Here is a 57,671-nt window from a genome sequence, read left to right as displayed (position 1 = left end):
CCTGGAAGCGGGCGCCGACCTGATGACGAATGTGGGTCAGAATCAGGCAGTTGTCCCGTTCGGCAATACCCTGATCGTCGTCAGTCTTTCTGGTGCGCAAATCCGTACCTTGCTCGAACAGCAATGGCCGGGTGCCGAAGCGGAGGAGAACAATTTGCTGCAGGTATCGGAAGGCTTCAGCTACCGCTGGGACAGCACGCAGCCTCATGGCCAGCGTGTGCTGCCGGGCAGCATCATGCTGAATGGCATTCCTCTTGAAGACAATCAACAATACAGAGTCGCTGCCAATAGTTTCCTGGCCGGCGGCGGCGACCGCTTCACCGTGCTGGCGGCCGGCACGCGCAGGCTCGACACGGGCGTGCGCGACATCGACGCTTTCAGCGATTACCTGATCGCCCGTGCACGCGCCGGCAAGCCCGCTGGCAGCGCCACGGCGGCCGGGCGCATCGTGCGCGTCAAATAATTTACAAGGAATAACCATGCGTCGCTTATTTTTTTCCGTTTTACTCTCCAGCCTGTTCGCAGGCACCGCCCACGCCGATTTCACCATTCCCGGCTTTGAGCTCGTGCACACTTCGCCCGTGGAAACGAGCTTGACCAATCCCGACCTGCGCGAGCCCGTCGCCGTGTGGAGCGAGTTGTTTGATTCGGCCAAGAAAGAAATCGTCATCGCCCAGTTCTATGCCGTCAGCAAGCCGGGCACGGCTTTTGACAAGGTGCTGGCCAGTTTGACGGCGGCCGGCCAGCGTGGCGTGAAAATCCGCTTCCTGCTGGACCAGAAGGGCGTGGGCCTGTCGGAAGCGGCGACCATCGCCCAGATCAAGGCGATTCCGAACCTGGACTTGCGCCTCATCGATTTCAATAAAATCACGGGCAACGGCATCGTGCACGCGAAATACCTGGCCGTCGATGGCCAGGTGGCGTACATCGGCAGCCAGAATTTCGACTGGCGCTCGTTCGAGCACATCCATGAGACGGGCTTGAAGATCACGGAACCAGCCATGGTGGGCCAGGTACAAGCCATTTTCGAGCAGGATTGGCAAGCCCAGGCATTGACGTCGCAAGGCGGCCGCGCCACGGTGCTCAACAGCAAGGTGGTGCCGGCCAACTACGCGCAAAACGCCTTTTTGCTGGCCAGCCCGAATGCGTACAACCCGACCGGCGTGGGCGACTCGGAAACGGGCTTGCCCGCCTTGCTGGCGGAAGCGAAAAGCGAAGTGCGCATTCAGCTGCTCGATTACGCGCCCCTGTCGTATGGTCCGAACCGCACGCGTCCGTATTACGCCGTGATCGACAACGCCGTGCGGGCAGCCGCCCAGCGTGGCGTGAAGATCAAGCTGATGGTGTCAGCCTGGAACACGGAAGCGCCCGCCATTGCCTATCTGAAAAGCCTGGCCCTGGTGCCGAACGTGGAAATCCGCATCGTGACGATTCCTGCCGCCTCGACCGGTTTCATTCCGTTCGCGCGCGTGATTCACAGCAAGACCATGAGCATCGACGGCAAGCTGGCCTGGGTCGGCACGAGCAACTGGGCGGGCGGCTATTTCGACTTGTCGCGCAACTTGGAAGTGGTGCTGCGCAACGACGCCATGGCTCAGCGTATTGCCGTGCTGCATGAGCAGACGTGGAGCTCGGTCTATGCGCAGCCCATCGACATCAACAAGCAGTATCCAAAACCGGCGAAGGCTACGCCGCAAGGCAAGGAGTAATGGTGAACATGAAAAAATTACTGAGCGTGCTGGCGCTGGGGGCCGCTTTCGCTTCCGGCAATGTGCTGGCGTGGGGCAATGATGGCCACCGCGCCGTGGGCGCCATCGCCGATCAATTGCTCAAGGGTAGCGCGGCACAAGCGCATATTGCCAAGTTGCTGTTGCCGGGCGAAAGCCTGGAAAAGATCGCCAACTGGCCCGATTGCGTGAAGGGCACCTATTGCGGGCCGCAATCGCCGGAAATGTTGACGTATGTGGCGGCAAACCCCAAGCATGGCGAATACCATTACACGAACGTGCCATTCCAGAATGCGCACTACCATGATCATGGCGTGGGCACGGCCGATGACGATATCGTGCAAACCTTGAAACAGGCGATCCTGGTGTTGCAGGGCAAGGCTGATGCTGCCAGCAATCCGCATGGCTTCAGCCAGCGCGAAGCACTGATCTTGATCACCCACCTGGTGGGCGATATCCACCAGCCATTACATGTCGGCAATGCGTTTCTCGGTAAGGATGGCCAGTTTTTCGTGCCCGCCACGCAGGTGCAGATTGACGACATCGCCATTTTCAACGCGCGTGGCGGCAACGACTTGCTGCTCGACGATGCGAAGATGACGGCGCTGTCGGACGCCGTGATTCCCGCGTCGCTGCCGGCCGAAGAGGGCGCGGCCAAGCCCTCCAGCGCGTATCCGAAGTCGCCCACCAAGCCCCTGCATTCGTACTGGGACACGACCGTGGTCGATTACGCCATGCGCCGCCTGAGCACGCGTACGCCGCAGCAGTTCGCCAGGACGGTGATCGCCAGCGCACCTGTGGTGAGCGCCAATAGCGGCGACCCCGCCACTTGGCCGTATCAGTGGGCCGATGCCTCGCTGGCGGCGTCAAAGATTGCTTTTACGGACGTGCTGGCCGGCCCGGCCATGCAGCAGACCAGCCGCAAGGGCGATGTCTATAAGGTGTGGACCTTGACGGTGCCGGACAACTATCCCGTGCCCAGCTCGGCGCTGGCGAAACAGCAGCTGATCGAGTCGGGCTATCACTTGGCGGCCGTGCTGCAGGCGATTTGGCCACAATAAGTTGGCCGCAATAAGATGAGGAATGGAAAGCGGCCTGCGGGCCGCTTTTTTCATGCCAAGGTGACGTTAATTCCCATTTCGCGGTAGGGTGCCAGTAGCGCATCGTCGACGTCGCGGTGCACGATGATATCGTTGACCTGGCTCAAGGGCGCGATTTGGAACGGCGAAGACGTGTTGAACTTTTCCGGCGAGGCCAGCACGATGGTGCGGCTTGACGCCTCGCTCAGGGCGCGTTTCACACACGCTTCTTCATAGTCTCCGGTGGTGATGCCCGCTTGCGGATGCAGGCTGGCCACGCCCATGAAATACAGGTCGGCGCGGATGCGGGCTATCGCTTCCACGGTGGCCGCACCGACACCCACGATCGAGTGCTTGTACAGGCGTCCGCCCAGCATCAGCACTTCGATCGATGGGTGATTCACCAGTTCGACGGCAATCGACGGACTGTGCGTGACGATGGTGGCGTGCAATTCGCGCGGCAGCTGGCGCGCCAGTTGCACGGCGGTCGTGCCACCATCGAGGAACACCACTTGTCCCGTTTGTATCATGGCGCCCGCTGCGCGGCCGATGGCGGGCTTGGCTTGCGGCGAAATCTGTTCGCGGGCCGAAAACGGCGCCAGCGCGGGAGAGCGGGACAGCAAGGGCAGGGCGCCACCGTGCACGCGTTCCAGCAATCCCTCTTTGGCCAACTCGCGCAGGTCGCGCCGTATCGTGTCTTCCGACAAGCCCAAGGCATCACTGACGGCCCTGGCGACGAGCTGCCCTTCACGCTGGAGCAAGTCCAGCAGGTATTGCTTGCGTTGCTGTGTGAGCATGATTTATCTTGTTAATTCTTGATATTGCACGAGTTTGCATGATAAAGTCGGCCAACGCAAGCACAAGGAGACACTATGCGCGAAGAAAATGTTGAGCAACAACGGGTGCGCATACAGGGCGTGGTAACCCTGTCGCACGACTGGTATTTATTGCAGAAAACCACGTTTGACTATCTGCGCCACGATGGCGAATGGCAGACGCAGACGCGGGAAACCTATGACCGGGGTGATGGCGCCACCATCCTGCTCTACAACAAAGCCAAACGCACGGTGATCCTGATCCGCCAGTTCCGCTTTCCCACGTATCGTGAGGGCCACGATGGCTTCCTGATTGAGTCAGCGGCCGGCTTGCTGGAAGAGGCCAGTGCCGAGCAGCGCATCCGCGCGGAAGTGGAAGAGGAAACCGGCTACCGGGTGGGGCAGCTGCAAAAGATCTTCCAGGCTTTCATGAGTCCCGGCTCCGTGACGGAGCGCTTGCATTTCTTCGTCGCCGAGTACGACCCCGCCAGCCGTATCGGCGACGGCGGCGGCTTGGCGCACGAGGGAGAAGACATCGAAGTGCTGGAACTGCCATTGGCGCAAGCGCTGCAGATGGTGGCCGATGGTCGCATCTGCGACGGCAAGACCATCATGCTGCTGCAGCATGCGCAGTTGCACTTGATGCCGCCAGCGCAAGAGATGCGGCGGGGCATGCAGATTCTGATTGCCGGTCCCTACCGCTCGGGCACGGGCGACGATCCGGTCTTGATTGCGCGCAATGTGGCGGCCATGGAAGCCGTCTGCCTGCCCTTGTACGCCGCCGGTCACATGCCCGTGCTCGGTGAATGGCTGGCTTTGCCCATGCTGGCGCTGGCTGGCTCAACCCAGGTGGGCGATGTCGTGTATGAGGAACTGTTCCACGCGCATGCGACGCGCCTGCTCAGCCATTGCGATGCCGTGCTGCGCATCGGCGGCGCTTCCCAGGGCGCGGACCAGATGGTCAATGTGGCGCGCAGCTTGGGTTTACGCGTATTTTTCTCGCTGGACGAGATTTCGCAGGCGTAAAAAAAGCGAAGCCTGCGGGCTTCGCTTTTTGTCAGTGCAGGCTAAAACTAGCGCGACTTTACAAAGGGGATACCGATAGCCTTTGGCGCGATAGATTTCGCCATCAAGCCTGCCAGCACGATCACGGTGACCACATACGGCACCATCTGGATCAGCGAGCCGGGGATGCGGCCCACGACCGGCAAGTCCACGCCTTCAATTTGAATCTGGATGGCGGCGAAGAAGCCGAACATCAGACAGCCGAGGAAAGTGTAGACGGGACGCCAGTTGCCGAACACCATGGCCGTCAGGGCCAGGTAGCCGGCGCCGGCCGACATGTCACGCAGGAAGAAACCGCTTTGCACGATGGCCAGGTAGGCGCCCGAGAACGAGCACAGGATGCCGGCCACCAGCATGGCCAGGTAGCGCGTCGCTTCCACGCTCACGCCTGCCGAGTCGGCCGCATGCGGGTTTTCGCCGCAGGCGCGCAGGCGCAGGCCGAAGCGCGTGTGGTACAGCAGCCAGTGCACGAGCGGAATCAGGAGGAACGCCACATACACAAGGATGGAATGGCCGCCGATCAGATGGGCATACACCCAGCCGATGAAGGGAATATGTTCCACATACTGCGTGCCCGGCAAGACCACGTCGAACAGCCGCGCCGAACCGAGGTCGGGCGTGCGACCGCCTTGCTGGAAGAAAAATTGCGCCAGCACGAACGTCAGTCCGCTCATGGCGATATTGATGGCCATGCCGGCCACCAGTTGATTGCCCTTTTGCGTGATGCTGACATACGCCTGCAGCAGGGCCAGGGCGACGCAGACCAGCATGCCGGCAGCCATGCCGTAATACGGGTTTTGCGTCGTGTAGGCCACGGCGGCGGAAGCGAAGGCGCTGGCCAGGATCTTGCCTTCCAGGCCGATGTCGATCATGCCGCTGCGTTCGGCAAACAGGCCGGCCATGGCGGCAAAGATCAGGACGGGCGCATTGCGCACGGTCGATACCAGGATGCTGGCGAAATGAAAGTCGTCGAGTGTCATGGTGTTAGCCTTTGGTGCGCTTGAGCAGGGCGGAAATGGCCGGTGCGTAGAAGTTTTCCATGGCGCCGCAGAACAGGATGATCAAGCCCTGGATGAAAATGAACGTTTCCGTCGGGATATTCGGTTTTTCCAGTGACAAGTCAAAACCACCCTGTATCAGCGCGCCAAACAGTACGGCGGACAAAAAGATGCCGACCGGATGCTGGCGGCCCATCAAGGCGATGGCGATACCGATGAAGCCGGCGCCACCGACGAAGTTGAGCGACAGGTAATGGGTCGAACCCATGATGGAATTGACGGAACCCAAGCCCGCCAGCGCGCCGGAGATCAGCATGACGATGATGATCATCTTGCTGATCGATACGCCCGCATAGTGGGCCGCATGCTTGTTGAGGCCCGTGGCGCGCAGCTTGAAACCCCACGACGAGCGCCAGACCATCACGCCGTAGATCACCAGTGCGGCGATCGCCAGGATAAAGCTGATGTTCAGCGGTGTATCGCCCAAGGATGGGAACCAGGTGGAGAGGCGCGGCATTTCGCCGCTTTCCGCAAACACGCGGCTGGCCGTGTTTTGTTCGCCTGGCGGTATCAGGTATTTCACGATCACAAAGTTCATCAGGCTGGCGGCGATGAAGTTGAACATGATGGTGGTGACGACGATATGGCTGCCGCGCTTGGCTTGCAAGTAGCCGGGCAGCAAGCCCCACAGCGCGCCGAACAGGGCCGCGCCGAGCATGGCCGCAGGAATCAAGAGCCAGGCGGGCAGGGTCTGGTCGAAGGCCAGCATGGCCACCGTCAATCCCAGGCCGCCGATATACATCTGGCCTTCGGAACCGATATTGAACAGGCCGGCCTGCATCGCCACGGAAACCGACAGGCCCGTGAAAATGAAGGTGCTGGCGTAGAACAGGGTGTAGCTCAAGCCTTCCGGATTGAGGATGGCGCTGTTGACGAGGATGCCCAGCGATTCGGCCGGATCTTCGCCCAGCATATAAATGACCAGGGCGGCGACCAGCAAGGCCGACAGCAGGTTTAACATGGGCATGACAAAGGCTGTCGCCCAGCGTGGCAAGTCGTTATTCATGATTTATGCATTCCCCCCATCAACAGGCCGATGCGGGTGGTATCGAATTCTTCAATTTTCAGTTCGCCGGTGATGCGTCCGCCGCACATGACCAGAATGCGGTCGGCCAGCGCCCGCACTTCTTCCAGTTCGACGGACACCAGCAGGATCGCCACGCCCGCGTCGCGCAGGGCCAGCAATTGCGTATGGATGCTTTCGATGGTGCCGATGTCGACGCCGCGCGTGGGCTGGCCCACCAGCATCAGTTTCGGCTTGGCCAGTACTTCGCGCGCGATCACCACCTTTTGCTGGTTGCCGCCCGACAACAAGCCGATGCGCAGGTCCGGATTGGCCGGCCGCACGTCGAAGGTTTTCAGCAATTCCGCGCAGCGGGCGCCGATGGCCTTGAAGTTGAACAGGCCCCAGCGGTTTTTCAGGTGATCCTGGTAGCCGAGGATGGTGTTTTGCATGACGGAGAAATTCTTCACCACGCCATCGCGCAAACGGTCTTCCGGAATGTGGGCGATGCCCAGCTCGCGGAAGGCCAGCGGCAAGCCGTCGGCATCGTGGCGCTTGGCAAATGGCAAGTCCTTGTCCAGGAAGCGCAGCTTGCCCGAGGTGGGCAAGCGCATGCCGGACAGGATTTCCAGCAGCTCGCTCTGGCCATTGCCGGAAACCCCTGCGATGGCGACGATTTCGCCGGCGCGCAAGTTGAAGCCGATGTCGGCCAGCAGTTTGACCTGTTGCGCGTCGGCCAGTTGCAAGCCATCGACTTCCAGCACCGTGGCGCCCGGATTGTAGGGTGCACGGGGCAGATGGCTCTGGATGGGGCGGCCCACCATCATATTGGCGAGTTCCTCTTTCGATGTGGTCGCAGTGGCAACGGCGCCCACCACCGTGCCGCCGCGCATGACGGTGACGTTGTCGGTGATTTCCAGGATCTCTTGCAGCTTGTGCGTAATCAGGATGATGGTTTTGCCTTGCTCCTTGAACAGGCGCAAGATTTCAAACAGCGAGGCCGTTTCCTGCGCCGTCAGCACGGCCGTCGGCTCGTCGAGGATCAGGATATTGGCGCTGCGGTAAATCTGCTTGAGGATTTCCACGCGCTGCTGCGCCCCGACGGAGAGGTCTTCGATCTTCGCCAGCGGGTCAACGTCGAGGCGGTAGCGCGCGCAAATCTCGCGCAATTTGGCTTCCGCTTCCGTGCGGTGGCTGGCCAGGCGAAAACCGCCTTCCGTGCCCAGCATGATATTGTCGAGGACGGTGAAGTTCTCGACCAGCATGAAATGCTGGTGCACCATGCCGATGCCGAGATTGATCGCTTCCTGGCTGTTGCGGATAGGCTGTACTTTTCCGTCGAGCAAGATTTCTCCGCCGTCGGCACGGTAATACCCGTACAGGATGCTCATCAAGGTCGATTTGCCGGCGCCGTTTTCCCCCACCAGGCCGTGGATACTGCCCTTGGCGATGGAGAAGCTGATGTCGGCGTTCGCCTTCACATGTCCAAACTGCTTGGAAATGCTGCGAAATTCTACTGCTGGCTGCATAGGTTCATAACTGGATAGTTTCATGGAAACGCGCCGCGCGGAGACAGGCCCCGGCGGCGCGCTAGAAGATACGGAGAAAAATTAAACCGGGCAGCTGCTGCCGACGCGGTAATCGATCACTTTGATCTTGCCATCGATAATGTCCTTACGCGCACCCAACACGCGCTTTTCGATTTCTGGCGTAATCAGCTTGCGGTTGTTCGCATCGAGCGCCCAATCCACGCCGCCTTCTTTCAAGCCTTTATAGCTGACGCCGCCCTTCCAGGTGCCGTTCTTGACTTCCATGAAGCTGTCATACACGGTGTTGTCGACGCGCTTGACCATCGAAGTCAGGATACTGCCCGGGTACAAACCATTCTGGTTTGAATCGACGCCGATCGCCAGCTTGCCTTTTTCCTTGGCCATTTGCAGCGTGCCCATGCCGCTGCCGCCGGCCACGGCGAAGACGACGTCGACGCCGCGTTCGAATTGCGAGCGGGCCAGTTCGCCGCCCTTGGCCGGGTCATTCCAGGCGCCGGACGTGGTGCCGACCATGTTTTGCGTGATTTCCGCTTTCGGATTGACGGCTTTGACGCCTTGCGCGTAGCCGCAGGCGAAGTTGCGGATCAGGGGAATATCGATGCCGCCGATGAAGCCGACTTTCTTGCTCTTGCTGGCCATGGCCGCAGCCACGCCCACCAGGTAGGAGCCTTCTTCTTCCTTGAAGACGACGGAATTGACGTTGCTGCCAGCGGCCTGACCGTCGATCAGCACGAATTTCACATTCGGGAATTCCTTGGCGACCTTTTGCACGGCTTGCGTTTGCGCAAAGCCGATGGCGGCGATCATGTCGAGTTTCTTGCGGGCCAGGCCGCGCATGACTTGTTCGGCTTGCGTATCGCTCGATGCCTGGACTTCGATGAAGGAAATGCCTGTGTCTTTTTTGAAGCGCGATGCGCCTTCGAAAGCGGATTGGTTGAACGACTTGTCGAACTTGCCGCCCGCGTCATACACGACACCCAGTTTTGGGGTAGCCGCGGACGCTTGAGCAGTCAGAAATACGGCTGCGATCGTCAAACTAAATTGTGTAAGTTTCATGAGTGGCTCCTGGAAGATCGATATTGTATATTTTTTATAGGTGAAACATATAATTTGGGGCCGATTTAGCCTGTTTTTGATGCACGAGGCGATGATTCCTTATCAACATTGCACTGTATTACACAAGATCATTGCTGGCCTTGTCTGCTTTTATGTCGTCAGTGTGATGCTCATGCAACAGTCGCGCCCCGTCTCTTTTATCGTTACAACATCGAATGGGCTGCCGGAATGGGCTGGGATGCGCCGTCAATGGACGGGCAGGGCAGGCACGGAACCGGCGCCGCGATGGGCGTCCGAATCACTATGCATCATGCCAGATATGTATGACAAATACGTTTTTGTTTAACTATTTATATGAAAGTCATATAAATTGGCCGCAGTCAGACCGGGCCGCGTCAGGCTGACGGGGGATTGATGATATTCAGGAAGGCCCGCACGACGGGCGCGTCGTCGAGCGTGGTGTAGCTGATATACAGGTTGGCCGATGGCGGATTGGTCTTGATCGGCAGGAAGACGACGCCGGGCCAGCCGATGCGGCTCGTCGTTTCCGGCACCAGGGTCACGCCCAGGCCCGCACCCACCATGGCTAGCAGGGTTTGCGGTTCGCTCGCTTCCTGGAAAATCACGGGTTCGAAACCGGCATTGATGCAGCATTGCACCAGGTAACGGGGAAAGGCAGATTTGTCGAGGTTCAGCGTGAGCATGGGCTCGTGGGCGATGTCGATCAGTTCGATGGCCGTGTTTTTTGCCAGCGGATGGTGTTCGTTGACAGCCACGCAGACGTTTTCGCGGAAGCATAGTTCCTGGCGTAAATTATCGTGACGCAAGTCGTCGTCGTTGAGCTTGGGTTCGCGCCAGAAACCCACGTCGATCTGCTTGGCGCGCAAGGCTTCGTATTGCACCGTGGGACCGAATTCATGGATGGTCCAACTGACGCGGGGGAATTTGGTCTGGAATTCTTCCAGCAGGCTGGGGATGGGACCCCACATGGCCGAGCCGACGATGCCCACGCGCAAGCGGCCCACTTCGCCGCGGTCGATCTGGCGGATGGTGTCGATGGTCATGCGCATCTTGGCCAACAGGTCGGCTGCCTCGTTCATCAGCGCCTTGCCCGCCACGGTCAGCTCGAAGGTGCGCGTGGTGCGCGCAAACAGGCGCACGCCCAGTTCGCTTTCCAGTTTCATGATCTGCTGGCTCAGGGGCGGCTGCGAGATATGCAGGCGCTCGGCGGCGCGGCTGAAGCTTTTCTCCTCGGCAACGGCAAGAAAATACTTTAACTGTTTCAGATCGATGGACATGCTTTCCTTGGCGTTGCGTCTTGCTAGGCGATGGAACGGCGCGCGAACCCGTGAAGGCGCACGCGCTTTCTTTACAGCGGTCCTATTATCGTGCCACGACTGCCTGCATGGCAATGGCCAGCGCGGTGCCGACTTGGGCATTGTGCTTGACGAGGGCGATATTCGTTGCCAGGCTGCGCCCGTCCGTCAACTGCTTGATGCGCGACAACAGGAATGGCGTGACTTGCTTGCCCTTCACGCCGCCCGCGTCCGCTTCCTGCAGCGCCTGCGTGGTGATCGCGTCGATTTCTTCCTTGGGCATGGCTTGCGCGGCCGGCACGGGGTTGCTGACGATCACGCCGCCTTTCAAGCCAAGCTGCCACTTGGTGCCGATGAAGGCCGCCTGCTCGGCAGCGGTATCGAGGCGGAAATCCGCGTTGAAGCCGCTTTCGCGCGTGAAGAAGGCGGGGAAGCCTTCCTGGCCCACGCTGATGACGGGCACGCCATGCGTCTCCAGGTATTCCAGGGTCAGGCCGATGTCGAGGATGGATTTGACGCCCGCGCAGACGACGGCGACGGAGGTTTGTGCCAGTTCCTGCAAGTCGGCGGAAATGTCGAAGCTGGTTTCCGCGCCGCGGTGCACGCCGCCGATGCCGCCCGTAACGAACACGGAAATACCCGCCAGTTCCGCGCAAATCATGGTGGCGGCCACGGTGGTGGCGCCCAGTTTGCGTTGCGACAAGACGAACGGCAGGTCGCGGCGGCTGACTTTCATGGCGTCGGGCGAGGTGCCCAGCAATTCCAGTTGCTCGGGCGACAGGCCCACGCAGATCTTGCCGTCGATGATGGCGATGGTGGCCGGCACGGCGCCGCCGTCACGGATGATCTGTTCCACTTCGCGCGCCATTTCCACGTTTTGCGGATACGGCATGCCGTGCGAAATGATGGTCGATTCCAGCGCCACGATAGCCTTGCCGGCGGCGCGTGCGGCTAGCACTTCTTGCGAGAATGAGAGGAAATTATTCAATTGCGTCATGTGTCAATCCTGTTGAAAGAGGGTAGGGGGAGGTGGCGCCAGGTCGGCGTCGTCGATGTCGTCGAGCGCACCGGCCGAAATCAGGGGCGAGACGGTGGCGTCGGATTCCAGGGTCATGGCGGCCAGTTTCAGGCCGCGCCGGCACGCCAGTTTCAAGTCGCTGCTGTCGTGATACAGCGACCAGCAGACGGCGGCGGAAAACGCGTCACCGGCGCCCGTCACGTCGACGGCGTCCACTTCGCGCGCGGCCAGGTGCACGACCGGCGCGTCCGGGCTGTCGCCATGCGTGAAGTACACGCCTTCGCCGCCGCAGGTGACGATCACCTGGCGCGCACCCTGGCGCTGCACTTCGCGGCAGGCGGCGCGCACATCAAACGCCGTCGGCAAGGCCCGCGCCACGCGCGTTTCCAGTTCGCCCCGGTTGAGGATCAGCAAATGCAAGCCCGTCAGGTCTTGCGGCAAGTGCGCCATCTTTGGCTGCGAGACGGCGACGATGACCAGCGGCGTCGCGTGGGCAGCGTCCTGGCGCGCATCGGCCAGCAGCGCCTGCACGCTGTCGTGGCCCAGGTTCAGGTCGCAGACGGTGAGGGCGGCGGCGGCGCGCTGCGGCTGGCGGCTGTGCAAAAAGGCCGGGGTCAGCTGTTCGTAGAGTTGCATGTTGGCCATCGCCAGCAGCATTTCGCCATGTTCGTCGAGCACGGCCGTGTAGGTGCCGCTGCTGGTGTTGCTCAGATGCAAGCTGCCGCGCATGTCGATGCCCGCGTCTTCCGCATGCGTCTGCAGGGCGTGGCCGGCCGCATCGTCGCCCAGCGCCGTCAGCAGGGCCACGGGGATGGCCAGGCGGGCCAGGTTTTCCGCGATGTTGCGGCCTACGCCGCCAAACACCTCTTCCGAGCGCACGGGATTCGAGGTGCCCATCTGCAGGGTCGCCAGGGTGCGCATCTTGCGGTCGAGGTTGGCGGCACCGATGCACAGCACGGGGCGGCTGTCGGGCAGCACATAGGCGCGTCCCAGCAGCCGGCGCTCGCGGATCAATCCGGCGATATGGCCGGCGACGGCCGAGCGCGACAAGCCCAGCTCGCTCGCCAGGTCTTGCTGCGAGATGAAGGGGTTGTTGCGGATCAGCGTGTACAGCTGGTCTTTTTTATTGGTATCGGTCACAAGGTGTTCGCTGAAGGTTTAAACATTTGTCTTCGACTGTAAACATTTGTCTTAATAGTGTCAAGTTCGTGTCAAGCGGGCGCGAAAAGTGTTCGTATGGAGCTTGTATGCATGCATTTCCGGGGCATCGCAAGGGCGTGGCCGCCGCTGGCGGGCGAGCTCCTGCCTGGACTATAATACCGGCCATTTATATTTGAATTGTATAAATGGACAAGAAAAATGGTATTTGCCATACATATTCCGTTTGATGCATAGTGGCGGAAAATAGAAGCAATACGCATTTCGATATACCTGTAACAGCATACATACCCGATACCTGTGTCGCAGTCCCTCACCGGGCACGGCCACGCAGGCAGCAACCATCATCATTAGTCAATCAGAGGATAACCATGTCGAACAACGCCCCTTTCCACGCCGCCGAAATCATCCGTGCCCGCGCCCCAGAAAATTTCAAGCCGCGCGTGGCGATGATCCTCGGCTCCGGCCTGGGTGTGTTGGCCGAGCAGATGACGGACGCCGTCAGCATCAGCTTTGACGAATTGCCAGGTTTCCCGATCAGCACCGTGCACGGACATGCCGGCGAACTGGTGGTCGGCACCCTGTCGGGCGTCGCCGTCGTCTGCATGAAGGGGCGTGGCCACTTCTATGAAGGCTACGGCATGGGCGTGATGACGAGCGCCATCCGCACCCTGAAGCTGCTGGGCTGCGAAATGCTGTTCGTTACCAACGCCGCCGGTTCCCTGCGCCCTGAAGTGGACGCCGGCAGCCTGGTGGCCATCAGCGACCATATCAACCTGCTGCCAGGCACGCCGATGGTTGGCCCGAACGACGACCGCTTTGGCCCGCGCTTCTTCAGCATGGCCAACGCCTACGATGCCGAACTGCGCCAGCAAGTCAAGGACACTGCGGCCGCCAGCGGCATCACCCTGCACGAGGGCGTGTTCGTCGCCTACCCTGGCCCGAACTTCGAGACGGCCGCCGAAATCCGCATGATGGCCCGCCTGGGCGCCGACACGGTCGGCATGTCGGTGGTGCCGGAAGTGGTCTCGGCCCGCCATTGCGACCTGAAAGTGGTGGGCGTGTCCGTCATCACCAACCTGGCCGAAGGCATGTCGCCATTCGCCCTGTCGCACGAACAAACCCTGAAATACGCGGCCATCGGCGCGAAAGACCTGGTCAAGCTGATCCTGGCTTTCCTCTCCAAAGTTGCTGAAAAGCCGCAAGCCTAAGCACTTTTTTACGCAGTAGCGGCGCGCCGGCCACCGGCGCTGCCGCGCGGCAGGCCGGGAAAAACCGGCCTACACTGTCCGCATCATCCACAAAGCGAGCCTTATCATGTCACGCGCATTTATTCTCCTGCTTGATTCCTTCGGCCTTGGCGCGACGCCAGACGCTGCCAAGTATGGCGACGCAGGTGCCAATACCTTTGGCCACATTGCCAGCACTGTCGCCAAAAGCGGCAAGACCTTGAAACTCCCGAATATGGAACGCCTGGGACTGGGCGCTGCCGCGCACCTGGCCAGCGGTGAATGGGCCACTGGCTTCGACCAGCGCGACGGTTTCACCGGCGCCTACGGCGCGGCGCGCGAGCGCTCCACCGGCAAGGACACGCAGAGCGGCCACTGGGAAATCGCCGGCGTGCCCGTCGAATTCGACTGGGGCTACTTCCCTCGCACCACGCCATCGTTCCCCGCCGACCTGACCGACAAGCTGAAAGCCATGTCGGGAGTGCCCGGCTTCCTGGGCGACTGCCATGCCTCGGGCACGGACATCATCAACAAGCATGGCGATGAACACGTCGCCACCGGCAAGCTGATTATTTATACGTCGGGCGACTCGGTGATGCAGATCGCCGCGCACGAAGAATCGTTCGGCCTCGAGCGCCTGTACCAAGTGTGCGAAATGGCCTTCAAGCTGGTCGAGCCCTACAACATCGGCCGCGTCATTGCCCGCCCGTTCACCGGCAGCAATGGCAACTACACGCGCACCAGCAACCGCCACGACTACGCCGTCGCGCCGCCAAGCAAGACCTTGCTCGATCACGTCAAGGATGCGGGCGGCGAAGTCGTCGGCCTGGGCAAGATCAGCGATATTTTCGCGACCCAGGGCATCTCGCGCGTCGTCAAGGGCGTCGACAACATGGCGCTGTTTGAAGCGCTGCTGAAGACGGCCGATGAAGTGCAGGACAAGTCGCTCACCTTCGTCAACTTCGTCGATTTCGACCAGGCTTTCGGCCACCGCCGCAACGTCGAGGGCTATGCCGATGCGTTGCGCGAAATGGATGCGCGCTTGCCGGAATTCATGGCCAAGCTCAAAGATGGCGACCTGGTCGTGATCACCGCAGACCATGGCTGCGACCCCACCTGGCACGGCTCCGACCACACCCGCGAACATATACCGATGATCTTCTTCGGCCCCGGCGTCGCCCCGCGCGCATTGGGTATTTCCGAGACGTTCTCCGATATTGGCCAAACCCTCGCCAAGCACCTTGGCGTACCACCACTTGCTAATGGAACCAGCTTGTTATGACACTCATGCACCCCGAATTCAAGCGTAACGAGGCCGTTGGCCTCGACCTGGGCTGGATCAACCAGATCCGCGTCAACCGCGCCGCGACGGACCGCCGCGCAGCCAGCCTGGCGAACCGCCGTACGGTGAAAAAGGAGTACCAGGCCGCCTGGCTGGTCAAAGCCATCCAGATGATCGACCTGACCACCCTGGGCGGCGACGATACGCCGGGCCGCGTGGAGCGCCTGTGCATGAAGGCCATGCGCCCGCTGCGCGCCGACCTGATGGATGCCCTGGGCTTGACGCAATTGAGCACCGGCGCCGTGTGCGTGTACCACGAGATGATCCAGCCGGCCGTGAAAGTCATCCAGGGCCGCCTGCCCATCGCCGCCGTGTCGACGGGTTTCCCGGCCGGCCTGACGAGCATGGAAACGAAGCTGCGCGAGATCGAACTGTCGGTCGCCGCCGGCGCTTCCGAGATCGATATCGTCATCACGCGCCAGCATGTCCTGAACGGCAACTGGCAGGTGCTGTACGACGAAATGCTGGCCTACCGCAAGGCATGCGGCGAAGCGCACGTGAAGGCGATTCTCGCCACGGGCGACTTGCTGACCATGGAAAACGTGGCCAAGGCGTCGTGGGTCTGCATGATGGCAGGCGCCGATTTCATCAAGACCTCCACCGGCAAGGAAGGCGTGAACGCCACCATTCCCGTGGCCCTGACGATGGTGCGCACGATCCGCGAGTACCACGAGCAGACGGGCTTCCAGGTGGGCTTCAAGCCTGCCGGCGGCGTCAGCTCGGCCAAGAGCGCACTGCAATACCTGACCCTGATGAAGGAAGAACTGGGCAACGAATGGCTGCAGCCGCATTTGTTCCGCATCGGCGCTTCCAGCCTGCTGACGGACATCGAGCGCCAGCTCGAGCACTACGTCACCGGCAGCTACTCGGCCAATCATCGTCACGCACAACCTTAAAGAACATTCGTCATGCCTACAATTAACGAGATTCTCACTACTATGGACTACGGCCCTGCTCCCGAAAGTCAAAAAGAAGCACAGGCGTGGCTCGACGGCCACCAGCGCAAATTCGGCCTGTTCATCGACAATGCCTGGAGCGAGCCGGCCGAGCTGTTCGCCTCGACCAATCCGGCCGACGGCACGCCACTGGCGGAACTGACGCAAGCCACTGACGCTGACGTGGAACGGGCCGTGGAAGCGGCGCGCCGCGCGCTGCCCGTATGGCAGGGCATGGGTGGCCACGGCCGCGCGAAAGTCATGTACGCGCTGGCACGCTTGCTGCAAAAGCACTCGCGCCTGTTCGCCGTGCTGGAAACCCTGGACAATGGCAAAACCATCCGCGAAACGCGCGATATCGACCTGCCGCTGGCCGCGCGCCATTTCTATCATCACGCCGGCTGGGCGCAGCTGCAGTCGGAAGAATTTGCCGACTACCGCGCCGTGGGCGTGGTGGGCCAGATCGTGCCCTGGAATTTCCCCCTGCTGATGCTGTCGTGGAAAATCGCCCCGGCGCTGGCCGCCGGTAATACGGTGGTCTTCAAGCCGGCCGAATTCACCTCGCTCACCGCCATGCTGTTCGCTGAGTTGTGCCTGCAGGCGGGCGTGCCGGCCGGCGTGGTCAATATCGTCACCGGCGATGGCCGGGTGGGTTCGGCCATCGTCAACCATCCTGGCGTCGACAAGATCGCGTTTACAGGTTCCACGGAAGTGGGCCGTTTGATTCGTGTAGCGACGGCCGGCAGCGGCAAGAAGCTGTCGCTGGAACTGGGCGGCAAGTCGCCGTTCATCGTCTTTGAAGACGCGGACCTGGACGGCGCCGTGGAAGGCCTGGTCGACTCGATCTGGTTCAACCAGGGACAAGTCTGCTGCGCCGGTTCGCGCCTGCTGGTGCAGGAATCGATCCAGGAACGCTTCCTGAACAAGGTGCGCGCGCGCATGGAAAACCTGCGCCTTGGCTCTCCCCTGGACAAATCGATGGATGTGGGCGCGTTGGTCGACCCCGTGCAGCGCCAGCGCATCGCCGCGCTGGTCGATACCGCCCGCGCCGAAGGCTGCGACGTGTGGCAGCCCGCGTGCGAACTGCCGGCAGACGGCTCGTGGTTCCCGCCCACCCTGATCACGGGCGCATCGACCTCGGCCGCCGTGGCACAGGCTGAAATCTTCGGCCCCGTGCTGGTGGCGATGAGCTTCCGCACGCCGCCAGAAGCGGTGCAACTGGCGAACAACACGGTGTACGGCCTGGCCGCCAGCGTGTGGACCGAGTCGATCAGCCTGGCCCTCGATATCGCTCCTGCCATCAAGGCTGGCGTGGTGTGGATCAACAGCGCCAACCAGTTCGACGCCGCGTGCGGCTTCGGCGGCTACCGCGAATCGGGCTTCGGCCGCGAAGGTGGCCGCGAAGGCATGCTGGAATACATGACGGCCCTGGCCGAAGATGCGCGCCCGGCCTTGCCGGTGGTGGAAGCCAAGGCCAAGGCCAATGTGAAGCCGGCCGCTGCCGATCCGTTCGCCATCGACCGCACGGCCAAGATGTACATCGGCGGCAAGCAGGCACGCCCTGACAGCGCCTACAGCGCGCCCGTATTTGGCGCGAACGGCGCCTTGCTGGCCGAAGTGGGCGTGGGTAGCCGCAAGGATATCCGCAATGCCGTCGAAGCGGCGCATAAAGCGTCCGGCTGGAGCAGCGCCACGGCGCACAACCGCGCGCAAGTGCTGTACTACATCGCCGAAAACCTGGCGGCGCGCGCCGACGAATTCGCCGCCCGCATCGCCGCCATGACGGGCAGTAAAAATCCCGAGAAGGAAGTGCAGGCATCGATCGAACGCCTGTTCTACTACGCTGCCTGGGCCGACAAATACGACGGCCTGGCACACCAGCCGCCAACCAAGGGCATCACCGTGGCGCTGAACGAAGCGGTCGGCGTGATCGGCATCGTTTGCCCGAATGAAGCGCCTTTGCTGGGTTTCATCTCGCTGGTGGCGCCAGCCATCGCGCTCGGTAACCGCGTGGTAGTGGTACCGTCGGAAGCGCATCCCTTGTCCGCGCTGGACCTGTACCAGGTCTTCGATACGTCCGACTTGCCGGGCGGCGTCGTCAACATCATCAGCGGCAATGCCGATGAACTGGCGCGCACTCTGGCCACGCACGCCGATATCGACGCCGTCTGGCGCCATGACGGCTCCGCCGAAGGTTGCGCGGAAGTCGAGCGCCTGTCGGCCGGCACACTGAAGCGCACCTGGGTCGGTGGCGCCAAAGGCCGCGATTGGTATAGTGCCGCCCAAAGCGGTGGCCGTGCCGTGCTGGCGCATGCGTCGCAAGTGAAAAACGTGTGGATTCCTTACGGCGTCTAATCGATAAGTAGTGCTGGCAAAGCTGGGGTCAGAGCCGTCGGTTCTGACCCCAAATCTCATGATCGGAGTGAATCCATGTTTTTAACCCAAGAAATCATCCGCAAGAAGCGCGACAAGGGTGTCTTGAGCGCCGAGGAAATCCAGTTTTTTGTGCGCGGGATCACTGACGGCAGCGTCAGCGAAGGTCAGATCGCGGCGCTGGGCATGGCCGTCTTTTTCAACGACATGAACATGGACGAGCGCGTCGCGTTTACCCTGGCCATGCGCGATTCCGGCCACGTGCTGGACTGGCGTTCGCTGAAGCTGCCTGGTCCTGTCGTCGACAAGCATTCGACGGGCGGCGTGGGCGACGTGGTCTCCCTGCTGCTGGGCCCCATGGTCGCCGCGTGCGGCGGCTACGTGCCGATGATCTCGGGCCGCGGCCTGGGCCACACGGGTGGCACCCTGGACAAGTTCGACGCCATTCCCGGCTATTGCACGGTGCCGGACAATGAATTGTTCCGCAAGGTGGTGCAGGATATCGGCGTGGCCATCATCGGCCAGACGGCGCAGCTGGCACCGGCCGACAAGCGTTTTTACAGTATCCGCGACGTCACCGCCACGGTGGAATCGGTGGCCATGATCACCGGCTCCATCCTGTCGAAGAAACTGTCGGCCGGCCTGGACGCGCTGGTGATGGACGTCAAAGTGGGCACGGGCGCCTTCATGCCGACCTACGACAAGTCGGTGGAGCTGGCCGAAAGCATCGTCGCCGTCGGCAATGGCGCGGGCATGCAGACCTCGGCCATCCTGACGGACATGAACGAATCGCTGGCGCCCTACGCGGGCAATGCGCTGGAAGTGCGCGGCGCCATGGATTACCTGACGGGCCGTTCGCGTCCCGCGCGTCTGCATGAAGTCACGCTGGCGCTGTGCGCCGAGATGCTGGTGCTGGGCGGCCTTGCCGCCACGGAGGAGGAAGCGCGCGCCAAATTGATGGCGGCGCTCGATTCGGGCGAAGCGGCAGAGCGCTTCTCGCGCATGGTGTCCGCCCTGGGCGGCCCGGCCGATCTGGTCGAGAATCCGGACAAGCACCTGGAGCAGGCGCCGTTCGTCGTGCCGGCGCCAGCGCTGTCCGCCGGCTTTGCCAATGTACGCGATTGCCGGGCCATCGGCCTGGCCGTCGTCGCTCTCGGTGGCGGGCGCCGCCGTCCGACGGACAGCATCGATTTCGCTGTTGGCCTGACGGACCTGGTGGGCCTGGGCGAGCAAGTGTCCGTTGGCCAGCCGCTGGCCATGGTGCACGCGCGTACGGAAGCGGCGGCGCAGCAAGCCGTCAAGGAAATCCAGGAAGCGTATGCCATCAGCGCAGTGGCGCTGACGGTCAATCCTGTCATTTACCGTACCATTCGACCGTAGAGTAACACTGGGGTCAGACCCCCGCTTGCGATAGCGCTGAGCTATGTGTCAGCGGTATTGAGGGTCTGACCCCGGCCTTAATGATTTCAAAGGTATTGCAGAAAAAATGAACAACCAAGAACTGATCGCCGAAGCCAACGCCGGCCGTGAACTGGCCTACGCGCCGTATTCGCGTTTCAAGGTGGGCGCAGCCCTGCTGTGCAAGGATGGCCGCGTCTTCCGTGGCTGTAACGTGGAAAACGCCGCGTATGGCCTGTGCAACTGCGCTGAACGCACGGCGTTTTTCAGCGCCATCGCGCATGGCTGCAAGCCGGGCGATTTCGCCAAACTGGCCGTCACGGGCGACACGGCTGAACCGATCTCTCCGTGCGGCGCCTGCCGCCAGGTGATGTTCGAGATGGGTGGCGCCGATTTGCCGGTGATCCTGACGAACCTGAAAAACGATGTCATGGAAGTGACGGCGGGCTGGCTGCTGCCGCACGGCTTCGGCAATTCCGACCTGGACATGAAGTAACAGGCTACGCTTGAACAAGACGATCGACATCCAGGCCGCCGTGGCCATCGCCGTGGCCGAAGCCATGGCCGCCAAGACGCAGGGCACGTTCGGCGTGGGCGGCGTGCTGCTCGACGGCGCCGGCAATGTGCTGCAATCGATGCATAACAACGTCGTTCGCCAGGGCCTGGTGTTCGACCCCACCGCGCACGGCGAGCGACAGCTGGTGGACTGGTATTTCGCGGAGCGGGCCAAGGGCACACCCTTGCCGCCGCCCGGCGAACTGACCATCGTCACCTCGCTCGACCCGTGCTGCATGTGCACCGGCGCCATCCTGACGGCCGGTTTCAACGTGGTGGTGGCCGCGCCCGACGTCAAGGCGGGCATCAATTACGATGGCGCTGCCACGTTTACGGCCTTGCCGGCGCCGCTGCAGGCCCAGGCCGGCCGCAGCTTTTGCTATCCGGCCGTGCGCGGTGCTACCGAGTATGCGCGCCTGCCTTCCGGCGCCGCGCCCAAATCTTTTTTCATCGGCAAGAGCATCCACGAGGCGACGCAGGCACTGTGCTCGCTGGTGTTCGAAGCGACATCGGCCCAGGTGATGCAGTTGCTGAACGCTGGCGACGATGTGCACCGGCGCGATCCCGCCACCTTGCCGTCCGAGCATGCCGTGGTGCGCGCTCTGCGCCGCCGCTATCCCGATGCCCTGACCTACCGCTGCGACCCGCATGCCCCCGACGCGGGCCTGGCGCCATTCCTGCAGGCGGCCATGGAGCAGGACGCGCGCGAGGGCGGCCAGGGCGACGCAGCCGCCTTGCTTGATTCCTTTGGCAACCTGCTGCTATGCATGCCCGGCCAGCTGGCGCGCTCCGTCATTCGCACACCGTTCATGGAATGCACGCGCCAGTACGCGCAATTGCGCTATGAATTGATGGCCGGCGCCGAGCCGGCGCTGCAGGAAGAAATCAAAAGCTATCTGAGCCACCCCAAGCATGGCACCTTTGTGCTGGCCATCGGCCCGGACGACAGCGCCGCCAGTTTCATGACCCTGGGTGCCTACGGTTCCACCATGGAAGGGGCCCTGCCGGAGAATAATCCGGCGCAATTCCAGTACGTGCGCCCTGCCATGGCGCAGGACGCGCTGCTGGCGCTGTGCAACGCCATGCCACCGCTGTACCGCAAGCTGATACGCATCCGGCCACGCCAGGTGGCGGACCAGGCGCTGATCAAGGCCCTGGCCCTGGCCTAGGCGTCGTCGTCGGGCAGGTTCTTGAGTAAAAAGTCTCGCACGTTTTCGCCGGCCACGCGGCGGATCTGCGCTTCCGACAAGCCAGCGTCGAGCAGCGCCTGCGTCAGGCGCGGCAAGCCGGCCGCGTCGATGGCGGTGGTAACGGCGCCGTCGAAGTCCGAGCCATAGGCCACGTGTTCCGCGCCGATCAGTTTTACCGTGTACTTGATGGCGCGCGCGATGGACGCCACGTCCTTGCCGCAGACGGCCGTATTCCAGAAACCGATGCCCACCAGGCCACCCTGGGCGGCGATGCGTTTCAATTGTGCGTCGCTCAGGTTGCGCCCATTGGCGCAGGTGCCGCGCACGCCCGTGTGCGACACCATCACGGGGCGCTTCGCCAAAGTTAACACGTCGTCGATGGTGGCCGGCGAGGCGTGTGCCAGGTCGACGATCATCTTGCGCTGTTCCATGGCGCGCAGCCATTGCTTGCCCAGCGGCGTCAGGCCGCCTTTTTTCAGGCCGTGCTGGGAGCCGGACAGTTCCGTGTCGAAGAAATGCGTGGGCGCGGCCATGCGGAAGCCCGCCCGGTACAAGGTATCGAGGTTGTCCAGCTTGCCTTCGAGCGCATGTGCGCCTTCCAGTGTCAGCCAGCCGGCCAGCAGGTCTGGCTCCTGTTCGCGCGCGGCGATGAAGCTGCGCAGCTGGGCGCGGCTGCCGATCACCCGGACCTTGCCTTGGCTCCCGGCCACTTGCTGGCGCAGCTCGTCGGCCTGGTAGGTGGCGCGCGCCAGCAGGCTGTTCCAGGTGGCGGGGGGCAAGCCTTGTGCCACCACCAGTGCCGTGATGTTATCCGTATCGCTGCCATTGCGCTCGATATTCATCTTGCGCGGCGTCTTGGTGACGACGGAAAAGGCTTGCAGCGCCACGTTGGCCCGCTGCAGGCGAGGAAAGTCGACATGTCCGCGCTGCTTGTCGCGGTTCAGATTGCGTTGCCACAGCAGGCTGTCGGCGTGCAGGTCGGCGATCCACAGGCTCTGGTGCAGGGCCACAGTGGCCGTCGATGGCGCCTTGCCGGAGGGCGCGTGGACACGGTTGAGGTGCTCGTCCACGAGGACGGGAGCGGACAGGAAACCGCCGACCAGCGCAAGGCTGGCGGCGGCGAAGGTACTGATAATCATTGTTCTCCGTCTTACCATGGATCGTAGGTGCCCAGGCTCCAGATATGGCCTTCCGGGTCGCGGCAGGTAAAGCCCCGTCCGCCGTAATCTTCATCCTTGATGTCGAGCACGATCTCGGCACCGGCTTCGCGCGCGCTGCGGTAGACGGCGTCGGCATCGCTGACGACCAGGTAGCAGCTTTGCGTGTTGGCGCCGCCGATGTCGCCAGGCAGTTTCATCAGGCGGCCATAGTCGCTGTCGAGGGCCGGTGCCACCATGACCATGCCATTGCCAAAGCTTAGCTGCGCATGGGCAACGCCACCGTTGCCGTCAGGCACGATCAATTGTTTTTCAAAACCGAGTGCTGTGCACAGCCATTCGATGGCGGCGGGGGCATCGCGGTAGCGCAGGCAGGGAATGGTCGTAGCTGCTGTAGCTTTTGCTGTCGTGGTCATCAGAAAACTCCTATGGCTGAGGGGGAGTAGCTTTGATCGTCTATCCTGCATAGCGTTCCGTCTCAAACCCATCCATCGGGATGGGTTTGATGCCCGTCAATGCTGCGCGCACCCATAGTGCCATAGAACAATCATTGCACTCTTGCCACGACGCAAATTTTTATTGCGTTGACTGCGGAGAATTTTCTGCCTTCGTGTCCGTGCCTGTGTCGTCGCTGTTGCTTGCCCATCTCAGCAGCATGACGAGGCCAAACAGCATGATAGCCAGCGGCAAGATGGTGATCAGGAACGCCAGGCCCAGGCAGCACCCCAGCAGCATGGGCCAGGACATGGCGCGCAGGGCGGCCATGCCCTGGCGCGCGTAAGCGCACAGCTCGTTCCAGAAAGCGCTGAAGGAAGTGCTGCCCGGTGCCGAATTGATGTCTTTCATGCCGTTCTCCTGTGGTTGCCGCTGCCGTATGCATGCTGGCGATGAATCCACTATAGGCAAAACCTTGCTGCCGAACATCGCGTATGCGACGAATGGCAGGAATGGCGGACCGAACGGTGACAGGCCAGGACAAACGGTTATTCAAAGACCTTGAGTTTCAGCTGGAAACTGAGGGCGCCATACAGGCGGTCTTTGTAGGACGGCACGATGGCGATATTCACGCCCACGCGCTGGTATTCATAGCTGATGGTGGGGACCAGGGCCGGGAACCAGCCACCGTCGCGCATCTTCGGATAGCCGCTGAAGCCGCCAACGACGGCGCCGATGCGCAGCGGGCCCACCTTGATGGGCTGGTAGTACACGCCCACATAGTTCGAGTAGGCGCGGTCGCTATTGTAGAAGCGCCCGGCCGTGGCCGATGCGACCGTGGAAAAGCGGTATTCGGCGCCCAGGCCCGGATTGCTGTCGTTCAGATTCTTGTCGCGTTGAAAGTGATACGAATAAAAGCCCGCGTTGAGCCAGGTTTCGCTGAGCGGCTGGTTGTCTATCATGCCAACTGTCTGCGCCTGTGCCGTGGATGCCACTGCCAGCAGCGCCGCGCAGGCAGCTTTGCCCAGCAATGACGCGGTGCGCGCCGATGACCATTGTTTCATGCCTGTTCCTTATCCTGTCGATATGGCGTCGCTATTGCAAACGCTCCAGCGCGCCATGCTATCACTGCTCGTTTGTTCATTGGAAATTTCATCACGCGCCGGGCGCAGCCGCAGGCAGGGCGATGGCCGCCTGCACCATGTGCGTGAGCAGGATTTCAGCATCCTCGTAATCCTTGCGCGTGAGCTGCTTGCGTTCCAGCACCAGGGCCATCTGCGCTGAAAAATCCGCATACGATTGCGTCATGGCCCAGATGGCGAACATCAGGTGCGTGGCGTTGACGGGCGCGATCCTGCCTGCGGCGATCCAGGCTTCGAAGACGGCGATATCCTTGCGCAGCAGGGGCACGACCCTGTCGCGTATCTGCGCGCCGTACAGGGGAGCGCCATTGATCACTTCCAGCGCATACACGCGCGAGGCCCATGGCTGTTCGCGCGAAAAGCGCAGCTTGGCGCCAATATACGCGCGCAGCACGTCGCGCGGCTCGTCGTGTTCATTGGCCAGCGACTCCATGCGCGCCAGCCAGTCGTCGAGCACATCGTCGAGCACGCGCTGGTACAGCAGCTGTTTGGACGGGAAGTAATACATCAGGTTTTGCTTCGACAGGCCGGCCCGCTCGGCGATGGTGGCGATCGAGGCACCCTCGTAGCCGCTTTCCGCGAACGCGCGCACGGCCTGCTCCAGGATGTCCGCTTCCAGGCGGTCGCGGTTTTGCAGGCGCCGGCCGCCGGCATTTTTCACGGGAAGGGCAGGGGATTTTTCGCTGGCCATGGCGGATTCTTTAGCGTGGGCGTATCGATTGCAGGAAGGCTTGCAGCACGGGGGTATCGGTGTAGGCCACGTTGAAGCGGAACCACACCGTCTCGGGCGCGCGCAGCATGAAAAATTCGTTCGGCGACAGCAGGATGCCGGCCTTCAAGGCCATGTCGGCGATGATCTTGCCATTCCATTCCGGCGTCTGCAGGTCGGGCCAGCCGGCGCTGACGAACATGCCGCCACGGGGCCGCGCCACGGGCGCCATGCCCGCCTGCGCCAGGCAGTCGATGCTGCGTTCGCGGGCCGCACCGAGCTGCGCCACGAGGCGCTCGACCATGCGCTTGTAGGGCCGCGCGGAGATGGCGTGGTAGACGGCGCGCTCGTTGATTTCCGACGTCGTCAGTCCGGCCAGCATTTTCACGCGCACCAGTTCGGCCACCAGCGACGGCGAGGCGCAAATCGACCCCACGCGCAGCACGGGCGACAGGGTCTTGGAAAAACTGCCCACTCGGATCACGCGGCGCAAGCCATCCATGGCCGCCAGCGAGGCTTCGCCGCGCGCCGCCAGTTCGCGGTAGATATCGTCTTCCACCAGCCAGAAATCGAATTGTTCGGCCAGTGCCAGCAGGCGGTGCGTTTGCGCCTGGCTGAGCGAGGTACCCAGTGGATTTTGCAGCACCGTGTTGACGAACATCAGCTTGGGCTGGGTGCGCGCGGCCTCGCTGGCCAGCGCATCGAGGTCCAGGCCCGCCTCGCTGCGGTTGACGCCGACGGGGATGCAGCCGTGGTGGCGTATCAGCGACTGCAGATTGCTGTAGCCGGGGTCTTCCACCAGGACCGTGTCGCCCGGCTTGGTCAGGCTGCGCAGGATCAAATCGAAGGCATGCGTGGCGCCATGCGTCAGCAAAACCTGGTCCGGCTCCACCTGGAACAGCTCTTCCGACAGGCTTGTTGCCAGGTGCTGGCGCAGCGAGGGAAAGCCCAGCGGGTGGCCATAGCCGCGCAGGCGGCTGGCGGGTATGCGCATGGCCTGGCGCACGGCATCGAGCACGGTCGCTTCGCCATACATCTCGGGCGGTAGCCAGCCCGCCCCCACGGGCAGGGCATCGGACACGCCCGAATACAGGTCAGGCGTGAGGGCGTCGATGGCGGTGGGACTGGCAAGGGTGTTGGCAATGAGGGCGGCCTGCGGCGAGGCGGCGATATCGTGGCGCGCGACGAAATAGCCGGAGCCGCGCCGTGACGATAGCAGGCCCAGGTTGACCAGGCGGTCATACGATTCGACGACGGTAAAGGTCGACACGCCATTGCACCGGGCGAACTGGCGCACGGACGGCATTCGCGTGCCGATGCGCAGCACGCGGCTGCCTACCATGACGCTGATGGCGATGACGATCTGTTCGACCAGCCCGCCTTTCTTCTGGCGGTCGATGTCCAGCACGGGCCAGCCACTGCCTTGCTCGGGGGCCTCGTCTGTGCTGTCGCTGTGCTTCACGGTGGCTCCTTATGCTGCCTTGCACAAAACTGTAGTGGTTTTTCGACCTGTACGGTTGGGATACTTTGCCGTTTGTGTATCTGTGCCATTGGGGATGGCCTGTCTATTATTACATCAGCTTTTTGCCAACTGGTAAATTATTTTACGCTTCGTCAAAAACGATCTTGGCGCCGCGGCAGCCCATCCCAAGGAGAAGGTCATGAACGAAACTAGGCCAGAATCGATGTCGGCATTCTGGATGCCGTTTACCAACAACCGCGATTTCAAGGCCAACCCGCGCCTGCTGGTCTCGGCCGAAGGCATGTACTACAAGGATGTCGATGGCAACGCCATCCTCGATGGCACGGCCGGCCTGTGGTGCGTGCCATGCGGCCATGCGCAGCCGAAAATCGTCGGCGCCATCCGCGAAATGGTGGGCCAGCTCGACTTCGCACCCACCTTCCAGATGGGCCATCCGGCCGCCTTCGACTTGGCGGAAAAACTGATGGAGTACACGGGGCATAAATTTGGCCACGTGTTTTATACGAACTCCGGTTCCGAAGCCGTCGACACTGCTCTCAAGATCGCGCTGGCTTATCACCGGGCGCGCGGCGAGGGCGCTCGCACCCGCTTGATCGGCCGCGAACGCGGTTATCACGGCGTGGGCTTTGGCGGCATTTCCGTGGGCGGCATCGGCGGCAACCGCAAGACCTTCGGCCCTTTGCTGCCCGGTGTGGACCACCTGCCGCACACGCACAACCTGGACAAGAACGCCTACACGGTGGGCGAACCCGAATACGGCACCCACCTGGCCGATGAACTGGAACGCATCGTCGCCCTGCACGACGCCTCGACGATTGCCGCCGTCATCGTCGAACCGGTGGCCGGTTCCACGGGCGTGCTGATCCCGCCGAAAGGCTATTTGAAACGCTTGCGCGAGCTGTGCACCAAACACGGCATCCTGCTCATCTTCGATGAAGTGATCACGGGTTTTGGCCGTATGACGACGCCATTCGCAGCCGACTATTTCGACGTCGAGCCGGACTTGATGACGACGGCCAAGGGCCTGACCAACGGCATGGTGCCGATGGGCGCCGTGTTCAGCAAACAGTACATCCACGACGCCTTCATGGACGCGCCACCGGGTATCGAACTGCTCCACGGCTACACGTATTCCGGCCACCCGCTCGCCTGCGCAGCCTCGCTGGCCACCCTGCAAGTGTTCGAGGAACAAGACATCCTCGGTCATGCGAAAGGGATGCAGGGGTATTGGCAGGATGCCGTGCATTCGCTGAAAGGCTTGCCGCACGTGATCGACTTGCGCAGCATCGGCCTGATCGCCGGCATCGAACTCGATCCCATCGCCGGCAAGCCCGGCACGCGCGCCTTCAACGCCTTCAAGCAGGCATTCGCTGACGGCGTGCTGATACGCACGACAGGCGACATCATCGCCCTGTCGCCGCCGCTGGTGCTGGAAAAACAGCATATCGACGAGCTGTTCGGCAAGCTGGCGACCGTGCTGAAAAACCTCGATTAAGGAAGCCCCATGACTGATCTCGATACGATTACCCACTACATCAACGGCGCCAAGGTCGACACCAAAAGTGGCCGCTACGGCGACGTGTATAACCCGGCCCTGGGCAAACCTGTCGCCAGGGTTGCGCTGGGCACCGTGGAAGACGTCGACGCGGCCGTGCAGGCCGCCGCCGCCGCCTTTCCCGCATGGTCGGCCACGCCGCCGTTGACGCGCGCGCGTGTCCTGTTCCGCTACCTGCAGCTGTGCCAGCAGCACACGGACGAATTCGCCGCCATGCTCACGCGCGAGCATGGCAAGACCTTTGCCGATGCGCAGGGCGAAGTGGCGCGCGGCATCGAGATGGTGGAATTTGCCGTCGGTATTCCGCAATTGCTGAAAGGTGAATTCACGGACCAGATTTCGCGCGGCATCGACGCCTGGTCCATGCGCCAGGCGCTGGGCGTGGTGGCTGGCATCACACCATTCAATTTCCCCGTGATGGTGCCGATGTGGATGTTCCCCGTCGCCATCGCCTGCGGCAATACCTTCGTCTTGAAGCCATCCGAGCGCGATCCGTCGGCCTCCCTGCTGCACGCGAAATTGCTGAAAGAAGCCGGCTTGCCCGACGGCGTCTTCAACGTGGTGCAGGGTGACAAGGTGACGGTCGACGCCTTGCTCGACCACCCCGTGGTGCAGGCGATCAGCTTTGTCGGCTCCACGCCGATTGCCGAATACATCTATGCGCGCGGCAGCGCCAGCGGCAAGCGCGTGCAAGCGCTGGGCGGCGCGAAAAACCATATGGTGGTGATGCCCGATGCGGACATGGACATGACAGTCGATGCGCTGATCGGTGCTGCCTACGGTTCGGCGGGTGAGCGCTGCATGGCTATCTCGGTGGTGGTGGCCGTGGGCGACGCGGGCGACAAGTTGATCGATGCACTGGCAACGCGCACGGCTGCACTGAAAGTGCGCGACGGCATGGCTGATGGTGCGGAAATGGGACCCGTCGTCTCGCTGGCAGCCAAGTACCGGATCGAAAAACTCATCGCCTCGGGCGTGGAGCAGGGCGCGACTTTAGTGGTCGATGGCCGCAACCATGTGGTGGCGGGCCGCGAGAACGGCTTCTTTGTCGGCGGTACTTTGTTCGACCATGTGACGCGCGACATGAGCATCTACAAGGAAGAAATTTTTGGCCCCGTGCTGTGCGTGCTGCGGTGTCCTGACGTGGTGCATGCGGTGGCGCTGATCAACGCCAACGAGTATGGCAACGGCGTGGCCATCTACACGCGCGACGGCGGCGTGGCGCGCGAATTCGTGCGCCAGATCCAGGTCGGCATGGTGGGCGTCAACATTCCCTTGCCAGTGCCGATGGCCTTCAACAGCTTTGGCGGCTGGAAGCGCAGCATGTTCGGCGACCACCACGCGTACGGACCCGAAGGCGTGCGTTTCTACACGCGCCATAAGGCCGTGATGCAGCGCTGGCCGAACACGGCAAGCGCTGGTGTGGAATTTGCTTTTCCCCAAATGAAGTGACGGTTTTACACTAAATCCACCGCAGGCTCAAAGAAGGAAAACGCGATGATCGAGTCCCTGAACTATTTGCCGCATCCCGCCCTGCCCAACGAGGAATTGGCGGGCCATTTCACGGATCTGGCGCCGCCCCTGACGGCGCGCCAGGCGGCTATCGAAAGCGCCCGCTGCCTGTATTGCTACGACGCGCCGTGCAGCCGCATCTGTCCGTCGGAAATCGACGTGGCCAGCTTCGTCCGCAATATCCACGACAAGAACATCAACGGCGCCGCCGCCGGCATCCTGAAACAGAATATCCTGGGCGGCAGCTGTGCCCGCGTCTGCCCCACGGAAATCCTGTGCGAACACGTCTGCGTGCGCAACCACGACGCGGAAGGCCAGCCCGTCAAGATTGGCCTCTTGCAGCGCTACGCCGTCGACCACATGCATTTCGCACAGCATCCGTTCAAACGGGCGGCAAGCACGGGCAAGACGATTGCCATCGTCGGCGCGGGACCGGCGGGCCTGTCGTGTGCGCACCGCCTGGCCATGCTGGGCCACGACGTGGTGATCTTTGAAAAGGAAGACAAGGCCGGCGGCTTGAATGAGTACGGCATCGCCAAGTACAAGCTGACGGACGATTTTGCGCAAAAGGAAATCGACTTCCTGCTGCAGATAGGCGGCATCGAGATCCGATGTCGCCAGGCGCTGGGTGAAAACGTGCAGCTGCGCGACTTGCACGCGCAGTACGATGCCGTCTTCCTGGGCCTGGGCCTGGGCGCCAGCCGCAAGCTGGGCCTGACGGGCGAGGAGGCGCCTGGCTTGCTGGCCGCCGTCGACTATATCAGCGCGCTGCGCCAGGCGGACGACCTGGCCGCGCTGCCCGTGCCGAAGCGGGCGATTGTGATTGGCGCCGGCAATACGGCCATCGACATGGCCGTGCAGATTGGCCGTTTGGGCGCCGAGGAAGTCACCCTCGTATACCGGCGCGGTTTCGACGCCATGACGGCCACCCACCACGAACAGGATATCGCCAAGGCTAACCAGGTGCGCATGCTGACGTGGGCCCAGCCGCAGCAGGTACTGCTCGACGCGACTGGCCATGTGGCCGGCATGCGTTTCGAGAAAACGCGGATGCAGGGCACGCGCCTGGCGGGCACCGGCGAAACGTTCGACGTGGCGGCCGACGCCATCTTCAAGGCCATCGGCCAGAGCCTGGACACCGAAGTGCTGCATGACCCGATGGCGTCGCTGTTGAAACGGGAGGGTGACAAGATCGCCGTCGATGCGGGCTTTCGCACGGTGCTGCCGGGTATCTACGCGGGCGGCGACTGCGTGGCGCCGGGGCAGGACTTGACGGTGCAAGCCGTTCAGCATGGCAAGCTGGCCGCACTGGCCATCCATTCCGATTTCTTGAATAAAGTGGAGGCTGCATAATGGCTGATCTCAGCATCGAATTTTGCGGCATCAAGGCGCCGAATCCTTTCTGGCTGGCCTCCGCGCCACCCACCGACAAGGCCTATAACGTGGTGCGCGCCTTCGAAGCGGGGTGGGGCGGCGTGGTGTGGAAAACCCTGGGTGAAGACCCGGCCGCCGTCAACGTCTCGTCGCGCTATTCCGCCCTGTATGGCAAGAACCGAGAAGTGGTGGGCTTCAATAACATCGAACTCATTACCGACCGTTCGCTGGAGATCAACCTGCGCGAAATCACGCAGGTGAAAAAGGACTGGCCGGACCGCGCCATGATCGTCTCCCTGATGCTGCCCTGCGAAGAGCACTATTGGGCCGACATCCTGCCCAAGGTCGAGGCGACGGGTGCCGATGGTATCGAACTCAATTTCGGCTGCCCCCATGGCATGCCGGAGCGGGGTATGGGCGCGGCCGTGGGCCAGGTTCCCGAGTATGTGCAGATGGTCACTGCCTGGTGCAAAAAGCACAGCCGCCTGCCCGTCATCGTCAAGCTCACGCCCAACATCACGGACGTGCGCATGCCGGCGCGCGCGGCCAAGGCGGGCGGCGCCGATGCCGTCTCGCTGATCAACACCATCAACTCGATCACCTCGTTGGACCTGGACCGCATGGTGGCCTTGCCCATCGTGGGCGGCGCCAGCACGCATGGCGGCTATTGCGGTGCGGCCGTCAAGCCGATTGCCCTGAACATGGTGGCGGAAATCGCCCGCGATCCGCAGACGCGGGGCCTGCCCATTTCCGGCATCGGCGGCATCGGTAACTGGCGCGACGCGGCCGAATTCATCGCCCTGGGCGCCGGCTGCGTGCAGGTGTGCACGGCCGCCATGCTGCATGGTTTCCGCATCGTCGAAGAGATGAAGGATGGCCTGTCGCGCTGGATGGATGAGAAGGGCTACGAACGCATCAGCGACTTTTCCGGCAAGGCCGTGGCCAACACGACGGACTGGAAATACCTGGACATGAATTACCAGGTCATCGCGCACATCAACCAGGATGACTGCATCAAGTGCGGCAAGTGCTATGTGGCCTGTGAAGACACCTCGCACCAGTCGATTGCGCAACTGATCGACGCTGCCGGCACGCGCACGTATGAGGTGATCAAGGAGGAATGCGTGGGTTGCAATCTGTGTGAAATCACCTGTCCGGTGCAGGGCTGCATCACGATGGTGCCGCAGGTCACGGACAAGCCGTACATGAACTGGACGCAGGACCCACGCAACCCGCATGCGTTGGTGGAGACGGCATAGGGCACGCATCAAGGCATGTATCTTGCGTGTGTTTATTTTATAAACAACGGCTGGCCTTTGCGGTAAGCTAGATTGACTTAAACGTCGAGCCGTTTCTATAAAACCGATCCCCTCCCAACCGATGGAGCATACCTGTGAACCACGACTATTCAGGCAACACGCAACTCTGGAATGAAGACCTTGCGCCCACCACGGCGGCACAGCGCACCTGGCGCTGGTATCACTTCGCCGCGCTATGGGTCGGCATGGTGATGTGCATTCCCGCCTACACCCTGTCGGCCAGCCTGATCGACAGTGGCATGTCCGGTTACCAGGCCGTGCTCACGGTATTTCTCGCCAACGCCATCGTGCTCTTGCCCATGCTGCTGATCGGCCATGCCGGCACCAAGTACGGCATTCCGTATGCCGTGCTGGCGCGCGCCTCGTTCGGCACGATGGGTGCGCGCTTGCCGGCGCTGATGCGCGCCATCGTCGCCTGCGGCTGGTACGGCATCCAGACCTGGTTCGGCGGGCAGATGATCTATACCCTGATGGGCGTGTTGATGGGGCATGAACTGGGCGGCGAGAAGATCGCGGGCCTGGGCATCAATGGCAGCCAGCTGCTGTGTTTCCTGGCTTTCTGGGCCATTCAGTTCTATTACATCCTGCACGGCATGGAATCGATCCGCAAGCTCGAGACCTATACGGCGCCGCTGAAAATCCTTATCTGCTTCGTGCTGCTGTACTGGGTGCACAGCAAGGCCGGCGGCGTGGCCAGCCTGCTGGACCAGCCATCGCAATTCATCCCCGGAGGTAAAAAAGCGGGCCAGTTCTGGAGCGTCTTCTGGCCGTCGTTGACGGCCATGGTGGGTTTCTGGGCCACCCTGGCATTGAACATCCCCGACTTCACGCGCTTCGCCAAGACACAGCGCGACCAGGTGATCGGCCAGTCCATCGGCTTGCCCGTGCCCATGGGATTGCTGGCCATGCTGGCCGTGATCGTCACTGCCGGTTCGGTCGTCATGTACGGCAAGGCCATCTGGGACCCGGTCGACCTGGCCAGCCGCATGACGGGCGCCGCCGTGCTGATCGCCCTGATCATCCTGCTGATCGATACGGTCAGTGTCAACCTGGCGGCCAACTTGGTGGGTCCGGCATACGATTTTTCCTCGCTGGCGCCGAAGCAGATTTCATACAAGATGGGTGGCTATATCACGGCCTTCATTGCTATCGTCATGATGCCGTGGAAGGTGCTCGAGTCGACGCAGGGCTACATCTTCACGTGGCTGATCGGCTACTCGGCCTTGCTGGGCCCCATCGCCGGCATCCTCATCGTCGACTACTACTTTGTGCGCAAGACGCAGCTCGACGTCAAACAGCTGTACCGCGACGATGGCATCTACTCGTATGGCAATGGCTGGAACATGGCGGCGCTGATCGCCTTTGTCATCGCCGTGCTGCCGAATATCCCGGGTTTCTTGAACGCGGCCTTTCCCACGGCGTTTCCCGGCGTGGCCGAAGGTTTTAAAACCATCTACACCTACGCCTGGTTCGTGGGCGTGGCCATCGCCGCAGTCGTCTACGGCGTCATGATGAAGGGTAAAACCGTGGCGCACGTGCAGCAGGCGCCGCAGTCCTGATCTTTTCGAGAAGGAGACAAGATGACTACACTGATACGTGGCGGTACCGTCGTCAACGCCGACCGCGCGTTTCGCGCCGATGTGCTGATCGAGGGCGACACGATAGCCGCCGTCGGCGAGAACCTGCCGGTGCCGGTCGGCGCCACCGTGATCGACGCGGGTGGTCTGTACGTGATGCCTGGCGGGATAGATACCCACACGCACATGAATTTACCCTTCATGGGCACCGTGACGGCGGACGATTTTTTCACGGGCACGGCGGCGGGATTGGCGGGCGGTACCACCACCATCATGGACTTCGTCATTCCCGCCCCGAAGCAGTCGCTGATCGAGGCGTATCACCAGTGGCGTGTATGGTCGGCCAAGGCGGCCGGCGACTACACATTCCACGTGGCGATCACCTGGTGGAGCGAGCAGGTACATGAAGAGATGGGCACCCTCGTGCGCGAGCATGGCGTGAACAGCTTCAAGCACTTCATGGCCTATAAAAACGCCATCATGGCCGACGATGAAACCCTGGTGAAAAGCTTTACCCGCTCGCTGGAACTGGGCGCGCTGCCCACGGTGCATGCGGAAAACGGCGAGCTGGTTTTTCAATTGCAGCAAGCCTTGCTCAAGAAGGGGATTACCGGGCCGCAGGCGCATCCCCTGTCCCGCCCCCCTGCCGTGGAGGCAGAGGCGGCCAACCGCGCCATCGCCATCGCCAACGTTCTCAATACCCCCGTGTACATCGTGCACGTCTCGTGCGCGGAGTCGCTGGACGCCATCACGCGCGCGCGCGCCAACGGCCAGCGCGTGTACGGCGAAGCGCTGGCGGGTCACCTGGTGATCGACGACAGCGTCTACCAGAGCGATGATTTCGACTACGTGGCGGGTCACGTCATGAGTCCCCCGTTTCGCGGCAAGCACCATCAGGCGGCGCTGTGGCATGGTCTGCAAAGCGGCAACCTGCACACGACGGCTACCGACCACTGTACTTTTTGTGCCGAGCAGAAGGCAGCCGGCAAGCAGGACTTCACGCGCATCCCGAACGGCTGCGGCGGCGTCGAGGAACGCATGGCCGTGGTGTGGGATGCTGGCGTCAATTCCGGCATGCTCACGCCCTCCGAATTCGTCAAGGTATCGTCGACCAATGCGGCGCAGATCTTCAATATGTATCCGCGCAAGGGCCTCATCGCCGCGGGCAGCGATGCCGACATCGTGCTGTGGGACCCGCAGGCCACGCGCACCATTTCCGCTGCCACGCAGTTCGCCAAAGGGGGCTTCAACGTCTTCGAAGGGCGTACCGTGCGCGGCATCCCCCGCACCACGATTGCCGCCGGCAAGGTGGTGTTCCACCAGGGCGAGCTGATGGCCGTCGAAGGGGCCGGGCGCTATATCGGACGGCCCGCCTTTTCCCCCACCAGCGCATGAAGTCAGGAGACAATAATGGATGATCTACGCATCAATGGCGAACGATTGTGGGCGGCCCTGATGGAACTGGCGCAGATCGGCGCGACAGTGAAGGGCGGCGTCAAGCGCCTGGCCCTGACGGACCTGGATAAACAGGGCCGCGACCTGGTGGTGCGCTGGGGCCGTGAGGCGGGCATGAGCATCACCATCGACCAGATCGGCAATGTCTTCATGCGCCGCGACGGCGCAGACAATAGCTTGCCGCCCGTGATGACAGGCAGCCATATCGACACGCAGCCCACGGGCGGCAAGTTCGATGGCAATTACGGCGTGCTGGCGGGCCTGGAAGTGGTGCGCACCCTGAACGACCTCAATATCAAGACGCGATCGCCCATCGAAGTGGCCTTCTGGACCAACGAGGAAGGCTCGCGCTTCGTGCCCGTGATGATGGGTTCCGGCGTATTTTGCGGCGCCTTCTCGCTCGAAACCGCGTATGCGGCAAAGGATACGGAAGGAAAAACGGTGGGCGAGGAGCTGGCGCGCATCGGATACAAGGGCGAGCAGGTGCCAGGCGAGCATCCCATCGGTGCCTACTTTGAAACGCATATCGAACAAGGCCCCGTGCTGGAGGATGCCGACAAGGTCATCGGCGTGGTGCCGGCTGTCATGGGGCTGTCGTGGTACGACTGCGTCGTGACGGGCATGGAAGCGCATGCGGGTCCCACGCCCATGGGGCTGCGCAAGGATGCACTGCAGGTGGCTACCAGCATCATGCAGGAAGTCGTCGCCATCGCCAACCGCTATCCGCCGTATGGGCGTGGCACGGTGGGCATGGTGCAGGTCTTCCCGAACAGCCGCAACGTAATCCCTGGTGAAGTCAAGTTCAGCATCGACCTGCGCAATGTGAACGATGAACTGCTCAACACCATGCATGGCGAGATCACGGCCTTCATCGACGCCACGCGCACCGGCACGGGAATGGATATATCTCTTGAACGGGTTTCCTATTACCCGCCATGCCCGTTCCACCCTGACTGCGTGGGCGCCGTACGCAATGCCACGGCCAAACTCGGCTACTCCGTGATGGATGTGGTCTCCGGCGCCGGTCACGACGCCATCTACGCGGCCCGGTTGGCGCCGGCCGGCATGATCTTCGTGCCGTGCAAGGACGGCATCAGCCACAATGAAATCGAGGATGCCAAGCCCGAGCACCTGGAAGCGGGCTGCAATGTGCTGTTGCACGCGATGCTGGAGCGGGCCGTGGCCGTATAGGTCACCGGCCCACTTCCCCCACTCAGGGCTTGGGCTGGAAGTTGCGTAAAAACGCCAGCAGCGCGCGCGCCGCGATGTCGGCGTCGTCAGCCGTCATGGTTTCCAGCGGGTTGTGGCTGATGCCTCCATTGCCGCAGCGGGTAAACAGCATGGCCACGTCGGTGATGGCGGCCATGGCCATGGCATCGTGGCCGGCGCCCGACAGCAGCGCGTATGGTTCGACGCCGACCGATGCCACGGCTTTGGCCAACTGCGCCATCAGCCATGGCGCGCACGGCGCAGCACGCGCCGACAGCAGCAGTTCCAGCTGATAGTCGATCTGGCGCCGCGCGCAGATGGCGGCGATGCCATCGAGGATGTCGTCGACGGCCGCCTGGCGCACGGCGTCGCTGGCCGCGCGGATGTCGAGCGACAGGGTGCAGGCGCCGGCGATCACGTTGACGGAACCGTTAGGCACCTGCAACTGGCCCACGGTACCCACGAGCGCCTCGCCATGGTTGCAGCGCTGCTCCACCAGCAGGATGATTTCGGCGGCCGCACTGGCGGCATCCTTGCGCATGTTCATGGGTGTGGTGCCTGCGTGGCTGGCCACGCCGCCAAGATTCACCAGGTAGCGCGAGCTGCCGGCAATCGCCGTGACGATCCCCAGCGGCAAGTCGCGCTCAAGCAGCACGGGGCCCTGCTCGATATGCACTTCCACATAGCCGAGCAAGGTGGCGGGATCGCGCGCGATGGCGCCGATGGCGCTCGCCTCGTGACCTGCGGCGGCCAGAGCGTCGCGCATGCTCATGCCGTCCGCATCAACCTGTTCCAGCAGCGACAAATCGAACCTGCCCGTCACGGCCGTGCTGCCCAAAAACGTACTCTTGAAGCGCACGCCTTCCTCCTCGGCGAAGCCGACGACCTCGACGTGGAAGGGCAGCTTTTCGCCCCGTTCGTGCAGGTGGCGCACGACGGCGATCGGCAGCACGATGCCCAGCCGGCCGTCGTACTTGCCGCCGTTGCGCACCGTGTCGTAATGCGATCCCGTCATCAGGGTCTTGGCGCCTGGCGCGTCGGACAGATAACGGCCGACCACATTGCCGACGGCGTCGATGTGCACCTGCATGCCCGCCTCCCGCATCCAGTCGGCTAGCTGCGCGGCCGTTTTCCGGTGCGCTGGCGTTAGGTAGGCGCAGGTGAGGTTGTAATCGCTGTCGCTCCAGCCGGCCAGCGTTTCCGCATGCTGCATGATGGCCGGGCCGAAGTCCAGGCGCACGTCGAACAGGTCGTTCAGGCGCAGCTCGGCGATGCGCTTGATCTGCCGCAGCGATTCGCCCAGTTCATCGGTGTGGCGGTTTTTCAGGCGTCGCGCAAACGTGGCGATGATGTCCTGGCGCGTCAAGCCTTCGCCCGTCGGGCCCTTGACGGCCAGGATGAAGGGAAAGCCGAACTTGACGTTGTACTCGCTGTTGAGGCGCTGCAGGGTAGCGAATTCGTCAGGACTGCACAGGTTCAGGCCGGACTTGGCCTGCTCGCGCGTCGATTCCGCCGTCAGCTGTCCCGCGATGGCGGCCTTGCCGGCCAGCTCCGGGTGGGCGCGTATCAGCCCCAGCTGCTCTTCGGGCGAGGCTTGCGCCAGCACGCGCTGCAGTTCCGTCTTGAGTGCCGTCAGGCTGGCAAACGGCCGGGCGGGGGCCGCGCGCTGGGCGATCCAGGGCGAATGTTCGTAAATTCCATGCAGTTGCGCGATAAAATCGGCGTGGCTGCCGGCGTTCAGGTCTGAAAGGGTGGTCATGGTTTTCCGATCATGCAAGCGGTGATGATAGCGCCCCGTGCCTGCCTCCATTATATGCGCGTGCTGATAGCGGCTATCGCTGCACCAGCGCCTTGGCAGCCGCGCTGACTTGGTCGCGCAGCCATTTGTGCTCGGGCGCCTGGTGCACGCGCTGGTGCCACAACTGGTAAAAGCGCATCGGCGGGAATTTCAATGGCACGGTATACGTTTTCAGCGGCAGGGTTTTTTCATAGAAGCGCATGAACTGCCGGCCCGTGGTGAGCACCAGGTCCGTCTGCGTCAGCATGTAGGGGATTAGGCCGAAATACGCCGATTCGACCACCACGTTGCGCTGCAGGTTTTGCCGTTCGAGGAAGGAGTCGATCACGCCATGGTAGCCAGGCATCATCTGCGACGGCGCCACGTGGGGCAGGCTCAGATAATCGTCGAGCGTCATGGCGTCGCTGGCCGTGCGCCGCGCATAGGCGTTTTCCGCATGCATGGCGCAGATAATGGGGTCTTCGAACAGCTTCGAGATATGCAGGTGGGCGGGCGGCTCGTCCCAGTTGGCGATGACCAGGTCCAGCCCTCCATCGGAGAGTTGGCGGATATGGTCGATGCCCGGTCCCAGGCTATGCAGCACCACGCGGCTTTTCGGCGAACCGCGGCGCAACAGGGCCACGACATTGGGCAGGAACTGGCTGTCCAGGTAGTCGGGTGCGGCGATATGGAAGGTGCGCGCCTCTTCCTGCGCCACGAACGGCGTTTTCTTGACGAACAGGCTCTCCGTCTGGTCGAGGATGCGCTTGGCCGGATTGAGCAGGCTTTCGCCATGCTGGGTGGGCACCATGCCGCGCGCGCCGCGCACCAGCAGCGGGTCGCCCGTCAATTCGCGCAGCTTGCGCAAGGAGGCGGAAATCGAGGGTTGCGGCTGATTGAGTTTGAGCGCCACGCGTGAGACATTCTTTTCCACCAGCAGCAGGTAGAGGATGCGGATCAGGTGCAGGTCGAGGTGTTGCGGCAGGCTGGACATGTGGCGGCGGCTTTGTTGTATATCGATTTGAATATGTCAAATATACGATATTTTTCATGTGATGGGCGGTAAATCCGTTTATCTTGTGTAGATTGGCACGAATATGGGTTCGGTCTGACTAGAGGAAATTTATGGAAGTATTTGCCTACCTGATTCCGTACGGCCTGGAGTGGCTGAACCTGATCGTCCGCTGGCTGCACGTCATCACGGGCATCGCCTGGATCGGTGCTTCCTTTTATTTCGTCTGGCTCGACAACTCGATCCGCCCGCCCGCGCCTGGCTCCGAGCTGGCGAAGAAGGGCGTCTCGGGAGAGCTGTGGGCCGTGCATGGCGGCGGCTTCTATAATCCGCAAAAATACCTGGTGGCCCCCGCCGAACTGCCGAAGGAACTGCACTGGTTCAAGTGGGAAGCATATTCGACCTGGCTGTCCGGCTTCGCGCTGCTGACGATTGCCTACTACTTCAATGCCCAGGCCATGATGATCGACAAATCCGTGGCGGATATTTCCAGCGGCCAGGCCATCGGCATCGGCATCGCCACCCTCGTCATCGGCTGGACCGTGTACGACCTGCTGTGCCGGTCCAAGCTGGCGCAATATGAACTGTGGTTCGGCGTGACGGTGTTCGCGCTGATTGTCGGCGCCGCGTATGTGCTCACGCATTTGCTCAGCGGGCGCGCCGCCTACATCCATGTGGGTGCCATGATCGGCACCATCATGGTGGCCAATGTGCTGATGCTGATCATCCCCGGCCAGCGCAAGATGGTCGAAGCCATGGCGGCCGGCAAGCTGCCCGACCCCAAGCATGGCCTGAAGGCCAAGCAGCGCAGCGTGCATAACAATTACTTTACCTTGCCCGTGCTGTTCATCATGATCAGCAACCACTACGCGATGACCTACCGGAACGATCATGCGTGGCTGGTGCTGGCGCTGATCATGGCGGCCGGCGTCTTCATTCGCCACTTCTTCAACCTGCGCCACAAGGGCCGGGTCGAGTGGCGCTATCCGGCCATCGGCGTGGCCCTGCTGTTGGGCGTGGCCGTGACCATCGCGCCGAAAGCGCCCGTGGCCGTGGCGGCCGCGCCGGCGGTGGACCTGGCTGCGCAGTTCAAGAGTGTGCATGCCATCATCGCCCAGCGCTGCGCCACCTGCCATTCGATCCGGCCCACGCAACCCGGCTTCGCCACGGCGCCGGCCGGCATGATGCTGGATAATGAAACGGAGATTCGCCAGCACGCGGCGCAAATCTACAAGCAGGCCATCGAGCTCAAAGCCATGCCGATCGGGAACCTGACCAACATGACCGACGCCGAGCGCAGTGAACTGGGCGCCTGGCTACAACAGACCATGCAAGGAGCAAAATGACAACGCACGCAGAACGGATCACGGCCTGGATCGACGATCACTTCGACGAAGAAGTCGCATTTTTACAGAGGTTGGTGCAGCAGCCGACGGATACGCCGCCCGGCAATAACGCGCCCCATGCGGAACTGGTGGCGCAGCTGCTGCAGGCATATGGCTGGAACGCCGAAAAGCATGCGGTGCCTGCGGACCAGGTGGTGGCGTACGGCATGCAGAGCATCACCAACCTGATCGTGCGCCGGCCGTATGCGGCGGGCGGGCCGACGGTGGCGCTGAATGCGCATGGCGACGTGGTGCCGCCCGGCGACAACTGGACGTATCCGCCGTATGGCGGCCAGATCGACGGCGGCTATATGTATGGCCGCGCGACGGCCGTCTCAAAAGGCGATTTCGCCACCTATGTGTTTGCCGCGCGTGCGCTCGAAGCGCTGGGTGTTCCCTTGAAAGGCCAGCTGGAACTGCACTTTACGTATGACGAGGAATTCGGCGGCTTGCTGGGGCCGGGCTGGCTGCTGGGGCAAAATCTGACGAAGCCCGATTTCGTCATCGCAGCAGGCTTCAGCTACGGCATCGTCACCGCGCACAACGCCTGCCTGCAGCTGGAAATCACCGTGCACGGAAAGTCGGGCCACGGTTCCATGCCGGAGACGGGGCATGACGCCTTGCAGGCGGCCAACAAGATCCTCAACGCCATCTACGGGCAGTTGCCGGAGCTGAAAAAGATCAAGTCCAAGGTGGCGGGTATCGACTCGCCCACCATGCTGGTGGGCCGCATCGACGGCGGCACGAATACCAATGTGGTGCCGGGCAAGGTGGTCATGAAGATGGACCGCCGCATGATTCCGGAAGAAGACCCGGTGGTGGTGGAGGCACAGGTGTGCGCGCTGATCGAAGACGCCGTGCGCGGCGAGCCTGGCATCCGCATCGAGATCCGCCGCCTGCTGCTGTCGCACGCGCTGCGGCCCTTGCCCGGCTCCGAGCAGCTGGTCGGCAGCCTGCAAAAGAATGCGCAGGCGATTCTGGGCGAGACGATTCCCGCCGTCGGCACGCCCCTGTATGCGGATGCGCGCCTGTATGGCGAACGGGGCATTCCCGCCGTGCTGTATGGCGCCGGTCCGCGCACGGTGCCCGAGTCGAACGCGAAGAAGGCCGATGAGCGCCTGGCGCTGGACGATTTGCGCAAGGCCAGCAAGATCGTCGCACTGACCCTGCTCGACTTCCTGGGCGAAAAATAGGGCAGGGCGCTTTGGCTTACAATGGGGCGAACACTCAAACTGTGAAGAAGAGTCCCCATTGATTGAAGAGCCAAATTGAATACCCGTTTTCTCGAAGCGTTTGTCTGGGCTGCGCGGCTGGGCAGCTTCCGCACGGCGGCCGACAAGCTGCACATCACGCAGGCGGCCATTTCCAACCGCATCGCCTCGCTGGAGCAGGACTTCGGCACGCGCTTGTTCGACCGCGACGCGCGTGAAATCCGCCTGACTTTCGCCGGGCGCAATCTGCTCGTGTACGCCGAGCGCATGTTGGAACTGTGCCGTGACATGTATGCGGCCAATTCTTCGCCCGCGCAGATCACGGGCGAAGTGCGCATCGGCGTCATTGAAACCATCGTGCATACCTGGCTGATCCCGTTCCTGCAGCGCGTGCAGGAGCGCTATCCGGGCATCGAGATTCAATTGACGTCGGAATCGACGCGCCGCCTGCACGAACAGCTGCAGCAGGGCGAGCTCGATATCGCCCTGCAGACAGACATGCTGACGGGCGACCATATTCGCAGCACCGGCAGCGGCGCCATCGCAATGGGCTGGGCGGGCAGAAAGGCTGACTGGCCCGACACGGGCAAGCCGTTCACGGTGGCGCAACTGGCGCAGCACCCCATCATTACCATGAACCGTGGCTCGCAGCCGCATTCCGCATTGAAGGCGCTGTGCCAGGACGAGGGCGTGCAATTGGGCCGCGTGCACTGCGTCAGCTCGATCTCCGCCATCGTGCGCCTGGTAAAAGCGGGCTTCGGCATCGCCGTGCTGCCGCTGGCGCCCCTGCGCGAGGAAATCGAGCAAGGCAACATCGCCCTGATTCCCTGCGCCAGCGCCCTTGCGCCGCAGCGCATCGTCATCAGCTACAGCGAAGACATCACCACGGAGGCGATCCAGCTGGTGGCCATGCTGGCGTGCGAGGAAGCGGCCAGGTTCACGCTGGGCCTGGGCGAGGAGTATGGCGCCGGCGCGCGAACATGACAATTAAGTTGCCATTGTCAGCGCGACCCACAAGAAAAACTTATCAGTCGCGTTCAGAATAACCCGTTTGCCAAGTGATGGCGTGCCACCTATTCTGGGTTTGCACCCACTTACAATGCAAACGGAACCATCATGACGACGTCCATCACCACCTTGCCCGGCATCCTGTTTGTCTGGACCAGCGCCGAACCGGAACACGAACTCGATTTCAACCGCTGGTACGACCGCGAGCACGTGGAAGAGCGCGTGCGCATTCCCGGTTTTGTCAGCGGCACGCGCTATCAGAGCGTGCGCGGTCCCCGTAAATACCTGGGCCTGTACCGCACCGACTCGCTCGGCGCCTTTCAGACACCAGATTACTTCAAGGCCTTCGGCCAGCAGACGCCATGGTCGGTGACGAATCTGCAGCGCATGCTCGATCCGATGCGCCGCGTCTGTGCCATCGAGGCGGAAACGGGCATGGGCACGGGCGCCTGGCTGGCAGTGCTGCGCCTGGGGGAGCAAGCCATCGGCCAGGATGCACAGGCGGTGGCCGGCCTGGCGGTGCTGGGGACGAAGCTGCGGCAGATCGATGGCGTGATTTCCACGCGCTTGCTGACGCCCGACGCGAAACTGTCCGGCCCCCTGCCAGCGGAGCAGAAGGAAGGCCGCGTGCTCGATCCGATTTTCCTGATCGATGCGTCGTCCGAAAGCGCCGCCGTGGCGGCGGCCAATGCCGCCAGCGCGGCGCTGGGGTTCGACGGCGAACAGGCGGCCATCTTGCAGCTGTCCTGGCAGCTGCGCGAGGCGGACCTGCACGCCGCCTGAGGCGCACGCGCGCATCTTGCCGGCACTGATAACACGAGACACGGGCCACGGCGCAGGGCATAGCATCCTGCGCCGGGCCTGCAAAAAAAACTGACTAGAGAGGTAGGCAATGACGACACACACCACCGCGCAAGGTCGTACGCACATCAGCGCGCACGCGGACGCACCGGGCGAGAAACCCAAGACGGGCCGCCTGGCCACGGCCAGCATGGTCGGCACGACCCTGGAATGGTATGACTTCACCGTCTACAACACCATGGCCGCGCTGATCTTCAACCATCTGTTCTTTCCCTCATTCGATCCGCTGACGGGTACCATCCTGGCCTTTTCCACGTATGCCGTCGGCTATATCTCGCGCCCCATCGGGGGCGTGATCTTCGGCCACCTGGGCGACAAGCTGGGACGCCGCTGGGTGCTGGTGGTCACCCTGATGCTGATGGGCGTGACGACGGGCCTGATGGGCCTTTTGCCCACGTATGCCACGGCCGGCATCTGGAGCCCGGTCCTGCTGGTGGCGCTGCGCTTCGTGCAGGGCATCGCACTGGGTGGCGAATGGGCCGGCGCCGTGCTGATCTCCGTCGAACACGGCGCGCCGGACAAGCGTGGCCGTAACGCTTCGTGGACGCAGGTGGGACCATCGTTCGGCACCTTGCTGGCGACGGGCTGCATCGGCCTGATCACCTATCTGCTGCCGCATGAAGCGTTCATGGACTGGGGCTGGCGCATGCCATTCATCGCCAGCCTGCTGCTGGTGGCCTTCGGCATGTGGATACGCAGCGGCATCGAGGAAACCCCGTTGTTCAAGGAACTCGACCAGCAGGACGCCAAGGCCGAAGCGCCGATCGGCGACGTGCTGCGCATCTACTGGCGCCGTCTGTTGATCGCCGGCGGCGTGCGCATCGGCTCGGACGTGCTGTATGCGCTGGTGGTGGTGTTCACGCTCACGTATGTGACGACGGTGCTGCACCTGTCCTCGACCCTGGCTTTGAGCGCCATCATGATCGGCACGGCCTGCAATGCGCTGTCGGTGCCCCTGTTTGGCGCCCTGTCGGACAAGATTGGCCGTCGCCCCGTGTATGCGCTGGGCGCCATCCTGGGCCTGGTGTGGGCGTTTGCCTTCTTCACCTTGTTGGATACGGCCAGCCCAGCCGCCATCGTCACGGCCGTCGTCGGGGGCCTGGTCATCCACGCCATCATGTACGGCCCGCAGGCGGCTTTCGTCATCGAGCAATTTCCCACCAAGGTGCGCTATGCGGGTTCCTCGCTGGCCTACACCCTGGCCGGTGTGATCGGCGGCGGCTTCGCGCCCCTCGTCATCGCCAGCCTGTACCGCTCGTACAACAGCACCATGGCCGTCTCGCTGTATGTGGCGGCGGCTTTGCTGATCACCGGCGCGGCAGTCTTTGCTGCCCGCGAAACGGGTCGCAGCCCACTTGAGGAATAACATCATGACGACATTGAATTTTCAACTTGCAGGCCACGGCCCCGTCACCTTCGACATCGACAATCTCATCATCGCCGGTTGGACGGGCCGCGACATGGCGATGGTCGAACACCATATCGCCGAACTGGAAGCCATCGGCGTGGCGCGCCCGAAAAGCGTGCCCACGTTTTATAGGGTCTCGGCGGCGCTGCTGTCCAGCGATGCCGGCATCGAAGTGCCGGGCCGCGATTCCTCGGGCGAGGCCGAGTTCGTGCTGTTTTCCACCGAATATGGCTTGCTGGTGGGGATAGGTTCGGATCATACAGACCGCAAGGTGGAAAGCTATGGCGTGACGGTGTCGAAGCAGATGTGCGGCAAGCCCGTGGGCGATACCCTGTGGCGCCATGCCGACGTGGCCGGCCACTGGGACCAGCTGCAGATGCGTTCCTGGCGCGAGCGCGATGGCGTGCCTGCCCTGTACCAGGACGGCCCCGTGACCCGCATGCTGTCACCGGAAGAGCTGATCCTGCGCTACACGGGGCAGGCGACCCTGCCCGTGGGCAGCGCCATGTTCTGCGGCACGCAGCCGATCATCGGCGAGATGGGCCATGGCGACGCGTTCGAGTTGGAGCTGTATGATCCTGCCTTGCAGCGCCGCCTGCAGCACCGCTATGCCGTGCAAACCCTGCCCGTGGAAGGATAAGACAATGAGCAAGCTAAGCAAGACTATCCGCGAACTGGCGGCCGACCTGGCAGCCGGCCGCATCACCAGCGTGGAACTGACGCAGCGCATGCTGGAACGCGCCGAGGCGCACCAGGCGCAGGGCGGCCATGCCTATGTCAGTCTCGATGGCGAACAGGCGCTGATGGAAGCGCGCGCCAGCGATGCTGCGCGCGCGGCCGGCTGGGTGCCTTCGCCACTGGCCGGCGTACCCATCTCGATCAAGGACTTGTTCGACGTCAGGGGGCAGGTCAGCAGCGCCGCCTCGCTGGCGCTGGCCGACGCGCCGCCCGCCGATGCCGATGCGGGTGCCGTGGCGCGCCTGCGCGCGGCCGGCGCCATCCTGCTGGGCCGCACCAACATGAGCGAATTTGCATTCTCCGGCCTGGGCTTGAATCCCCATTACGGTACGCCGCGCAACCCGCACGACCGCGCACGCGTGGCGGGTGGCTCTACTTCTGGCGGCGCCGTGACGGTGGCTTTGGCGATGGCGGCCGGCGCGCTGGGCACGGACACGGGCGGCTCGATCCGCATCCCGTCCGCCTTTTGCGGCCTGACCGGTTTCAAGCCGACGGCGGCCTCCGTGTCGCTGGCCGGCACGGTGCCCTTGTCGCGCTCCCTCGACTCGGCTGGCCCCATCGCACACAGTGTCGATTGCTGCGCCATCCTGTATGCGGCCTTGTCCGGCCACGCTATCCCCGATGGCGCGCCAGCCCTGAAAGGCTTGCGCTTCGGTTTTACCCTTGACTATGTCGGTACGCACGTGGCGCCGCAGGTGCAGCAGGCTTTCGACGCCGCGCTGGACAAGTTGCGGCAAGCCGGCGCCCTGGTAGAACAGTTCGATTTCCCCGAATTGCTGGAGCTGCCGATGATCAATGGCGGCGGTGGTCTGGTGGCGGCCGAAGCGTGGCACTGGCACAGGGTGTTGCTTGAAGAGAAGGGCGCGCAGTACGACCAGCGCGTGGCGGCGCGCATCCGCCGCGGCCAGCAGCAGGGCGCGTTTGACTACCTCGATTTGCTCGACGCGCGCGCACGCCTGATCGCCGTGGCAGAGCAGCGTCTGGCGCCATTCGACGCCTGGTTGATGCCCAGCGTGGCTATTCTCGCACCGGAAGTCGCCCCGCTGGAAGCGGACGACGCCACCTTCTTCGCCACGAATGGCCTGGCGCTGCGCAACGCCAGTGCGATCAACTTCCTCGATGGCTGCGCCTTGTCCCTGCCTTGCCATGCCGAGGGCGAACTGCCCGTGGGGCTGGGCATTTGTGGCCTGGCCGGCGCGGATGAAAGAGTGCTGCAAATTGGCCGTGCGGTCGAGATAGTATTAGGTGCACAACAATAAATAGTGCTGAGGTGCAGGAAAATGCCAACTCTGTCATGATGGCTGGCATTAACATGAGATAGTCGCGCTCGCGCGCCGGCAAACTTCACACTGTGCACCGATACGACCTGATTAGCTGTCATGACTGCGGCGTGCTGTACCGCAAACGTCCGCTGCGTCCCCGCGAGAAGGCGCGCTGCATCCGTTGCCGCTCGGTGCTGTACCGGGCCGCCTCGGGCCGGGGCGCGTCCGCTGCCTTGGACAAGGTGGTGGCACTGACCCTGGGCGCCGCCCTGGTCTTCCTGATCGCGCAGTTTTTTCCCATCGTCGAACTCGACGTCAATGGACTGACCTCCAGCGCCACCTTGCTCGGCTCCATTCGCGTGCTGTGGTCCGAGCAGATGCAGGTGGTGGCGACCATGGTCTTCCTGTTTACCATTCTCTTCCCTGCCATCGAACTGGGCTCCCTGCTGTATGTGGCGCTGGGCCTGCGTGGCGGCGTCAAGGTCCCCGGCTTTAACCGCGTGCTGCGCGCCGTGCAGACGGCACGCGAGTGGGGCATGACGGAGGTGCTGATGATCGGCATCCTGATCACCGTCGTCAAGATGACCAGCCTGGCCACGGTGCTGCCGCAACCGGGGCTGTTCGCGTTTGGTGCGCTGACCTTGATGCTGGCCATCGTCGTTTCGTTCGATCCCAAGGCCCTGTGGAACCTGGGTGACGACCTGACACGGCAAGCGCTGCCCGGCATCCGCTACAAGGCCTTCGCGCCCGGCGAGAAGGTGCTGCCTTGCCATGCCTGCGGCCTGGTGGCGCCGCCTCTGGGCAAGGGCAAGCACCTGGCGTGCGTGCGCTGCGGCACGGCCCTGCACATACGCAAACCGGACAGCATCAACCGCACCTGGGCCTTGCTGATCGCCGCCATGATCCTCTACATTCCCGCCAACCTGCTGCCCGTGATGGTCACGTACACGCTGTTTGGTGTGCAAAATGACACCATCATGAGCGGCGTGGTGCTGTTCTGGACCAGCGGCTCGAAGGGCCTGGCCATCATCATTTTCATCGCCAGCGTGGTCGTGCCCATGCTCAAGCTGGGCGTGCTGGCGCTGCTGGCATTCACGGCGCAGCGGCGTTCGCGCTGGCGGCCGCGCCAGCGCACCATTTTGTACCGCATGGTCGAATTCATCGGCCGCTGGTCCATGCTCGACATTTTTGTCGTGACCCTGACGGTGGCGCTGGTGCGTTTCAAGTCGCTGGCCGTGATCACGGCAGGTCCCGGCGCGCTGGCCTTTGGCGCCGTGGTGGTGCTGACCATGCTGGCGGCGATGCAGTTTGATCCGCGCCTGATCTGGGACCCTGTCGACGGGCAGGTGCCTGGAGAGGAAGAACCCGTGGTGGTGACAAATACCGGAAACAATACAGTGATTGGAGAACAGCATGTCTGACAAAGAAGCAGGCGACCTTGCCGAAACGGTTGGCCGTCCATTGCCGGAACCCGATGTGGAGCAGGGCAGCCGCTGGCTGCCATCGCTGGTATGGCTCATTCCGCTGCTGGCCGCGCTGATCGGCGCCGGCCTGGCCGCCAAGTCCATCCTCGACCAGGGCCCCACGGTAACGGTCAGCTTCAAGAGCGCCGAAGGCCTGGAGCCGGGCAAGACCAAGGTCAAGTACAAGGATGTCGACATCGGCCAGGTGCGTGCCATCACCCTCGGCGACGACTTGACCAAGGTGCTGGTGACGATCGACATGAGCAAGGAAGCGCGGCGCTTCGCCACCGCCGATTCGCGCTTCTGGGTAGTGCGCCCGCAAATCGGCGCCAGCGGCGTGACGGGCCTGGGCACCTTGCTGTCGGGCGCCTACATCGGCGTAGATACGGGCAAGTCGGAGCAGAAGAAGGACAACTTCGTCGGCATGGAAAATCCGCCCGCTGTGGCGGGCGACCAGAAAGGCAAGCTGTACACCCTGCATGCGGACAGCCTCGGCTCCGTCGATGTGGGTTCGCCCCTGTTCTTCCACCGCCTGCGGGTGGGCAAGGTGGTCAGCTTCGCGCTGGACAAGGATGGCAACGGCATCACCATGTCGGTGTTCGTGAACGCGCCGTATGACCAGTTTGTCGGCAAGAATGCGCGCTGGTGGCATGCCAGCGGCGTCGATGTGCGCCTCGATTCCAACGGCTTCAAACTGAACACGCAGTCGCTGGCCGCCATGCTGGTGGGCGGTATCGCTTTCGAGGCGGAAAATGGCCGCAAGCCGGAAGACCCGGCGCCGGCTGGCACCACTTACCGGCTGGCGGCCGACGAGGCCAGCGCCATGCGCGAGCCCGATGGTGAGGCCATTACCACCGTATTCTATTTCGACCAGTCCCTGCGTGGCTTGCAGCCCGGCGCCACGGTGGACTTCCGCGGCATCGTGCTGGGCGAAGTGCGCTCGGTGGGTATCGAATTCGACCCCGTGAAAAAGAACTTCCGCATGCCCGTCACCGTTAATCTGTATCCTGCCCGCCTGGGTATGCGCTTCAAGGCGGCCGTCGACGATGCGGAAGGATCGGCCGGCCACCAGGTGCTCGAACGCATGGTCAGCCGCGGTTTGCGCGCCCAGTTGCGCACGGGCAACCTGCTCACCAGCCAGCTGTATATCGCGCTGGACTTCTTCCCGAAAGCGCCGAAGGTGGCGCTGGACTTGAACAGGTATCCGCTGGAAGTGCCCACCGTGCCCAATACCCTGGATGAATTGCAGACGCAGATCGCCAGCATTGCCCGCAAGCTCGATCAGGTGCCATACGCGGAGATCGGCAACAACCTGAACGCCACCATCAAGCAGGCCAATACCCTGTTCAAGCAGCTCGATGGCCAGGTGGTGCCGGAAATGCGCGATACCCTGACGGCGGCAAAACAGACCTTCGGCACGGCCGAACAGGTGCTGCAAAAGGATTCGCCGCTGCAGTCTGACGTGCGCCAGGCCTTGCAGCAGCTGACGCAAACCCTGCAATCGCTCAATGCCCTGTCGGATTACCTGGAACGCCACCCAGAGTCCCTGATCCGCGGTAAAAAAGGAGATGAAAAAAAATGAGGAAGCCAATTTTTGCGCTACTGATGGCAGCCAGCCTGCTGGGCGCCTGCTCCACGCCACAGCCCGAGCATTTCTATACGCTCAGTGGCGGCGCCGACGCGCAGCCGGCCAAACCCGTCAAATACTATGTCGAGGTGCTGGCCGTCAGTGTGCCGCAGCAGGTGAGCCGCAACCAGTTCGTCGTGACGGCGCCATCGGGACGCATCGAATTGCTGGAGCAGCAGCGCTGGGCGGGACCGCTGGCCGGCGAGATCGGCCAGGCCCTGTCGACGGCCGTGACGAGCGACCTGGGCGCCATCGATGTGTTCCGCACGCCGCACCCCGACAACCTGCCCGTGTACCGCATCAGCACCAATGTGCAGCGCTTCGAGTCCGTGATGGGCCAGTATGCGCTGATCGATGCCGTGTGGAGCGTGCGCCAGCTGGCCAGCAACAAGGTGGTCACTTGCCGCACGATAGCCAATGAAAAGGTGGGCGCAGGCTACGATGAACTGGTGCTGGGCCACCGCCGCGCCGTCGGCCGCATCGCTGCAGATGCGGCGGGCGTGGTGCGTGCTTTTGACAACGGCAACGCTGCCTGCCCGGCCGCCTGAGCCGCTTTCCGCTACCCAGTCCCGGCGGCCGCTGGTAAAATGCGGCCATGGGAATGACCTCTTTCACGCGCCGCTTTGCCGCCTGTATCGCCTGTTTCGCGATCCTGCTGGCGGCGCTCGCGCCGTCGATTTCCCAGGCCGTCGCCAACGCCAAGCAGGAGTCCGGTTCCGGCTGGGCCGAAATCTGCTCGGTGGCCGGCATCCGTTTCGTCCAGGTCGATGATGATGGTGCCGCCGATGGCAAGTCCGGCGGCAAGGCCATGCAGATGGAGCATTGCGCCTTCTGTTCCACGCATGCGGGTTCCGTGGGCTTGCCGCCCAGTCCCATGCTGCCGCTGCCCGTCGCCAGCGGCACGGCCATTTTCCCGGCCCTGTACTACCAGTCGCCATCACCGCTCTTCATCTGGTCCACCGCGCAATCGCGCGCGCCGCCCACCCTCATTTAAGTCTTTGCATTTTTAGTGCTTGCCCTGCGCGCCTTCCAGTGCGACGGGCAGCATCCGCACACTTAAACGAGAATCACATGAACAAGAAATTATTGGTATTGGCCGTGGCCATCACCCTGGCCTACCCCTGCGCGCAGGCGCAATCCGATCACGCCATCGACACCGTCGTCGTTTCCGGCTCACGCGCGCAATCGTGGCTGTCCGAGACGCCGCAGGCCATCGGCGTCGTCAATGCCAACATGCTGGAACGCGACAAGCCCAAGACCATGGGCGATATCCTCAACCGCATCGCCGGCGTGTACTGGAATGACCTGGGCAACGAGCAGCACAGCATGAGCATCCGCCAGCCCATCGGCACGAATGCCGTCTACCAGTACCTGGAAGACGGCATCCCCATCCGTCCGTTGGGCGTTTTCAACCATAATTCGCTCAATGAAATGAACATGGCGGGGGCCAGCGGCGTGGAAGTGGTGAAGGGCGCTGCTTCCTCGCTGTACGGCAGCAATGCCGTGGGCGGCGCCGTCAATTTCCTGACGGCCGGCGCCAGCGCCACGCCGACGGCCAAGGTGGGCGTGCGGCGCGACAACGTGGGTGGCTTCACCCGCTACGACACCTCCGCCAGCGATACCTGGGGGCCGCTGGGACTGCGCTTTTCCCATTACAGTTCGCGCCGGTCGCGCGACAACTGGCAAGAGTACAGCTATGGCGACAAGGATTCGTTCTCGCTGCGCGCCGACTATGCGCTCAGTCCCACCTCGCAGCTGCGCGCCACCATCGTCCACACGGACCTCGATGCGGCCATGACGGGCAGCCTGTTTGAAGACGATTACCGCAATGCCCCGGGCAAGAGCCTAAACACTTTCACTTACCGCAAGGACAAGACCACGCGCATGAATCTGGCGTGGGAGGGCGCGACGACGGCCAATGGCACGAGCACCGTCACCGTGTTTACGCGCAAGAATGACCATGGGCAGATTCCCGCGTATTCCATCGGCAGTTGCGCGGGCATGCTGTGCAAGGGCGTCATCAATAACAACCACGTCGATTCGCTGGGGCTGGACCTCAAACACCAGCAGGAATTCACCTGGCTGCGTTCGCGCCTGGTCGCCGGCGTGTACGTGGACAAGAGCGACAATCCCTTTGTCAGCGACAACCTGTCCATCGTGCGCGATGCCGCCACGGGCCGTTATTTGCGCTATACGCTGGCCAATGCCAGCAATCCCCAGGGCGTGCGCGACTACCAGACGGACATTCTGAACACGGCCGTTTTCGCGCAATGGGAATTTTCTCCGCTGGCTGGCACGCGCCTGGTGCTGGGCGGACGCTCGGATGCCATACGCTACGATTACCACAACAAGCTGGCGCCGGGCGGCAGCGTGAATTACGGCGCACCCGACGAGTCACGCAGCTTTTCGCACGTCAGCCCGAAGCTGGGCGCCACCTACGCCCTCGGTCATGCAGGCAGCGCGTATGCGAACGTCAGCCAGGGCTTTACCCCGCCCGAGGTCAGCCAGCTGTATGGCAAGACGGGCATCGCCGACCTGCAGCCGTCCGTCTACAACAACTATGAACTGGGCTTGCGCTGGGCCTTCCTGCAGGGCCGCTTGAAACTCGACACGGCCCTGTACCGTCTTGACGGGCGCGATACCATCGTCAGCTATACGCTCTCGCCGGGGAACAGCGAAAATCGCAATGCGGGGCGCACGCGCAGCGAAGGCCTGGAGCTTGGGCTGAACTACGACAGCGGCCCGTTCGACGCGCGCTTCGCCACGGCCATCGCGCGCCACCGCTACCTGCGCTACCAGGTGTCCGCCAGCCTCGATTACAGCGGACGCACCATGCCGCAGGCGCCGCGCGACATCACCTCGTTCGAGATCGGCTACAAGCCCGTGGCCGGCGCCAGGGTGGCGCTCGAAGCCGTGCACCAGGGCCGCTACTGGATGAACAATGCCAACACGGTGGAGTACAAGGGCCACGCGCTGCTGAACCTGCGCGCCAGCTACCAACTTGCGCGGGGCCTGGAAGCGTGGGCGCAGGTGCGTAACCTGGCCGATAAACGCTATGCCGATTCGGCCAGCAGCAGTTATTCGGGTGTGGGCAGCTATGCGCCGAACAGCCAGAATCAGTACACGCCCGGTGCGCCGCGCAGCGTGATGCTGGGCCTGGGCTATACCTTCAACGCACTGTGAGGATGGTCATGGACGACGCAACTTTTCTCATCGCACGACGTAAAAGCCTGTACTGGCGCATCCACTTCTGGGCCGCGCTGATCGCCTCGCCGTTTGCGCTGGTGGCCACCCTGACGGGCATCCTGTATGTGTTCACGCCGCAGATCGAGGCACGTCTGTACCAGCACCTGGATCACGTGACGCCGCAAGCGTCCATGCTGCCGCTGGACGCCGCCGTGGCGGCAGCGGAACGGGCGGCACCGCGTGGCTGGACAGTGCAGCACGTGGTGCCGCCGTTTCAACAGGACGACGCGGTGCAGGTGGCGTTCGCGCCGCCCGGCGGCGGCGTGGACGAGCATGCGGGACATGGCGGACATGCCGCGCCGGCCACGCCCCCCAGGCCGAGGTTCGGCCTGCCCGCGCAAGCCATCATCGTCTACGTGAATCCGTATGATGCGCGCGTGCTCGGCAGCCTGGCGGGTGCGGAGCGCTTCGGCAACTGGGCGAAAAAGCTGCATTCGCGCCTGCTGCAAAACGATGGCTGGCGCTGGATGATCGAGCTGGCGGCCAGCTGGCTGATGGTGATGCTGGTGACGGGTGTGGTGCTGTGGTGGCCGCGCGGCGCCCAATCGGGCTTGCCGAAGCGGGGTGCGCGGGGCCGGAATGGCTGGCGCCAGTGGCATGCCTTCCTGGGCGTGGCGCTCGGCGTGATCAGTTTGGTCATCCTGGCGACAGGGCTGACGTGGAGCCAGCAGGCGGGCGGGCGCATACGCGCGCTGCGCGATGTCAGCGGCCAGGCGCCGCCGCCCGTGCCGCGCGGCCTGCATTCGACCGAGAAGGGCGCTCCGCTCGACTGGCAGGATGCGTGGCAGGTGGCGCGCAGTCATGCGCCCGCGATTGCCGTGCAGCTGACGGCGCCGGCCAGCCAGGACGATGTGTGGCGCGCCACCATGGCCGACCGCAGCCAGCCCACCTTGCGCTTCGACCTGCAATTCGATGCCTACAGCGGCAAACCCCTGTATTACGCGGGCTGGGAGGCGCAGACGGCGTTCGGCAAGGCCACCGCCATCGGCATCCCCTTCCATCGGGGCGAATTCGGCTGGTGGAACCAGGCGCTGTTACTGCTGTTCGGCGCCAGCGTGCTGTTCTCGCTGGTATCGGGCTGGGTGATGTTTTTCAAGCGGCGCTTGCCAGGTTCGCTGGGCTTGCCCCGGCTGCTGCCAGGCGCCTGGACCTCGCCTTCCGCGCTGGCCTGGCTGCTTGCCGCCGCCATGTGCGCGCTGATGCCATTGCTGCTCATTTCCGCCTGCATGTTGATGCTGCTGGAGCTGGTCCTGGCAAAATGGGGTGCGCGTATAGGCAGGATGCGTCTGCGCTAGAATAAGGGGCGCGGCCAGGCTCGTTGCCATGGGCCGCCCCTTTGCAATGGCTAAACCATGGTATTCGTCGACTTTCCCGCCTTGTCCGCACTGGCCGCCACATCGGCGCTGGTGACAAAAAAATGCAGCTGCTGCACGGTGCCGTTGGACGCCTGGCAGCGTCTGCCCACTTCGCTGGAGCTGGACCGCTTCGAAGAAATCGGCACCCTGCGCGAAGATCCGTACGAGGAACCGACGTTTGCCGAATTCCACCCGCATGGCACGCGCTATGAAAGCGTCGATGCGCCCATCGCGCCGCGCTACTATCCCGCCAACCTGAGCCAGGTGGCGCGCTGCCTGAACTGCGGCCGCCACTATCTGCGCTACAACGAAGCGGGCGGCTATTTTACGGAGCTGCGCATCCGCGCGCTGCGTCCCGCATTGCTGGCCGACGCCTCCCTCTAGCTATTGCAGGCTTTCCTTGACATGCGCAATGCCGTGTTCATCGTAGATCGAATACACGGCGGCGAGGAGGTTGTCCAGTTCCGGCGAGCGGTCCATATGCCGCATGCTGAATAAAATGGGCGAGAACGCATGCTTGTCGTCCAGCTTGCGGTACACCACGTTCCTGTGATGCATGGCCTGCACGCTTTCGGGCACGATGGAAATGCCCTGGCCGGCCGCCACCAGTCCCATGGAAATCTGCAGTTCGCGCACTTCCGTGACGGGGCCGGGCGTGACATTGCCATCGCTGAACATGGCCAGCACCTGGTCGGCAAAGCTGGGGCGGGGCGCTTTCGGATACACGAGCAGGGTTTCGTGGATCAGGTCAGTCAGGCGCAATCCCCCTTCGCCCTTGGCCAGCCGGTGGCCGGGCGGCAGGGCCACCACCAGCCGCTCTTCGCGTAGCAGAATGCGGCGGATGCTGGGATCTTCACTTTTCAGGCGCCCGAAACCCACGTCGATGCGGCCTTCCTTCAGGGCCTTGAGCTGCTGCACCGTCGTCATTTCATGCAGCGTCACGTCGACCTCGGGATGGCGTTCGCAGTAGCGGTGCACGATGTCGGGCAATTCCCCATACAGGGTCGAGGCGACGAAGCCGATCGACAGGGTGCGTTCCAGCTTGCCCACGCGCTGCGTCATCGCCTTCAGGTCGCGCACCTGGTCGAGCAGCGGGCGCGCATGGGCGAGGAAAAACTCGCCCGCTTCCGTCAGCCGCAGGGGACGCGAGCCTTTTTCGATCAGCGCCACGCCCAGCGTTTCTTCCAGTTGCTGCATCTGCCGGCTGAGCGGTGGCTGCGCGATATGCAGGCGCGCGGCGGCCCGAGTGAAGTTCCTTTCCTCTGCGACCGCAACGAAGTAGCGCAAGTGGCGTAATTCCATCTTCATACCTTTCAGGTATAGGTTTGATACCAACTCGGTGTTGGACGTGGGCACATTCGGGGCATATGGTGTCACCACTCCACGGAATTATACGGAATAAATATGATTCAAAATATCGAGACCTACCTGGTCGATGTACCAACCATCCGCCCGCACCGGATGTCCGTCGCCACCATGAATACGCAAACCCTGGTGCTGGTACGGCTGCGCTGCACCGACGGCATCACTGGCTGGGGCGAAGCGACTACCATCGGCGGCTTGAGCTATGGCGGCGAAAGCCCGGAAAGCATCAAGACCAATATCGATACTTATATCGCACCCCTGCTGGTCGGCATGGAAGCGAGCCAGGTCGCCAAGGCGATGGCCATGGTACGCAAGGTCATCCAGGGTAACCGTTTCGCCAAGTGCGCGATTGAAACGGCGCTGCTCGATGCACAGGCGCGCCGCCTGAACGTGCCGTTGTCGGAACTGCTGGGTGGCCGCGTGCGCGATGCGTTGCCCGTGGCCTGGGTGCTGGCCAGCGGCGATACCGTGCGCGATATCGCCGAAGCGGAAAAAATGCTGGACTTGCGTCGCCACCGCATCTTCAAGCTGAAGATTGGCCTGCGCGACGTGATGGACGACGTGGCCCACGTGCTGGAGATCAAGCGGGCGCTGGGCGAACGTGCCAGCGTGCGCGTCGATGTCAACCAGGCCTGGAGCGAGATGGACGCCGTGCGCGGCATCGGAGCGCTGGAAGCGGGCGGCATCGACCTGATCGAGCAGCCCGTCAAAGCGGGCAACCGCGCCGCGCTGGCGCGCCTGAAGCAACGCTTCGACGTGGCCATCATGGCCGACGAAGCATTGCATGGCCCCGCCGACGCGCTGGCGCTGGCCCAGGCCGATGCGGCCGACGTGTATGCGGTGAAAATCACCCAGTCGGGCGGCTTGCTGCCCGCGCTGGAAGTGGCCACCGTGGCGCGCCTGGCTGGCGTGGGCCTGTACGGCGGCACCATGCTCGAAGGCGGCATCGGCACGGCCGCCACGGCCCACGTCTGCTCCACCTTTGCCGAACTGGCCTGGGGTACGGAACTGTTCGGCCCTCTGCTGCTGACGCAGGAAGTCTTGCGCGAGCCGCTCGTGTACCGCGACTTCATGCTGCAAGTGCCGACGGGGCCGGGCCTGGGCGTGGAGATCGATACGGACAAGCTGCGCGCCATGCAGCGTCAATAAGAAAGCCAAA

General features: G+C 62.9%; 49 protein-coding genes and 1 pseudogene (1 of these 50 only partly in view). 33 read left to right on the top strand and 17 right to left on the bottom strand.

What is annotated here, in order from left to right; translation table 11 throughout:
• The 3 genes in view from ACQ4W0_RS05360 to ACQ4W0_RS05350 are tightly spaced (at most 16 nt apart) and all read left to right on the top strand, a layout consistent with a single transcriptional unit that may run on beyond the window.
• Positions 1–463 carry the 3' end of a bifunctional metallophosphatase/5'-nucleotidase gene (locus ACQ4W0_RS05360; protein WP_436575819.1) on the top strand. The gene continues 1,235 nt to the left of window position 1, outside the view, so only the last 463 of its 1,698 coding nucleotides appear in the window; its start codon lies off the left edge, out of view; its stop codon occupies positions 461–463.
• 16 nt (positions 464–479) lie between these two features.
• Positions 480–1,709: a phospholipase D-like domain-containing protein gene (locus tag ACQ4W0_RS05355; protein WP_436575818.1), complete on the top strand. Its 1,230-nt coding sequence runs from the start codon at positions 480–482 to the stop codon at positions 1,707–1,709.
• An 8-nt stretch (positions 1,710–1,717) separates the two neighbouring features.
• On the top strand, positions 1,718–2,788 hold the full coding sequence (locus tag ACQ4W0_RS05350) for a S1/P1 nuclease (protein ID WP_436575817.1): 1,071 nt from the start codon (positions 1,718–1,720) through the stop codon (positions 2,786–2,788).
• A gap of 50 nt (positions 2,789–2,838) precedes the next feature.
• Here the strand turns inward: ACQ4W0_RS05350 and ACQ4W0_RS05345 are convergent, their stop codons facing one another.
• Positions 2,839–3,603: a DeoR/GlpR family DNA-binding transcription regulator gene (locus tag ACQ4W0_RS05345; RefSeq protein ID WP_436575816.1), complete on the bottom strand. Its 765-nt coding sequence runs from the start codon at positions 3,601–3,603 to the stop codon at positions 2,839–2,841.
• Positions 3,604–3,678: 75 nt separating this feature from the next.
• Between ACQ4W0_RS05345 and ACQ4W0_RS05340 the strand changes: the two are divergent.
• A pseudogene (locus ACQ4W0_RS05340) lies at positions 3,679–4,263 on the top strand (NUDIX domain-containing protein); the annotation flags it as partial.
• Positions 4,264–4,694: 431 nt separating this feature from the next.
• On the opposite strand, the gene ACQ4W0_RS05335 reads toward ACQ4W0_RS05340, so the two are convergent.
• The 7 genes from ACQ4W0_RS05335 to ACQ4W0_RS05305 all read right to left on the bottom strand — a co-directional run bounded on the left by ACQ4W0_RS05335 (position 4,695) and on the right by ACQ4W0_RS05305 (position 12,827).
• Complete coding sequence (locus ACQ4W0_RS05335) at positions 4,695–5,666, bottom strand: ABC transporter permease (protein ID WP_086145100.1); 972 nt, start codon at positions 5,664–5,666, stop codon at positions 4,695–4,697.
• A gap of 4 nt (positions 5,667–5,670) precedes the next feature.
• Positions 5,671–6,750 (bottom strand): ABC transporter permease, encoded by a 1,080-nt coding sequence (locus tag ACQ4W0_RS05330; protein WP_436575815.1) that lies wholly within the window; start codon positions 6,748–6,750, stop codon positions 5,671–5,673.
• Positions 6,747–8,276 (bottom strand): ABC transporter ATP-binding protein, encoded by a 1,530-nt coding sequence (locus tag ACQ4W0_RS05325; RefSeq protein WP_436575814.1) that lies wholly within the window; start codon positions 8,274–8,276, stop codon positions 6,747–6,749. Before ACQ4W0_RS05325 ends, ACQ4W0_RS05330 begins: the two co-directional genes overlap by 4 nt.
• Before the next feature lie 81 nt (positions 8,277–8,357).
• Positions 8,358–9,353, bottom strand: a complete 996-nt coding sequence (locus ACQ4W0_RS05320; RefSeq protein ID WP_071079281.1) for a BMP family lipoprotein — start codon at positions 9,351–9,353, stop codon at positions 8,358–8,360.
• Between the two features lie 395 nt (positions 9,354–9,748).
• Positions 9,749–10,651, bottom strand: coding sequence for a LysR family transcriptional regulator (locus tag ACQ4W0_RS05315; protein ID WP_436574189.1), 903 nt, complete (start codon positions 10,649–10,651; stop codon positions 9,749–9,751).
• Between the two features lie 85 nt (positions 10,652–10,736).
• On the bottom strand, positions 10,737–11,666 hold the full coding sequence (locus ACQ4W0_RS05310; protein ID WP_436575813.1) for a pseudouridine-5'-phosphate glycosidase: 930 nt from the start codon (positions 11,664–11,666) through the stop codon (positions 10,737–10,739).
• A 3-nt stretch (positions 11,667–11,669) separates the two neighbouring features.
• Positions 11,670–12,827: a carbohydrate kinase gene (locus ACQ4W0_RS05305; RefSeq protein WP_436575812.1), complete on the bottom strand. Its 1,158-nt coding sequence runs from the start codon at positions 12,825–12,827 to the stop codon at positions 11,670–11,672.
• A gap of 389 nt (positions 12,828–13,216) precedes the next feature.
• On the opposite strand from ACQ4W0_RS05305, the gene xapA reads away from it, so the two are divergent.
• The 7 genes from xapA to ACQ4W0_RS05270 all read left to right on the top strand — a co-directional run bounded on the left by xapA (position 13,217) and on the right by ACQ4W0_RS05270 (position 21,846).
• Complete coding sequence (gene xapA / locus ACQ4W0_RS05300) at positions 13,217–14,056, top strand: xanthosine phosphorylase (RefSeq protein ID WP_436575811.1); 840 nt, start codon at positions 13,217–13,219, stop codon at positions 14,054–14,056.
• Positions 14,057–14,162: 106 nt separating this feature from the next.
• Complete coding sequence (locus tag ACQ4W0_RS05295; protein ID WP_436575810.1) at positions 14,163–15,356, top strand: phosphopentomutase; 1,194 nt, start codon at positions 14,163–14,165, stop codon at positions 15,354–15,356.
• Positions 15,353–16,312, top strand: coding sequence for a deoxyribose-phosphate aldolase (deoC, locus tag ACQ4W0_RS05290; RefSeq protein ID WP_034785577.1), 960 nt, complete (start codon positions 15,353–15,355; stop codon positions 16,310–16,312). Before ACQ4W0_RS05295 ends, deoC begins: the two co-directional genes overlap by 4 nt.
• A gap of 12 nt (positions 16,313–16,324) precedes the next feature.
• Positions 16,325–18,706 carry an aldehyde dehydrogenase family protein gene (locus ACQ4W0_RS05285; RefSeq protein ID WP_436575809.1) on the top strand — a complete coding sequence of 794 codons (2,382 nt, stop codon included), beginning with the start codon at positions 16,325–16,327 and terminating at the stop codon, positions 18,704–18,706.
• A gap of 75 nt (positions 18,707–18,781) precedes the next feature.
• Positions 18,782–20,104: a thymidine phosphorylase gene (gene deoA, locus ACQ4W0_RS05280; RefSeq protein WP_436575808.1), complete on the top strand. Its 1,323-nt coding sequence runs from the start codon at positions 18,782–18,784 to the stop codon at positions 20,102–20,104.
• A gap of 106 nt (positions 20,105–20,210) precedes the next feature.
• A complete protein-coding gene (locus tag ACQ4W0_RS05275) occupies positions 20,211–20,618 on the top strand; it encodes a cytidine deaminase (protein ID WP_101483994.1) in 408 nt (135 codons plus the stop codon).
• A 10-nt stretch (positions 20,619–20,628) separates the two neighbouring features.
• Positions 20,629–21,846, top strand: a complete 1,218-nt coding sequence (locus tag ACQ4W0_RS05270; protein WP_436575807.1) for a nucleoside deaminase — start codon at positions 20,629–20,631, stop codon at positions 21,844–21,846.
• On the opposite strand, the gene ACQ4W0_RS05265 is transcribed toward ACQ4W0_RS05270, so the two are convergent.
• From ACQ4W0_RS05265 to ACQ4W0_RS05240, 6 genes are all read right to left on the bottom strand, one after another.
• Complete coding sequence (locus ACQ4W0_RS05265; RefSeq protein WP_436575806.1) at positions 21,843–23,006, bottom strand: dipeptidase; 1,164 nt, start codon at positions 23,004–23,006, stop codon at positions 21,843–21,845. The genes ACQ4W0_RS05270 and ACQ4W0_RS05265 overlap by 4 nt on opposite strands.
• Positions 23,007–23,017: 11 nt before the next feature.
• Positions 23,018–23,440, bottom strand: a complete 423-nt coding sequence (locus tag ACQ4W0_RS05260) for a VOC family protein (protein ID WP_436575805.1) — start codon at positions 23,438–23,440, stop codon at positions 23,018–23,020.
• 160 nt (positions 23,441–23,600) lie between these two features.
• A complete protein-coding gene (locus tag ACQ4W0_RS05255) occupies positions 23,601–23,870 on the bottom strand; it encodes a hypothetical protein (RefSeq protein WP_436575804.1) in 270 nt (89 codons plus the stop codon).
• Positions 23,871–24,007: 137 nt separating this feature from the next.
• A complete protein-coding gene (locus ACQ4W0_RS05250) occupies positions 24,008–24,523 on the bottom strand; it encodes a hypothetical protein (protein ID WP_436575803.1) in 516 nt (171 codons plus the stop codon).
• A 91-nt stretch (positions 24,524–24,614) separates the two neighbouring features.
• A complete protein-coding gene (locus ACQ4W0_RS05245) occupies positions 24,615–25,292 on the bottom strand; it encodes a TetR/AcrR family transcriptional regulator (protein ID WP_436575802.1) in 678 nt (225 codons plus the stop codon).
• A gap of 10 nt (positions 25,293–25,302) precedes the next feature.
• On the bottom strand, positions 25,303–26,772 hold the full coding sequence (locus ACQ4W0_RS05240; RefSeq protein ID WP_436575801.1) for an aminotransferase-like domain-containing protein: 1,470 nt from the start codon (positions 26,770–26,772) through the stop codon (positions 25,303–25,305).
• Between the two features lie 199 nt (positions 26,773–26,971).
• Between ACQ4W0_RS05240 and aptA the strand changes: the two genes are divergently transcribed.
• From aptA to ACQ4W0_RS05205, 7 genes are all read left to right on the top strand, one after another.
• On the top strand, positions 26,972–28,288 hold the full coding sequence (gene aptA, locus ACQ4W0_RS05235) for an omega-aminotransferase AptA (RefSeq protein ID WP_436575800.1): 1,317 nt from the start codon (positions 26,972–26,974) through the stop codon (positions 28,286–28,288).
• Positions 28,289–28,297: 9 nt separating this feature from the next.
• Positions 28,298–29,800, top strand: coding sequence for a CoA-acylating methylmalonate-semialdehyde dehydrogenase (locus ACQ4W0_RS05230; protein WP_436575799.1), 1,503 nt, complete (start codon positions 28,298–28,300; stop codon positions 29,798–29,800).
• A 45-nt stretch (positions 29,801–29,845) separates the two neighbouring features.
• Complete coding sequence (locus tag ACQ4W0_RS05225) at positions 29,846–31,213, top strand: NAD(P)-dependent oxidoreductase (protein WP_436575798.1); 1,368 nt, start codon at positions 29,846–29,848, stop codon at positions 31,211–31,213.
• Complete coding sequence (gene preA, locus ACQ4W0_RS05220) at positions 31,213–32,493, top strand: NAD-dependent dihydropyrimidine dehydrogenase subunit PreA (protein ID WP_436575797.1); 1,281 nt, start codon at positions 31,213–31,215, stop codon at positions 32,491–32,493. The genes ACQ4W0_RS05225 and preA overlap by 1 nt, the downstream gene beginning before the upstream one ends.
• Positions 32,494–32,627: 134 nt before the next feature.
• A complete protein-coding gene (locus ACQ4W0_RS05215; RefSeq protein WP_436575796.1) occupies positions 32,628–34,112 on the top strand; it encodes an NCS1 family nucleobase:cation symporter-1 in 1,485 nt (494 codons plus the stop codon).
• A gap of 21 nt (positions 34,113–34,133) precedes the next feature.
• On the top strand, positions 34,134–35,525 hold the full coding sequence (hydA, locus tag ACQ4W0_RS05210) for a dihydropyrimidinase (RefSeq protein WP_436575795.1): 1,392 nt from the start codon (positions 34,134–34,136) through the stop codon (positions 35,523–35,525).
• A 15-nt stretch (positions 35,526–35,540) separates the two neighbouring features.
• Positions 35,541–36,776: a Zn-dependent hydrolase gene (locus tag ACQ4W0_RS05205; protein ID WP_436575794.1), complete on the top strand. Its 1,236-nt coding sequence runs from the start codon at positions 35,541–35,543 to the stop codon at positions 36,774–36,776.
• A gap of 22 nt (positions 36,777–36,798) precedes the next feature.
• Here the strand turns inward: ACQ4W0_RS05205 and ACQ4W0_RS05200 are convergent, their stop codons facing one another.
• Both ACQ4W0_RS05200 and ACQ4W0_RS05195 read right to left on the bottom strand, forming a co-directional pair.
• Positions 36,799–38,553 carry an allantoate amidohydrolase gene (locus tag ACQ4W0_RS05200; protein ID WP_436575793.1) on the bottom strand — a complete coding sequence of 585 codons (1,755 nt, stop codon included), beginning with the start codon at positions 38,551–38,553 and terminating at the stop codon, positions 36,799–36,801.
• A gap of 73 nt (positions 38,554–38,626) precedes the next feature.
• Positions 38,627–39,565, bottom strand: a complete 939-nt coding sequence (locus tag ACQ4W0_RS05195) for a LysR family transcriptional regulator (RefSeq protein WP_034754583.1) — start codon at positions 39,563–39,565, stop codon at positions 38,627–38,629.
• 131 nt (positions 39,566–39,696) lie between these two features.
• On the opposite strand from ACQ4W0_RS05195, the gene ACQ4W0_RS05190 reads away from it, so the two are divergent.
• The 14 genes from ACQ4W0_RS05190 (at position 39,697) to ACQ4W0_RS05125 (ending at position 55,531) form a co-directional block, all read left to right on the top strand.
• Positions 39,697–40,929: a urate hydroxylase PuuD gene (locus ACQ4W0_RS05190; RefSeq protein ID WP_436575792.1), complete on the top strand. Its 1,233-nt coding sequence runs from the start codon at positions 39,697–39,699 to the stop codon at positions 40,927–40,929.
• On the top strand, positions 40,926–42,161 hold the full coding sequence (locus tag ACQ4W0_RS05185; protein ID WP_436575791.1) for a M20/M25/M40 family metallo-hydrolase: 1,236 nt from the start codon (positions 40,926–40,928) through the stop codon (positions 42,159–42,161). The genes ACQ4W0_RS05190 and ACQ4W0_RS05185 overlap by 4 nt, the downstream gene beginning before the upstream one ends.
• Before the next feature lie 75 nt (positions 42,162–42,236).
• On the top strand, positions 42,237–43,163 hold the full coding sequence (locus ACQ4W0_RS05180; RefSeq protein ID WP_436575790.1) for a LysR family transcriptional regulator: 927 nt from the start codon (positions 42,237–42,239) through the stop codon (positions 43,161–43,163).
• 132 nt (positions 43,164–43,295) lie between these two features.
• Positions 43,296–43,970 (top strand): hypothetical protein, encoded by a 675-nt coding sequence (locus tag ACQ4W0_RS05175; RefSeq protein ID WP_436575789.1) that lies wholly within the window; start codon positions 43,296–43,298, stop codon positions 43,968–43,970.
• Between the two features lie 109 nt (positions 43,971–44,079).
• Positions 44,080–45,414, top strand: a complete 1,335-nt coding sequence (locus ACQ4W0_RS05170; protein ID WP_436575788.1) for an MFS transporter — start codon at positions 44,080–44,082, stop codon at positions 45,412–45,414.
• A gap of 4 nt (positions 45,415–45,418) precedes the next feature.
• Positions 45,419–46,096, top strand: a complete 678-nt coding sequence (locus ACQ4W0_RS05165) for a DUF2848 domain-containing protein (RefSeq protein WP_436575787.1) — start codon at positions 45,419–45,421, stop codon at positions 46,094–46,096.
• Positions 46,097–46,100: 4 nt separating this feature from the next.
• Complete coding sequence (locus ACQ4W0_RS05160) at positions 46,101–47,453, top strand: amidase (RefSeq protein WP_436575786.1); 1,353 nt, start codon at positions 46,101–46,103, stop codon at positions 47,451–47,453.
• Between the two features lie 131 nt (positions 47,454–47,584).
• The gene (locus ACQ4W0_RS05155; protein ID WP_436575785.1) at positions 47,585–48,877 is read left to right on the top strand and encodes a paraquat-inducible protein A; all 1,293 of its coding nucleotides are present in this window, start codon (positions 47,585–47,587) and stop codon (positions 48,875–48,877) included.
• Entirely contained in the window at positions 48,870–50,501 is a 1,632-nt protein-coding gene (locus ACQ4W0_RS05150; RefSeq protein WP_436506820.1) for a PqiB family protein, read from the top strand. The genes ACQ4W0_RS05155 and ACQ4W0_RS05150 overlap by 8 nt, the downstream gene beginning before the upstream one ends.
• Positions 50,498–51,094 carry a PqiC family protein gene (locus ACQ4W0_RS05145; protein ID WP_436575784.1) on the top strand — a complete coding sequence of 199 codons (597 nt, stop codon included), beginning with the start codon at positions 50,498–50,500 and terminating at the stop codon, positions 51,092–51,094. Before ACQ4W0_RS05150 ends, ACQ4W0_RS05145 begins: the two co-directional genes overlap by 4 nt.
• A gap of 47 nt (positions 51,095–51,141) precedes the next feature.
• A complete protein-coding gene (locus tag ACQ4W0_RS05140; protein ID WP_436575783.1) occupies positions 51,142–51,540 on the top strand; it encodes a DUF2946 domain-containing protein in 399 nt (132 codons plus the stop codon).
• Between the two features lie 77 nt (positions 51,541–51,617).
• On the top strand, positions 51,618–53,729 hold the full coding sequence (locus ACQ4W0_RS05135; protein ID WP_436575782.1) for a TonB-dependent receptor family protein: 2,112 nt from the start codon (positions 51,618–51,620) through the stop codon (positions 53,727–53,729).
• 8 nt (positions 53,730–53,737) lie between these two features.
• Entirely contained in the window at positions 53,738–55,087 is a 1,350-nt protein-coding gene (locus ACQ4W0_RS05130; protein WP_436575781.1) for a PepSY-associated TM helix domain-containing protein, read from the top strand.
• Between the two features lie 57 nt (positions 55,088–55,144).
• The gene (locus tag ACQ4W0_RS05125) at positions 55,145–55,531 is read left to right on the top strand and encodes a hypothetical protein (protein WP_436575780.1); all 387 of its coding nucleotides are present in this window, start codon (positions 55,145–55,147) and stop codon (positions 55,529–55,531) included.
• Here ACQ4W0_RS05125 and ACQ4W0_RS05120 read toward each other — a convergent pair whose 3' ends face one another.
• Positions 55,532–56,449 (bottom strand): LysR family transcriptional regulator, encoded by a 918-nt coding sequence (locus ACQ4W0_RS05120; RefSeq protein WP_436575779.1) that lies wholly within the window; start codon positions 56,447–56,449, stop codon positions 55,532–55,534.
• 102 nt (positions 56,450–56,551) lie between these two features.
• Here ACQ4W0_RS05120 and ACQ4W0_RS05115 point away from each other — a divergent pair, with 102 nt between their 5' ends.
• Positions 56,552–57,661, top strand: coding sequence for a muconate/chloromuconate family cycloisomerase (locus ACQ4W0_RS05115; RefSeq protein ID WP_436575778.1), 1,110 nt, complete (start codon positions 56,552–56,554; stop codon positions 57,659–57,661).
• Positions 57,662–57,671 lie beyond the last annotated feature (10 nt).

It is taken from the genome of Janthinobacterium breve (genome assembly GCF_051380895.1).
GTDB lineage: Bacteria > Pseudomonadota > Gammaproteobacteria > Burkholderiales > Burkholderiaceae_D > Janthinobacterium.
This window is presented reverse-complemented; position numbering and strand designations above follow the sequence as displayed.

Excerpts from the sequence above, each read along its gene's own strand:
- ACQ4W0_RS05355 (WP_436575818.1), top strand. The coding sequence starts at position 480 with ATGCGTCGCTTATTTTTTTCCGTTTTACTCTCCAGCCTGTTCGCAGGC.
- ACQ4W0_RS05350 (WP_436575817.1), top strand. The coding sequence starts at position 1,718 with ATGAAAAAATTACTGAGCGTGCTGGCGCTGGGGGCCGCTTTCGCTTCC.
- ACQ4W0_RS05345 (WP_436575816.1), bottom strand. The coding sequence starts at position 3,603 with ATGCTCACACAGCAACGCAAGCAATACCTGCTGGACTTGCTCCAGCGT.
- ACQ4W0_RS05335 (WP_086145100.1), bottom strand. The coding sequence starts at position 5,666 with ATGACACTCGACGACTTTCATTTCGCCAGCATCCTGGTATCGACCGTG.
- ACQ4W0_RS05330 (WP_436575815.1), bottom strand. The coding sequence starts at position 6,750 with ATGAATAACGACTTGCCACGCTGGGCGACAGCCTTTGTCATGCCCATG.
- ACQ4W0_RS05325 (WP_436575814.1), bottom strand. The coding sequence starts at position 8,276 with ATGCAGCCAGCAGTAGAATTTCGCAGCATTTCCAAGCAGTTTGGACAT.
- ACQ4W0_RS05320 (WP_071079281.1), bottom strand. The coding sequence starts at position 9,353 with ATGAAACTTACACAATTTAGTTTGACGATCGCAGCCGTATTTCTGACT.
- ACQ4W0_RS05315 (WP_436574189.1), bottom strand. The coding sequence starts at position 10,651 with ATGTCCATCGATCTGAAACAGTTAAAGTATTTTCTTGCCGTTGCCGAG.
- ACQ4W0_RS05310 (WP_436575813.1), bottom strand. The coding sequence starts at position 11,666 with ATGACGCAATTGAATAATTTCCTCTCATTCTCGCAAGAAGTGCTAGCC.
- xapA (WP_436575811.1), top strand. The coding sequence starts at position 13,217 with ATGTCGAACAACGCCCCTTTCCACGCCGCCGAAATCATCCGTGCCCGC.
- ACQ4W0_RS05295 (WP_436575810.1), top strand. The coding sequence starts at position 14,163 with ATGTCACGCGCATTTATTCTCCTGCTTGATTCCTTCGGCCTTGGCGCG.
- deoC (WP_034785577.1), top strand. The coding sequence starts at position 15,353 with ATGACACTCATGCACCCCGAATTCAAGCGTAACGAGGCCGTTGGCCTC.
- ACQ4W0_RS05285 (WP_436575809.1), top strand. The coding sequence starts at position 16,325 with ATGCCTACAATTAACGAGATTCTCACTACTATGGACTACGGCCCTGCT.
- deoA (WP_436575808.1), top strand. The coding sequence starts at position 18,782 with ATGTTTTTAACCCAAGAAATCATCCGCAAGAAGCGCGACAAGGGTGTC.
- ACQ4W0_RS05275 (WP_101483994.1), top strand. The coding sequence starts at position 20,211 with ATGAACAACCAAGAACTGATCGCCGAAGCCAACGCCGGCCGTGAACTG.
- ACQ4W0_RS05265 (WP_436575806.1), bottom strand. The coding sequence starts at position 23,006 with ATGATTATCAGTACCTTCGCCGCCGCCAGCCTTGCGCTGGTCGGCGGT.
- ACQ4W0_RS05260 (WP_436575805.1), bottom strand. The coding sequence starts at position 23,440 with ATGACCACGACAGCAAAAGCTACAGCAGCTACGACCATTCCCTGCCTG.
- ACQ4W0_RS05255 (WP_436575804.1), bottom strand. The coding sequence starts at position 23,870 with ATGAAAGACATCAATTCGGCACCGGGCAGCACTTCCTTCAGCGCTTTC.
- ACQ4W0_RS05250 (WP_436575803.1), bottom strand. The coding sequence starts at position 24,523 with ATGAAACAATGGTCATCGGCGCGCACCGCGTCATTGCTGGGCAAAGCT.
- ACQ4W0_RS05245 (WP_436575802.1), bottom strand. The coding sequence starts at position 25,292 with ATGGCCAGCGAAAAATCCCCTGCCCTTCCCGTGAAAAATGCCGGCGGC.
- aptA (WP_436575800.1), top strand. The coding sequence starts at position 26,972 with ATGAACGAAACTAGGCCAGAATCGATGTCGGCATTCTGGATGCCGTTT.
- ACQ4W0_RS05230 (WP_436575799.1), top strand. The coding sequence starts at position 28,298 with ATGACTGATCTCGATACGATTACCCACTACATCAACGGCGCCAAGGTC.
- ACQ4W0_RS05225 (WP_436575798.1), top strand. The coding sequence starts at position 29,846 with ATGATCGAGTCCCTGAACTATTTGCCGCATCCCGCCCTGCCCAACGAG.
- preA (WP_436575797.1), top strand. The coding sequence starts at position 31,213 with ATGGCTGATCTCAGCATCGAATTTTGCGGCATCAAGGCGCCGAATCCT.
- hydA (WP_436575795.1), top strand. The coding sequence starts at position 34,134 with ATGACTACACTGATACGTGGCGGTACCGTCGTCAACGCCGACCGCGCG.
- ACQ4W0_RS05205 (WP_436575794.1), top strand. The coding sequence starts at position 35,541 with ATGGATGATCTACGCATCAATGGCGAACGATTGTGGGCGGCCCTGATG.
- ACQ4W0_RS05200 (WP_436575793.1), bottom strand. The coding sequence starts at position 38,553 with ATGACCACCCTTTCAGACCTGAACGCCGGCAGCCACGCCGATTTTATC.
- ACQ4W0_RS05195 (WP_034754583.1), bottom strand. The coding sequence starts at position 39,565 with ATGTCCAGCCTGCCGCAACACCTCGACCTGCACCTGATCCGCATCCTC.
- ACQ4W0_RS05190 (WP_436575792.1), top strand. The coding sequence starts at position 39,697 with ATGGAAGTATTTGCCTACCTGATTCCGTACGGCCTGGAGTGGCTGAAC.
- ACQ4W0_RS05185 (WP_436575791.1), top strand. The coding sequence starts at position 40,926 with ATGACAACGCACGCAGAACGGATCACGGCCTGGATCGACGATCACTTC.
- ACQ4W0_RS05175 (WP_436575789.1), top strand. The coding sequence starts at position 43,296 with ATGACGACGTCCATCACCACCTTGCCCGGCATCCTGTTTGTCTGGACC.
- ACQ4W0_RS05170 (WP_436575788.1), top strand. The coding sequence starts at position 44,080 with ATGACGACACACACCACCGCGCAAGGTCGTACGCACATCAGCGCGCAC.
- ACQ4W0_RS05165 (WP_436575787.1), top strand. The coding sequence starts at position 45,419 with ATGACGACATTGAATTTTCAACTTGCAGGCCACGGCCCCGTCACCTTC.
- ACQ4W0_RS05160 (WP_436575786.1), top strand. The coding sequence starts at position 46,101 with ATGAGCAAGCTAAGCAAGACTATCCGCGAACTGGCGGCCGACCTGGCA.
- ACQ4W0_RS05150 (WP_436506820.1), top strand. The coding sequence starts at position 48,870 with ATGTCTGACAAAGAAGCAGGCGACCTTGCCGAAACGGTTGGCCGTCCA.
- ACQ4W0_RS05145 (WP_436575784.1), top strand. The coding sequence starts at position 50,498 with ATGAGGAAGCCAATTTTTGCGCTACTGATGGCAGCCAGCCTGCTGGGC.
- ACQ4W0_RS05140 (WP_436575783.1), top strand. The coding sequence starts at position 51,142 with ATGGGAATGACCTCTTTCACGCGCCGCTTTGCCGCCTGTATCGCCTGT.
- ACQ4W0_RS05135 (WP_436575782.1), top strand. The coding sequence starts at position 51,618 with ATGAACAAGAAATTATTGGTATTGGCCGTGGCCATCACCCTGGCCTAC.
- ACQ4W0_RS05130 (WP_436575781.1), top strand. The coding sequence starts at position 53,738 with ATGGACGACGCAACTTTTCTCATCGCACGACGTAAAAGCCTGTACTGG.
- ACQ4W0_RS05125 (WP_436575780.1), top strand. The coding sequence starts at position 55,145 with ATGGTATTCGTCGACTTTCCCGCCTTGTCCGCACTGGCCGCCACATCG.
- ACQ4W0_RS05120 (WP_436575779.1), bottom strand. The coding sequence starts at position 56,449 with ATGGAATTACGCCACTTGCGCTACTTCGTTGCGGTCGCAGAGGAAAGG.
- ACQ4W0_RS05115 (WP_436575778.1), top strand. The coding sequence starts at position 56,552 with ATGATTCAAAATATCGAGACCTACCTGGTCGATGTACCAACCATCCGC.